The sequence below is a fragment of the Pseudomonas sp. 05L36 genome (assembly GCF_056398125.1).
Genome location: NZ_JBFTOU010000015.1, coordinates 1 through 57,671 on the forward strand (window position 1 = coordinate 1; position 57,671 = coordinate 57,671).

48 protein-coding genes and 2 tRNA genes (1 of these 50 running past the window's edge) are annotated in these 57,671 nt (G+C 60.3%); 15 read left to right on the top strand and 35 right to left on the bottom strand.

All coding sequences use genetic code 11. The features are described from left to right. The first annotated feature begins 389 nt into the window (after nt 1-389). The 5 genes from ureE (at nt 390) to AC1DKH_RS16720 (ending at nt 4,114) form a co-directional block, all read left to right on the top strand. Nucleotides 390-890, top strand: a complete 501-nt coding sequence (gene ureE, locus AC1DKH_RS16700) for an urease accessory protein UreE (protein WP_477798702.1) — start codon at nt 390-392, stop codon at nt 888-890. Then, on the top strand, nt 887-1,561 hold the full coding sequence (locus tag AC1DKH_RS16705; RefSeq protein WP_477753472.1) for an urease accessory protein UreF: 675 nt from the start codon (nt 887-889) through the stop codon (nt 1,559-1,561). The genes ureE and AC1DKH_RS16705 overlap by 4 nt, the downstream gene beginning before the upstream one ends. A gap of 23 nt (nt 1,562-1,584) precedes the next feature. Continuing rightward, nucleotides 1,585-2,199 carry an urease accessory protein UreG gene (gene ureG, locus AC1DKH_RS16710; protein ID WP_477798703.1) on the top strand — a complete coding sequence of 205 codons (615 nt, stop codon included), beginning with the start codon at nt 1,585-1,587 and terminating at the stop codon, nt 2,197-2,199. 29 nt (nt 2,200-2,228) lie between these two features. Next, nucleotides 2,229-2,801, top strand: coding sequence for a HupE/UreJ family protein (locus AC1DKH_RS16715; protein ID WP_477798704.1), 573 nt, complete (start codon nt 2,229-2,231; stop codon nt 2,799-2,801). Nucleotides 2,802-2,974: 173 nt separating this feature from the next. Then, nucleotides 2,975-4,114 (top strand): AGE family epimerase/isomerase, encoded by a 1,140-nt coding sequence (locus tag AC1DKH_RS16720; RefSeq protein WP_477798705.1) that lies wholly within the window; start codon nt 2,975-2,977, stop codon nt 4,112-4,114. Nucleotides 4,115-4,121: 7 nt separating this feature from the next. Here the strand turns inward: AC1DKH_RS16720 and AC1DKH_RS16725 are convergent, their stop codons facing one another. The 10 genes from AC1DKH_RS16725 to amaB form a co-directional block, all read right to left on the bottom strand. Beyond that, nucleotides 4,122-5,027, bottom strand: coding sequence for a cation diffusion facilitator family transporter (locus AC1DKH_RS16725; RefSeq protein WP_477798706.1), 906 nt, complete (start codon nt 5,025-5,027; stop codon nt 4,122-4,124). A 172-nt stretch (nt 5,028-5,199) separates the two neighbouring features. Continuing rightward, entirely contained in the window at nt 5,200-5,961 is a 762-nt protein-coding gene (locus tag AC1DKH_RS16730; RefSeq protein ID WP_477753477.1) for an SDR family oxidoreductase, read from the bottom strand. A gap of 297 nt (nt 5,962-6,258) precedes the next feature. Continuing rightward, nucleotides 6,259-6,507: a hypothetical protein gene (locus AC1DKH_RS16735; protein ID WP_477753478.1), complete on the bottom strand. Its 249-nt coding sequence runs from the start codon at nt 6,505-6,507 to the stop codon at nt 6,259-6,261. A gap of 306 nt (nt 6,508-6,813) precedes the next feature. Further along, nucleotides 6,814-7,530 carry an ABC transporter ATP-binding protein gene (locus AC1DKH_RS16740; protein WP_477753479.1) on the bottom strand — a complete coding sequence of 239 codons (717 nt, stop codon included), beginning with the start codon at nt 7,528-7,530 and terminating at the stop codon, nt 6,814-6,816. Beyond that, a complete protein-coding gene (locus tag AC1DKH_RS16745; RefSeq protein WP_477753480.1) occupies nt 7,527-8,402 on the bottom strand; it encodes an ABC transporter ATP-binding protein in 876 nt (291 codons plus the stop codon). Before AC1DKH_RS16745 ends, AC1DKH_RS16740 begins: the two co-directional genes overlap by 4 nt. Further along, complete coding sequence (gene livM / locus AC1DKH_RS16750) at nt 8,399-9,682, bottom strand: high-affinity branched-chain amino acid ABC transporter permease LivM (protein ID WP_477798707.1); 1,284 nt, start codon at nt 9,680-9,682, stop codon at nt 8,399-8,401. Before livM ends, AC1DKH_RS16745 begins: the two co-directional genes overlap by 4 nt. 3 nt (nt 9,683-9,685) lie before the next feature. Continuing rightward, a complete protein-coding gene (locus tag AC1DKH_RS16755; protein WP_223462544.1) occupies nt 9,686-10,600 on the bottom strand; it encodes an ABC transporter permease subunit in 915 nt (304 codons plus the stop codon). Nucleotides 10,601-10,839: 239 nt separating this feature from the next. Continuing rightward, a complete protein-coding gene (locus tag AC1DKH_RS16760) occupies nt 10,840-11,973 on the bottom strand; it encodes an ABC transporter substrate-binding protein (protein WP_477798708.1) in 1,134 nt (377 codons plus the stop codon). Nucleotides 11,974-12,334: 361 nt separating this feature from the next. Beyond that, the gene (gene amaA / locus AC1DKH_RS16765) at nt 12,335-13,618 is read right to left on the bottom strand and encodes an L-pipecolate oxidase (protein WP_477798709.1); all 1,284 of its coding nucleotides are present in this window, start codon (nt 13,616-13,618) and stop codon (nt 12,335-12,337) included. A 144-nt stretch (nt 13,619-13,762) separates the two neighbouring features. After that, complete coding sequence (amaB, locus tag AC1DKH_RS16770) at nt 13,763-15,253, bottom strand: L-piperidine-6-carboxylate dehydrogenase (protein WP_477759998.1); 1,491 nt, start codon at nt 15,251-15,253, stop codon at nt 13,763-13,765. Between the two features lie 174 nt (nt 15,254-15,427). On the opposite strand from amaB, the gene AC1DKH_RS16775 reads away from it, so the two are divergent. The 3 genes from AC1DKH_RS16775 to nadE all read left to right on the top strand — a co-directional run bounded on the left by AC1DKH_RS16775 (nt 15,428) and on the right by nadE (nt 18,604). Beyond that, nucleotides 15,428-16,339: a LysR family transcriptional regulator gene (locus AC1DKH_RS16775; protein WP_477798710.1), complete on the top strand. Its 912-nt coding sequence runs from the start codon at nt 15,428-15,430 to the stop codon at nt 16,337-16,339. A gap of 206 nt (nt 16,340-16,545) precedes the next feature. Then, complete coding sequence (gene pncB / locus AC1DKH_RS16780; RefSeq protein ID WP_477753183.1) at nt 16,546-17,772, top strand: nicotinate phosphoribosyltransferase; 1,227 nt, start codon at nt 16,546-16,548, stop codon at nt 17,770-17,772. A gap of 4 nt (nt 17,773-17,776) precedes the next feature. After that, nucleotides 17,777-18,604 (top strand): ammonia-dependent NAD(+) synthetase, encoded by an 828-nt coding sequence (gene nadE, locus AC1DKH_RS16785; RefSeq protein WP_477753182.1) that lies wholly within the window; start codon nt 17,777-17,779, stop codon nt 18,602-18,604. A gap of 151 nt (nt 18,605-18,755) precedes the next feature. Here the strand turns inward: nadE and azu are convergent, their stop codons facing one another. Continuing rightward, on the bottom strand, nt 18,756-19,202 hold the full coding sequence (gene azu / locus AC1DKH_RS16790) for an azurin (protein ID WP_477798711.1): 447 nt from the start codon (nt 19,200-19,202) through the stop codon (nt 18,756-18,758). Nucleotides 19,203-19,546: 344 nt separating this feature from the next. On the opposite strand from azu, the gene AC1DKH_RS16795 reads away from it, so the two are divergent. Both AC1DKH_RS16795 and AC1DKH_RS16800 read left to right on the top strand, forming a co-directional pair. Further along, nucleotides 19,547-20,134, top strand: coding sequence for an LOG family protein (locus AC1DKH_RS16795; RefSeq protein WP_477753180.1), 588 nt, complete (start codon nt 19,547-19,549; stop codon nt 20,132-20,134). A gap of 68 nt (nt 20,135-20,202) precedes the next feature. Beyond that, nucleotides 20,203-20,394, top strand: a complete 192-nt coding sequence (locus tag AC1DKH_RS16800; protein WP_477798712.1) for a hypothetical protein — start codon at nt 20,203-20,205, stop codon at nt 20,392-20,394. A 184-nt stretch (nt 20,395-20,578) separates the two neighbouring features. Here the strand turns inward: AC1DKH_RS16800 and AC1DKH_RS16805 are convergent, their stop codons facing one another. From AC1DKH_RS16805 to rnr, 11 genes are all read right to left on the bottom strand, one after another. Next, nucleotides 20,579-21,469 (bottom strand): transglutaminase family protein, encoded by an 891-nt coding sequence (locus tag AC1DKH_RS16805; protein WP_477753179.1) that lies wholly within the window; start codon nt 21,467-21,469, stop codon nt 20,579-20,581. Further along, nucleotides 21,469-23,955 (bottom strand): circularly permuted type 2 ATP-grasp protein, encoded by a 2,487-nt coding sequence (locus tag AC1DKH_RS16810; protein WP_477753178.1) that lies wholly within the window; start codon nt 23,953-23,955, stop codon nt 21,469-21,471. Before AC1DKH_RS16810 ends, AC1DKH_RS16805 begins: the two co-directional genes overlap by 1 nt. A gap of 88 nt (nt 23,956-24,043) precedes the next feature. Further along, complete coding sequence (locus AC1DKH_RS16815) at nt 24,044-27,319, bottom strand: transglutaminase family protein (RefSeq protein ID WP_477798713.1); 3,276 nt, start codon at nt 27,317-27,319, stop codon at nt 24,044-24,046. Between the two features lie 268 nt (nt 27,320-27,587). Then, nucleotides 27,588-29,891: a YgiQ family radical SAM protein gene (locus tag AC1DKH_RS16820; RefSeq protein ID WP_218430973.1), complete on the bottom strand. Its 2,304-nt coding sequence runs from the start codon at nt 29,889-29,891 to the stop codon at nt 27,588-27,590. Nucleotides 29,892-29,996: 105 nt separating this feature from the next. Then, entirely contained in the window at nt 29,997-31,391 is a 1,395-nt protein-coding gene (gene dnaB, locus AC1DKH_RS16825) for a replicative DNA helicase (RefSeq protein ID WP_477753176.1), read from the bottom strand. 122 nt (nt 31,392-31,513) lie between these two features. Next, nucleotides 31,514-31,960, bottom strand: a complete 447-nt coding sequence (gene rplI, locus AC1DKH_RS16830) for a 50S ribosomal protein L9 (RefSeq protein WP_034149636.1) — start codon at nt 31,958-31,960, stop codon at nt 31,514-31,516. A 19-nt stretch (nt 31,961-31,979) separates the two neighbouring features. Next, nucleotides 31,980-32,873: a YybS family protein gene (locus AC1DKH_RS16835; protein ID WP_223462530.1), complete on the bottom strand. Its 894-nt coding sequence runs from the start codon at nt 32,871-32,873 to the stop codon at nt 31,980-31,982. 36 nt (nt 32,874-32,909) lie between these two features. Continuing rightward, nucleotides 32,910-33,140: a 30S ribosomal protein S18 gene (rpsR, locus tag AC1DKH_RS16840; RefSeq protein WP_002551829.1), complete on the bottom strand. Its 231-nt coding sequence runs from the start codon at nt 33,138-33,140 to the stop codon at nt 32,910-32,912. Nucleotides 33,141-33,168: 28 nt separating this feature from the next. Then, nucleotides 33,169-33,591 (bottom strand): 30S ribosomal protein S6, encoded by a 423-nt coding sequence (rpsF, locus tag AC1DKH_RS16845; RefSeq protein WP_008048087.1) that lies wholly within the window; start codon nt 33,589-33,591, stop codon nt 33,169-33,171. Nucleotides 33,592-33,898: 307 nt separating this feature from the next. Then, nucleotides 33,899-34,666, bottom strand: a complete 768-nt coding sequence (gene rlmB, locus AC1DKH_RS16850) for a 23S rRNA (guanosine(2251)-2'-O)-methyltransferase RlmB (protein WP_007973273.1) — start codon at nt 34,664-34,666, stop codon at nt 33,899-33,901. Continuing rightward, nucleotides 34,663-37,299: a ribonuclease R gene (gene rnr, locus AC1DKH_RS16855; protein WP_477753173.1), complete on the bottom strand. Its 2,637-nt coding sequence runs from the start codon at nt 37,297-37,299 to the stop codon at nt 34,663-34,665. Before rnr ends, rlmB begins: the two co-directional genes overlap by 4 nt. A 224-nt stretch (nt 37,300-37,523) precedes the next feature. Here rnr and AC1DKH_RS16860 point away from each other — a divergent pair. The 4 genes from AC1DKH_RS16860 to AC1DKH_RS16875 all read left to right on the top strand — a co-directional run bounded on the left by AC1DKH_RS16860 (nt 37,524) and on the right by AC1DKH_RS16875 (nt 40,694). Next, nucleotides 37,524-37,610: transfer RNA gene (locus tag AC1DKH_RS16860), tRNA-Leu, on the top strand. A gap of 167 nt (nt 37,611-37,777) precedes the next feature. Then, a tRNA-Leu gene (locus AC1DKH_RS16865) sits at nt 37,778-37,864 on the top strand. Between the two features lie 263 nt (nt 37,865-38,127). Then, nucleotides 38,128-39,138 carry an extracellular solute-binding protein gene (locus tag AC1DKH_RS16870; protein ID WP_477798714.1) on the top strand — a complete coding sequence of 337 codons (1,011 nt, stop codon included), beginning with the start codon at nt 38,128-38,130 and terminating at the stop codon, nt 39,136-39,138. After that, nucleotides 39,138-40,694 (top strand): ABC transporter permease, encoded by a 1,557-nt coding sequence (locus AC1DKH_RS16875; RefSeq protein ID WP_477763662.1) that lies wholly within the window; start codon nt 39,138-39,140, stop codon nt 40,692-40,694. Before AC1DKH_RS16870 ends, AC1DKH_RS16875 begins: the two co-directional genes overlap by 1 nt. A 90-nt stretch (nt 40,695-40,784) precedes the next feature. On the opposite strand, the gene AC1DKH_RS16880 is transcribed toward AC1DKH_RS16875, so the two are convergent. The 12 genes from AC1DKH_RS16880 to AC1DKH_RS16935 form a co-directional block, all read right to left on the bottom strand. Beyond that, complete coding sequence (locus AC1DKH_RS16880; protein WP_477753170.1) at nt 40,785-42,719, bottom strand: methyl-accepting chemotaxis protein; 1,935 nt, start codon at nt 42,717-42,719, stop codon at nt 40,785-40,787. Between the two features lie 149 nt (nt 42,720-42,868). Continuing rightward, the gene (locus tag AC1DKH_RS16885; RefSeq protein ID WP_477753169.1) at nt 42,869-44,158 is read right to left on the bottom strand and encodes an adenylosuccinate synthase; all 1,290 of its coding nucleotides are present in this window, start codon (nt 44,156-44,158) and stop codon (nt 42,869-42,871) included. 54 nt (nt 44,159-44,212) lie between these two features. Continuing rightward, nucleotides 44,213-45,400: an ATP phosphoribosyltransferase regulatory subunit gene (locus AC1DKH_RS16890; RefSeq protein ID WP_477753168.1), complete on the bottom strand. Its 1,188-nt coding sequence runs from the start codon at nt 45,398-45,400 to the stop codon at nt 44,213-44,215. Between the two features lie 310 nt (nt 45,401-45,710). Continuing rightward, nucleotides 45,711-46,580, bottom strand: coding sequence for a protease modulator HflC (gene hflC, locus AC1DKH_RS16895; protein WP_007973264.1), 870 nt, complete (start codon nt 46,578-46,580; stop codon nt 45,711-45,713). Continuing rightward, nucleotides 46,580-47,755, bottom strand: coding sequence for an FtsH protease activity modulator HflK (gene hflK, locus AC1DKH_RS16900; protein ID WP_477753167.1), 1,176 nt, complete (start codon nt 47,753-47,755; stop codon nt 46,580-46,582). Before hflK ends, hflC begins: the two co-directional genes overlap by 1 nt. Nucleotides 47,756-47,851: 96 nt before the next feature. Next, complete coding sequence (hflX, locus tag AC1DKH_RS16905) at nt 47,852-49,153, bottom strand: ribosome rescue GTPase HflX (protein ID WP_046039823.1); 1,302 nt, start codon at nt 49,151-49,153, stop codon at nt 47,852-47,854. A gap of 12 nt (nt 49,154-49,165) precedes the next feature. Further along, nucleotides 49,166-49,426, bottom strand: coding sequence for an RNA chaperone Hfq (hfq, locus tag AC1DKH_RS16910; RefSeq protein ID WP_007902656.1), 261 nt, complete (start codon nt 49,424-49,426; stop codon nt 49,166-49,168). Nucleotides 49,427-49,518: 92 nt separating this feature from the next. After that, entirely contained in the window at nt 49,519-50,490 is a 972-nt protein-coding gene (gene miaA, locus AC1DKH_RS16915) for a tRNA (adenosine(37)-N6)-dimethylallyltransferase MiaA (protein ID WP_477798715.1), read from the bottom strand. Continuing rightward, nucleotides 50,490-52,400, bottom strand: coding sequence for a DNA mismatch repair endonuclease MutL (gene mutL, locus AC1DKH_RS16920; RefSeq protein WP_477798716.1), 1,911 nt, complete (start codon nt 52,398-52,400; stop codon nt 50,490-50,492). The genes miaA and mutL overlap by 1 nt, the downstream gene beginning before the upstream one ends. Continuing rightward, nucleotides 52,397-53,827, bottom strand: a complete 1,431-nt coding sequence (locus AC1DKH_RS16925; RefSeq protein WP_477754993.1) for an N-acetylmuramoyl-L-alanine amidase — start codon at nt 53,825-53,827, stop codon at nt 52,397-52,399. The genes mutL and AC1DKH_RS16925 overlap by 4 nt, the downstream gene beginning before the upstream one ends. Next, entirely contained in the window at nt 53,828-54,298 is a 471-nt protein-coding gene (tsaE, locus tag AC1DKH_RS16930; RefSeq protein WP_008016901.1) for a tRNA (adenosine(37)-N6)-threonylcarbamoyltransferase complex ATPase subunit type 1 TsaE, read from the bottom strand. Then, nucleotides 54,286-55,785, bottom strand: coding sequence for an NAD(P)H-hydrate dehydratase (locus AC1DKH_RS16935; protein WP_477798717.1), 1,500 nt, complete (start codon nt 55,783-55,785; stop codon nt 54,286-54,288). The genes tsaE and AC1DKH_RS16935 overlap by 13 nt, the downstream gene beginning before the upstream one ends. 63 nt (nt 55,786-55,848) lie before the next feature. Here AC1DKH_RS16935 and queG point away from each other — a divergent pair, with 63 nt between their 5' ends. Continuing rightward, nucleotides 55,849-56,919: a tRNA epoxyqueuosine(34) reductase QueG gene (gene queG, locus AC1DKH_RS16940; RefSeq protein ID WP_477798718.1), complete on the top strand. Its 1,071-nt coding sequence runs from the start codon at nt 55,849-55,851 to the stop codon at nt 56,917-56,919. Nucleotides 56,920-56,950: 31 nt separating this feature from the next. On the opposite strand, the gene AC1DKH_RS16945 is transcribed toward queG, so the two are convergent. Continuing rightward, nucleotides 56,951-57,671, bottom strand: the 3' portion of a protein-coding gene (locus tag AC1DKH_RS16945) for an RHS repeat-associated core domain-containing protein (RefSeq protein ID WP_477798719.1). The gene runs 4,022 nt beyond the window's last position; only the last 721 of its 4,743 coding nucleotides appear in the window; its start codon lies off the right edge, out of view; it ends in the stop codon at nt 56,951-56,953.

Sequence of the window (57,671 nt, forward strand, 5' to 3'; positions counted from 1 at the left end):
TCTAGCCAGATGCATTCTTTATCGGCGCTTGGGTGAAAGGAGGAGGGGCGAAATCTCCCACGGATCTGTACTGCGCTAACAGTCAGAATCGAGCTTTGTCCCTCCTCCTCCCTTCAAGTCCTAGCATACAAGCGAGCTTGCTCGCGATGAGGGCATGACATCCACCATCTATGTGACAGTTCCACCGCCATCGCGAGCAAGCTCGCTCCCACATTGAACCGAGCCGCTTCAACTTGGTGCGCAAATCAAAAACAACGCACCAACTTCAACCAAAAAACTCACTCCATCGATACCAGTCCCACGTCCCCTTCAGCCATTTCCTACGCATCATGTCGATTGGCAAGCCCCTTGCTCTAGCCTGAGCATTGTCCATTGCTGGAAGCCTTCCGATGCTGGTGATTCATCGCAGAATCGACCTTCAACCCGTTTGGGCCGCCGAACTGCACCTGACGTTCGAAGCCCGCAGCAAAAGCCGTTTGCGCTGTTTCAGTGCCGAGGGCGAAGACGTCGGATTGTTTTTGGAGCGCGGCCAGCCGCCGTTGCATGACGGCGAATGCCTGCAAGCCGAAGACGGGCGAATCGTGCGTGTCTGCGCCCGCCCCGAACAATTGCTCCACGTCACCTGCGCCAATACCTTTGAACTGACCCGCGCGGCCTATCACCTGGGCAATCGCCATGTCGCCCTGCAAGTCGGCGACGGCTGGTTGCGCCTGCTCGACGATTACGTGCTCAAGGCCATGCTCGAACAACTCGGTGCCGTTGCCGTGAATATCGAGGCGCCATTCCAGCCGGAACATGGCGCCTACGGCGGTGGCCATCACCACTCGCGCCACGGCGATGAAGACTTCAACTACGCGCCGAAACTGCACCAGTTCGGCGTACGCCCATGAACCCGGCTTGGGCGCTGTTGCGTCTGGCCAGCCCGCAACTGCCAATTGGCGGCTACAGCTACTCCCAAGGGCTGGAAATGGCTGTGGATAACGGCCGGGTTCACGACCCCGACAGTGCGCGACGCTGGATCAGCGATCAGTTGCTTTTGAATCTGGCACGCTTCGAAGCGCCGCTGCTGCTCGCCCATTGCGTGGCCGCCAGCAAGGAAAACTGGGACGAATTGCTGCAGAGCTGCGAAGCGCATCGCGCCAGTCGCGAAACCCGCGAGCTGCATCAGGAGAGCCGGCAGATGGGCTACTCCTTGCAGCAATTGCTCAATGGCTTGCCGGAACTCGACGCGCCGGCCCGTGCCTTCCTCGAACAACGCAGCGAGCCACATCTGGCTCTGGGTTGGGCCTTGGCCGCGCGCGCCTGGCAGATCAGCCCGCAGGACGCCCTGGCCGCGTGGCTCTGGAGCTGGCTGGAAAACCAATTGGCGGTGCTGATGAAGACCTTGCCATTGGGTCAGCAAGCGGCCCAGCGCCTGACCAGCGAACTGTTGCCGCTGTTGCAGCAGGCCCAGCAGGACGCCAGCCACATCCACCCCGATCACTACGGCAGCGCCGCTTTCGGCCTGTCCCTGGCGTGTATGGCCCACGAGCGCCAGTACAGCCGTCTGTTCCGCTCCTAGGGCCCCTAATTTTGGAGAATCACATGAACACACAACCCCTGCGCGTCGGCATCGGCGGCCCGGTCGGCTCCGGCAAAACCGCCCTGACCCTGGCCCTGTGCCTGGCCCTGCGCGAGCGCTACAACCTGGCCGTGGTGACCAACGACATCTACACCCGCGAAGACGCCGACTTTCTGGTGCGCAATGAAGCCCTGGCGCCGGAACGCATCATCGGCGTGGAAACCGGTGGTTGCCCGCACACGGCCATCCGCGAAGACGCCTCGATCAACCTCGAAGCCGTGGATCAACTCAATCGCCGTTTTCCGGGGCTGGATCTGATCCTGGTGGAGTCCGGTGGCGACAACCTCTCCGCCACCTTCAGCCCGGAACTGTCGGACCTGACGATCTACGTGATCGACGTCTCGGCCGGCGACAAGCTGCCACGCAAGGGTGGACCGGGGATCTGCAAATCCGACCTGCTGGTGATCAACAAGATCGACCTCGCGCCGCTGGTCGGTGCCTCGCTGGAGATGATGAACAGCGACACCCAGCGCATGCGCAACGGCAAGCCGTTCGTGTTCAGCAATCAGAAAACCGGCCTGGGTCTGGAAGAGATCATCGCCTTCATCGAACGCCAGGGTTTGCTCATAGCGGCCTGATCACCACTTATCAACAAGGAAGCTTATCCATGACACTCAAACGCATTCTCGGCGCCCTGGCCCTGCTGCTGGCCCCGGCTCTCGCCTTCGCCCATCCGGGACACGGCGACAACGGCTTGATCGCCGGCATCAGCCATCCGCTTGGCGGCCTCGATCACTTGCTGGCGATGCTGGCGGTCGGTCTGTGGGCGGCACAGCAGCAAGGCACCGCACGCTGGGCGCTGCCGTGCACCTTTGTCGGCACCCTGTTGATCGGAGGGCTGTTGGGTTTTGAAGGATTGAACCTGCCGGCACTGGAGAGCGGGATTGCCGCTTCCGTGTTGGCTTTGGGGCTGGCGGTTGCCTTGGCAGTGCGTCCACCGTTGGTGATGGCGGTGGGTGCGACAGCGTTGTTTGCGTTGTTCCATGGTGTCGCGCACGGGCTGGAACTGCCGGACATGTCGAGTCCCTGGACCTACGCCGCAGGCTTTGTCGCCGCGACGGCGGTGTTGCACGCGGCGGGTTATGCACTGGTGCGGGTTTTGCCGCAGGCGGCAGCGCCATTGGTGCGATTGGCGGGTGCGGCTTCGGCGGCGACCGGGGTGTGGTTGTTGGCGGGCTGATTTTTTGTTGCCGGTGATGGCCCCATCGCGAGCAGGCTCGCTCCCACATTGGTCCTGTGCAAACAGATCCATTGTGGGAGCGAGCCTGCTCGCGATGACGGCCTGACAGACACCACCCCTCTCAGGCCTGCTAACATGTCGCGCAATCGCCCCTGCCGTGACGACGCCAGCCAATGCCGCCTGTTTCCCGCTCCGCCTCTCAGCCAGAACTGACCGCCCTGTTCGCCTCGGTGCAACAGCACTTCCTGAACGTCATCGTGCCGCTCTGGCAAGGCCCGGGCTGGAACGCCGACATGGCGTTGCCCTACGAGGCGCTGGATGCCGGACACCAACCGCTGCCACCGCAACGCTACCGGGCCATGGCCTGTGCGCGACAGTTGTATCTGTTTGCCAACCTGATCGGTCAGGTGCCGGGCGCCGAAGAGCGTGCCGCCGCGTTGTTCCGCTCGTTGCAGCGGCACTTCCACGATGCCGAGCACGGCGGCTGGTTCTACAGTGTCGATGCGCAAGGTGCGCCGCTGGATCAGCGCAAGGACCTCTACACCCACGCCTTCATCCTGTTCGCCTGCGCCCATTACTGGAACAAGGTCCGCGAGCCTCTGGTGGAGTCGGTGCTCAATGCCTCGCTGGAAGTGATTGCGCAGCGTTTCGCCACGGACGACGGTCTGTACGAAGCCACGCTCGACCGCGACTGGGCATCGCTGGACAGCGGCCCTTTGCAAAACCCGCTGATGCACCTGGCCGAAGCATTCCTCGCCACACTGCAAGTCCGTGAAGACCTCGACGTGCAACAGGCGCTCGTCGGGTTATGCACAGCCATGCACGCGCGCTTCATCGATCCGCAGCGCGGCGTGTTGATGGAAAAGCCGCTGGGGTCTGTGGATAACTGGTTTGAACCGGGGCATCAGTTCGAGTGGTATTTCCTGCTGGAATCCTCGGCGCTGTTACGCCATTCGGCGCTGCATGCCGATCTGGAGCGGGCCTTCGCCTTTACCGAGCAAATGGGCGTCGATCAGCAGACTGGCGCCGTGCGGGCGATGCTCGACTTCGCAGCGGATCACGGCGTCCGGGACGCCACGCAGCGTATCTGGGCGCAGGCCGAGTACCTGCGCGCGTTGACACTGCGACCGCACAGCGAAGCAGATGTACTGCGCCAGTTGCAGGCGTTGCAGCAGCGCTCGCTGCATGCCGGCGGCTGGTACGAATGCCGTGACGAGCACGGTGAAGTCAGCCGCCGCGACATGCCATCGACAACGCCCTATCACCTTGCGACTTGTTATCGCGGGTTGGCGGAATATCTCGCCACAAGGTGAAATCCAATCACTCAGTCCACTTGCGATCCCCGGTAAAGCTGATGGTCAGCCATCGCGCGGCATCCGGCTTACCGAGTTTCGCGGAAATTTCCTCGCGCAAACTGTCCAGTTGCCCCACACCGTCCAGCCAGTAATCCTTCGGCAATACGATGTGAATCTCGATAAAACAGGCCCTGCCGTGTTTCTGCACGTAGGAAATGTAATCGTCGAAACCATGCTCGACCTTCGCCACCTCCATCACCTGACGCACCTTGTCGTCCAGTTGATCCGGGACGATGCCCAACACATCGCGCAATGCCGGTCCGAGGATTTTGAGCGCCGGAGGAAGCATGCCCAGGGCCAGCAGAATCAGAATCATCGGATCGACATACACCGCCCACTTGTCGTAACCCTGAGTCTTGAGCAGCAGCGCGATCAGGAAACTCACCAGCAGTCCCGCCGACAGCATCGCGTCCACCAGCCAACTGATGTTGTCGAACTGGATCAGCGACGACTTGAGTGTGCGATTGCGATGGCGGACGTAGAAGAAGTAAATCAGTTCAACGACGGTAAACACCGCCGCGTAGAGGATCACCAGACCGAGCTCGACCTCGCGGCCGCCACTGATGATGCCAAACACACCGTTGAGAAAGGCATAAATGGCAACCAGGAACAGGAAGCTGCCCTCGATCACCAGTACCATGGGTTCCAGGTGCCAGTAACCGAACTGGAAGCGCTGGTTGCTTTCCTTGGCGATCAGCCTGGCGGTGATCAGCATCAGGACCTTGATGAAGGCCGCGATTAACGAAAAGAAGCCATCGAACAGGATGGATTGGGCGCCCGAAACAAAACCGGTGATGATCCCGGCGAATGTCACGGCGAGCATCAGGAAGGTCGATTGTTTGAGCAGCGACTGCTCGCCTCGATTACTCACTTGATCTCCTTTAAAGCCTCTAGACCGCCGGGTGCGGCGGATTGCTTGAGGGAGGAGTCTAGCTGAAGCTTTGTGTCGCCTGAGCCGGCCCCTTCGCGAGCAGGCTCGCTCCCACAGGTTCAATGCGATCCATGTGGGAGCGAGCCTGCTCGCGAAAGGCCGTTACTCGGTCTTAAGACTTGCGCTCGATAGCAAACCCGGACCAGGTCTGACTCACCGGCATCAGCTCCAGGCTGTTGATGTTGATGTGCGCCGGGGCATTGAGCACCCAGAAGATTGTTTCGGCGATGTCTTGCGGCTGAATCGGCTCGGCGCCGGCGTAAGTGGCGTTGTAGCGCTCCTGGTCACCGGCAAAACGCACCAGCGAGAACTCACTCTCGCACAGGCCCGGCTCGATGTTGCTGACCCGTACACCCGTGCCTTGCAGGTCGCAGCGCAGGTTCAGGGAGAACTGTTTGACGAACGCCTTGGTCGCGCCATACACGTGGCTGCCCGGGTACGGGTAGTTGCCGGCGATGGACCCCAGGTTGACGATACCGGCACCACGACCGTGGGCAATCAGGCGTGGCAGCAGCAGACGGGTGCTGTACATCAGGCCTTTGACGTTGGTATCGACCATGGTGTCCCAATCGTCCAGATCGCACTTGGGCGCCGGATCGACGCCCAGGGCCAGGCCGGCATTGTTGATCAACCCGCGCAGCTTGGCAAAGGATGGTGGCAGATTGGCAATCGCCTCCTCCATGGCCTTGCGATCACGCACATCGAGCACCAGGCCATGGACTTCGGTCTGCTTCGACAGCTCGGCGCACAGCGCATTGAGGCGCTCCTCACGACGGCCAGTCAGCACCAGTTTCCAGCCGGCCTCGGCAAAACGACGGGCACAGGCTTCACCAAAACCTGAGGTCGCGCCGGTAATAAACAGGGTGTTGAACATCGTGTTCTCCTTGCTTCGGCTGATCGCCAGCCATTGGAATAGAAAATCAGCAGGCAGCATGCCCGGCCTTTTTCACAGCGGCAACCACCGTTCAAGCTGTTCAAAAAACACTCAATACCGGCAAACCCTCGACCAGCGTGGCCTGCAGCCATGTGCGCGCACGTTATCCACAGGCCGGTCCACAGTCTTTGGGGGCAAGTGGAAAAGCTGTAAGCCGCTATCCACAAGGCTTTGCGCGGGGTTTTAAAACTTTTTTGCTTGACCCTCAACCGCCTGCTGTGTAGCCCTTGGCCATTTTCATGACTGACGGGTCAAACCGACGATGGCGCCAAGCCAGTAACCACGGCCTTCAGCCGAGTCTTTCCAGAGTTTAATCACAGACTTATCCACAGGCTTGTCCACGCCGATTTCATGCATTTTCATCCCGAACAAAAAGGTTGACAAAGCGGCCTGCAAGCTGCGCAAAAACGCCTGATCAAAAAACAACCACACCTCTGCAAGCCACGGTTTAAAAGGCGTCCAGCCAGCTACTCCCACGTTATTCACAGCCGGTTCCACAGCAAACGGGGACAAGTCAAAACTGTGACAAAACAACTATTTGCAGCGGCTTTATGTCGCGGTTTCGGAGCTCGGAAATTTTGTTTTCCACAATTTCCCGCAAGCACGCCAAAAACCCTGTAGGAGCGAGCCTGCTCGCGATGGACGTCAACGATAACGCGAACATTCTGGATAAATGCGTTGTCCTGGGGATCTTCGCGAGCAGGCTCGCTCCTACAGGGGATTTGTGGTGTTTGGGAGATGTAAAAAAGCCCCGGCGATTGCGCGCCGGGGCTTGTGTACAACCAATGAAACTCAGTGCCCGCCGAGATAGGCGTTACGCACATCCTCGTTGACCAACAGCTCCTTGCCGGTACCCGTCATGCGGATTTCGCCGTTGACCATCACGTACGCCCGGTCCGACAACCGCAGGGCGTGGTTGGCGTTCTGCTCCACCAGGAAGATGGTCATGCCGGTCTTGGCCAGTTCCCGCAGGGTGGCGAAGATCTGCTTCACCACGATCGGCGCCAGGCCCAGGCTCGGCTCATCCAGTAGCAACAACTTGGGCCGGCTCATCAGGGCACGGGCGATGGCGAGCATTTGCTGCTCGCCACCGGACATGGTCATCGCCCGCTGGGTACGCCGCTCTTCGAGCCGCGGGAACAGCTCGAACATGCGTTGCATGTCTTCCTTTGCGTACTTGTCACCGATAGGGATGGTGCCCATCAGCAGGTTCTCCTCGACGGTCATGTCGGGAAACACCCGCCGCCCTTCCGGCGATTGCGCGATGCCGTTGGAGGCGATGTAGTGGGACGACTTGTGGGTGATGTCCACGCCCTGGTAGAGGATCTGCCCGTCGGCGGCCCGTGGCTGGCCGAAGATCGACATCAGCAGGGTCGACTTGCCGGCACCGTTGGAGCCGATCAGGCTGACGGTTTCCCCTTCGTTGATGTGCAGCGAGACTTTCTTCAGGGCCTGGATCGGCCCGTAAAACACATCCAGTTCCTTGAGTTCGAGGATGGGTTGACTCATAGCACCACTTCCTCTTCATCGGCGCCCAGGTAGGCCGCAATCACTTTCGGATCGTTACGAATCGCTTCAGGCCCGCCTTCGGCGATGACAACGCCGTGGTCCAGCACCACGATGTGGTCGGAAATGCTCATTACCATGCCCATGTCGTGTTCGATCAGCACCACGGTCAGATCGTGCTCGTCGCGCAGCAGCCGGATCATCGCGCTCAGCGCTTCGGTTTCCTGGGGGTTGAGGCCGGCGGCCGGCTCGTCGAGGCAGATGATCTGCGGACGGGTGCACATGGCCCGGGCGATTTCCAGGCGGCGTTGCTGGCCGTAGGACAGCTCACCGGCCAGACGGTTGGCGCAATCCACCAGGTCCACCACCTCCAGCCAGTAGAACGCGTGGTCCAGCGCATCGCTTTCAGCCTTGCGATAGCCCTTGGTGTTGAGGATGCCGGCCAACATGTTGCGGTTAACCCACATGTGCTGTGCCACCAGCAGGTTTTCCAGCACCGACATTTCCTTGAACAGGCGAATGTTCTGGAAGGTCCGCGCCAGCCCGGCACGGTTCACCAGGTGGGTGCCGCCGAATGCCTTGTAGAACAGCCGACTGGCGAAGGATTTCGGCGAAACGAAATCCGTTGGTTTGAACGACTCGCCCAGCAGTTTGATGACGTTGGTCTGCTGACCGCGCACGTTGAGTTCGATCTTGCCACCGGAGGCCTTGTAGAACCCGGTCAGGCAGTTGAACACCGTAGTCTTGCCGGCGCCGTTGGGGCCGATCAGGGCGAAGATCGAATTGCGTTTGACCTTCAGGCTGACATCGTTCAACGCCTTGATGCCGCCGAAGTGCATCATCAGCTTTTCGACACTGAGTACGACTTCGCTCATGGCGCTACTCCTTTACGCGGGGTCACACCGGTACGGCTGATCCGAATCAGGCCGCGCGGTCGCCAGATCATCATCAACACCATCAGGATGCCGAACAGCAACACACGATACTCCGCGAAGCCACGCAGCAGTTCCGGGGCGACGGTCAGCACGAAGGCTGCCATCACTACGCCGATGGTCGAACCCATACCGCCCAGTACCACAATGGCAAGGATCAGGGCCGATTCGAAGAAACTGAACGAGGTCGGGTTGACGAAGCCCTGGTAGGTGGCGAAGAACACACCGGCCAGACCGGCCGTCGAAGCACCGATGGTGAACGCCGAGAGCTTCACCAGCACGTGGTTCAGGCCCATGGAGCGGCAGGCGATTTCGTCTTCACGCAAGGCTTCCCATGCGCGGCCGACCGGCATACGGGTCAAGCGGTGTTTGATGTACAACACGGCCAGCACGACCATGAACAACATCGCGTAGATGAAGTAGTACTTCACGTCGGGGTTGTAGGCGATGCCGAAGAACTCGTGAAACGGCACACCACCGTCTTTCGCCCGTTTGCCGAACTCCAGACCGAAGAACGTTGGCAGCGGCGCAGGCATACCGTTCGGACCACCGGTCAGCGACAACCAGTTGTTGAGGATCAAGCGAATGATTTCACCGAAGCCCAGGGTCACGATTGCCAGGTAGTCACCGTGCAGACGCAAAACCGGGAAGCCAAGGATGCAACCCGCAAGGCCGGCGGTGATCGCCGCCAGTGGCAGCACCGTCCAGAAGCCCAGCCCAAGATACTGGTAACCAAGCGCCAAACCATAGGCACCGATGGCGTAGAACGCCACGTAACCCAGGTCGAGCAGGCCGGCCAGGCCCACCACGATGTTCAGTCCCAAACCGAGCAACACATAGATCAACCCGAGGATGACCACGCCCAGCAGGTAGGAGTTGGAGAAAAACGGAAACACCACGGCAATGACGATCATCAACGGGATGATCCAGCGCAAGCGGGATTTGTAATCGGGTGGCAGTACATGAACCCCGGAGCCAGTGGTTTCAAACCCTTCGAGAATTCTCAAACCCTTGGGTGTTTGCAGGAACAGGCTCAAAGCAAAGCGGCCAGCCATGACGATGGCGACAATCCACGCCACTCGCGTTGGTTGCAGGTTGAAGCCATAGCCATCGAGGACGATGCCGACAATCGGACCAAATACGATGAGCGCTACAAGGCCGGCAAGAATCGCGTCAACCAGGCTTCTTTTGATATCAATGGTTTTTTTAGTGGTTGAAGACATCGCTTACACCTTCGACACAAGAGGACGGCCGAGCAGGCCTTGAGGCCGAAAGACCAGAACGAGAACAAGCAACGAGAAGCTGAAAACGTCTTTGTAGTCGGAGTTGACCAGACCGGAAAACAGCGACTCGGAGATCCCCAGAATGATCCCGCCAAGCATCGCACCCGGCAGCGAGCCGATCCCGCCGAGTACCGCTGCGGTGAACGCCTTGATGCCGATGACGAAACCTGCATAGAAGTCGAACGTGCCGTAGTTCATGGTGATCAGCACGCCGGCCAACGCCGCCATCGCGGCACCAATGATGAACACGTAGGAAATGATGCGATCGGTGTTGATCCCCAGGATCGAGGCCATCTTGCGGTCTTGCTGGGTTGCGCGACACATGCGGCCGAGCTTGGTGTACTTGATGACATAGGTCAGCAGGCCCATCCCGACAAACGCTGCGACCAGAATGAAGATCTTGGTGTAAGTGAGCTGGACGAAGCCGGTCCCGACTTCTACTCGCAATGCACCAGTCAACAGCGTCGGAACGCCTTGTTGGCGGGCACCCTGGGCGATCTGTGCATAGTTTTGCAGGATCAGCGAGATCCCGATGGCGCTGATCAGCGGTGCCAGTCGGGTGGAGTTACGCAGGGGTTTGTAGGCAACACGCTCGATGACCCAGCCATACACCGCCGTGACCACGATGGTGAAGATCAGTGTGCCGAGCATCAACAGAGGGAAGGATTCAATACCGAAGTATGCCAGCAGAGCCAGACTGATTGCCGCGAGGTAAGCGGAAATCATGTAAACCTCGCCGTGGGCGAAGTTGATCATGCCGATGATGCCATAGACCATTGTGTAGCCGATGGCGATCAGGCCATAGACCGACCCGAGGGTCAGGCCGTTGACCAGTTGCTGCAGGAAAATACCATCCATAACGCAATCTCACGCAATGAGAACCTGCACATGTGGCTGTGCGGTTCTTCTAAGGAAAATACAGATTTACGTCGGAGCAATGTCGGCCACGATCAGAAAGGCCACCACAACCCTTGTAGGAGCTGGCTTGCCTGCGATAGCGGTTAAACATTCAACAAAGTTGTCGACTGCCAGTCCGTCATCGCGAGCAAGCTCGCTCCTACAAGGGATCTGTGGGGTTCATCCGATCGAGCCAGCCCTTACTTCTGTTTTTCCAGCTGGTGGTACTTGCCGTCCTTGTCCCACTGGTAAACCACGTAGTCGGAGACTTTCAGGTCGCCCTTGCTGTCCCAGGTCTTCTCGCCCATGACGGTTTTGACCGGGTGGGCTTTCAGCCATTTGGCAGCGTCTTCGCCCTTGTTGGACTTGGCGCCATTGAAGGCAGCGGCCAAGGTCTGGACCGAAGCGTAAGCGTAGAGGGTGTAGCCTTCAGGCTCGGTACCGGCCTTGCGGAATGCGTCTACCACGGTCTTGCTGTCTGGCAGCAGGCGCGGGTCGGCACCGAAGGTCATCAGCACGCCGTCGACGTATTGCGGGCCGCCAGCGGTGGTCACCAGTTCGTCGGTCACGATGCCGTCGTCGGACATGAATGTCACGTCTTTGAGGCCTTCGGTACGCAGTTGTTTAACCAGTGGACCGGCCTCTGGGTGCAGACCGCCGAAGTAGACCACGTCGGCACCGGCCGCACGGATCTTGGTCACCACGGCGCTGAAGTCTTTCTCGCCGCGGGTCAGGCCTTCGTACAACACCGGCGTTACGCCGCGCTTGACCAGTTGCGCTTTGGTGGCGTCCGCCAAACCTTGGCCGTAGGTGTCTTTGTCGTGCAGCACGGCGACTTTCTTGCCCTTGAGCACGTCGACGATGTAGTCGCCAGCCACGATGCCTTGCTGGTCGTCACGCCCGCACATACGGAACATGGCGCTCAGGCCGCGCTCGGTCACCTTTGGGTTGGTGGAACCCGGGGTGATCGTGATGATGCCCGCTTCGTCGTAGATCTCGGAGGCCGGGATGGTCGACGAGGAGCAGAAGTGACCGACCACGCCGGCGACTTTCTGGTTGGTCAGGTCCTTGGCGACTGTCACAGCCTGCTTCGGTTCGCAGGCGTCATCGCCCTTGACCAGTACGATTTTTTCCCCGTTCACGCCGCCCGCTGCGTTGACCGCATCGGCCGCCGCCTGTGCACCCTTCATGTACTGTTCGCCAAATGCCGCGTTGGCGCCCGTCATTGGTCCCGCTACGCCGATCTTGATGTCAGCCTGAGCAAACGCAGAAACACCCAGCGCAGTTGCCACTGCGAGGGCCAGAAAGCCTTTCTTGTAAAACGTCTGGGACATGAGGTGGTGCTCCATGGTTTTTTAATTGGCACTGCGACTTCAATGAATGCTCAGAGCAAGGGCCGTGCCATCGGTTTTTTATTCTGAAAAAAGTCGCTGCTTTCTTGTTATTTCGACTGTTTCGGGCCCATTTTCATTGGGCGTGCAACCATCTAAACCGCGGAAGGTAGAACCATTATTTTTTTGAGGCGCAACCCGCCTGCGCCATCATTGCAACCGCGGCTTTAAACGACGTGCAACCAGCCTGTAACAACGTGCGTCACCGAAGTGCACACTGCTGGTGCGAGACTGCTACAACCCGCACCACTACAGGCTAGCTGCAGATCGAAAAAGCGCCGCTTCCTACTGCAAAAATCAACCTTCAGATCACGATCCGAAGGCACTGGCCTGCGTGATACAGCGAGAATCCCGCCTCATACAGACAGCTGCGCAACCCCACCCCGGCCAATGGCTGCATGCGCGCGAAAGGAATCGGTAGCGCTTGAGGATTTCCGTTACACAGGTAATCGGCAAAGGCCTTGCCGACCACCGTTCCCGTGGTTACGCCCCGCCCGTTGTAGCCGGTGACTGCCACCAAACCCGGCGCCGGTTCGAACAGACGCATCAAATGATCGGGGGTAAACGCGATGCAACCGGTCCAGGTGCACTCCCACTCCACCGGTTTCAGGTAAGGGAAGTAATGTTGCTGCACGCGATCGGCCCAGGCCTTGAGGAACCAGGCCGGTTTCTGATTGCCATTACCCAGACTGCCAAGCAGCAACCTTCCGTCTTTATCCCGACGGATGCTGCTCAGCACCTGGCGGGTGTCCCAGGAACCCTGGCCCCCGGGCAGAATTTGCCGGGCGGCTTCTTCGGTCAGCGGCACCGAGGCCACCTGATAGTAGTAACCGGGGAAGAAATTGCGCCGCAGTTCCGTCCAGTCGCCTTCGGTGTAGGCATTGGAGGCAATCACCACTTTCTCGGCCATGACCGAGCCCTGGGCGGTTTGCACAGACCAGCGCTGGCCCTGACGCTCGAGTCGGGTGACCGGGGAATGATCGAATAATTGACCGCCCAGGCCGATGGCCGCTTTGGCCAGCCCCGTGGTGTAAGCCATCGGGTTGAGCGTGCCGGCACGGCGATCGAGCAACGCGGCGGCAATCTTTTTCGTCCCCGTCGCTTGTTCGCAGGCCTGACCGGTCAACAACTCCACCGGCGCCCCGCGGCGTTTCCATTGTTCTTCACGACTGCGCAAGTCGGCTTCGCCACGGGCGTTGTGCGCCATGTGCAGCGTGCCTTCGCGGCGCAATTGGCAATCGATGTTGTATTTATCCACAAGGCTGAACACCAGGGATGGTGCCGCCCCCAGCATGCGGTTGAGCTGGCTGCCGACTTCCGTGCCGAACCCGGCTTCGATCTCGTCCGGTGGAATCCACATCCCGGCGTTGACCAGCCCGACGTTACGCCCCGAACCACCGTGGCCGGCGCGATGGGCCTCCAGCACACAAACGGTCTTGCCTTGCTCCAGCAGATGCACCGCCGCCGACAAACCGGTAAAACCGGCGCCGATGACGCAGACATCCACCGTGACCTCCCCCTTGAGGGCCGAATTGTCCGGCCTTTGCGGCGTCAGTTTTTCCCACAGACACTCTTCGCGTAACGGCATTGCCAGACTCCAACAGAAACCTAACCCACCTCGTTGTCGCCGCCAAAAGATCGCAGCCTGCGGCAGCTCCTACAAAATCGCAGCCAGTCACAGTCCTGTAGGAGCTGCCGAAGGCTGCGATCTTTCCAGCTTCACAATCAATACTTAATCGAACGTAATACCCTGCGCCAACGGCAATTCCAGCGAATAGTTCACTGTGTTGGTCTGGCGGCGCATGTAGCCGCGCCATGCATCGGAGCCGGACTCACGACCACCGCCGGTTTCTTTCTCGCCACCAAATGCACCACCAATTTCAGCGCCGCTCGGGCCGATATTGACGTTGGCGATGCCACAGTCGCTGCCCACCGCCGACATGAACTGCTCGGCTTCACGCACGTCGGTGGTGAAGATGCACGAGGACAGGCCTTGTGGCACAGCGTTGTTCAGGCGCAGGGCTTCCTGGAAATCGCTGTAACCGACCACGTACAGGATCGGGGCGAAGGTTTCGTGGCAGACCACATCGCTCTGCTCCGGCATTTCGACGATGGCCGGCGACACGTAGTAGGCATTGGGGAACTTGTCTTCCAGCTGACGTTTGCCGCCGAACACCCGGCCGCCTTCGCTCAGGGCTTGTTCCAGCGCGTCCTGCATGTTGTCGAAACTTTGCTTGTCGATCAGCGGGCCGACCAGATTGCCTTCCAGCGGATGGCCGATACGTACTTTCGAGTACGCGGCTTTCAGACGGGTGACGATTTCTTCTTTCACCGACTCGTGGGCGATCAGGCGACGCAGGGTGGTGCAGCGCTGGCCGGCGGTACCGACGGCGCTGAACAGGATCGCGCGAACGGCCATGTCCAGGTCGGCGCTTGGGCCGAGGATCATTGCGTTGTTGCCGCCCAGTTCGAGAATGCTGCGGGCGAAACGTGCGGCGATTTTCGGCGCCACTTCGCGGCCCATGCGGGTGCTGCCAGTGGCGCTGATCAGGGCCACGCGCGGGTCATCCACCAGGGCTTCGCCGGCATCGCGACCGCCAATAATCACCTGGCTCAGGTGCGCTGGCGCATCGCTGAAGTTCTTCAGAACGCGATCGAACAACGCCTGGCAAGCCAATGCGGTCAGTGGAGTCTTTTCCGACGGTTTCCAGATCACCGGGTTGCCGCAGACCAGCGCCAGCGTGGCGTTCCAGGCCCAGACCGCGACCGGGAAGTTGAACGCACTGATCACGCCGACGACGCCCAGCGGATGCCAGGTTTCGCGCATGTGGTGGCCAGGACGCTCGGAGGCGATGGTCAAACCGTACAGCTGACGGGACAGGCCGACGGCGAAGTCGCAGATGTCGATCATTTCCTGAACTTCACCCAGGCCCTCCTGAGTGATCTTGCCGGCCTCCCAGGACACCAGCTCGCCGAGGTCGGCCTTGTATTCACGCAGGATGTCACCCAGTTGCCGCACCAGCTCGCCACGGCGCGGCGCCGGAACCTTGCGCCACAGTTCGAACGCATGATCTGCGCGACTGATGTGCTGCTCGACTTCAGCAGCACCTTCCCAGTTCACGGCAGCGATCCTGCTGCCATCGATCGGCGAGTGCACCGGCACTTTGCCGTTCTGGTACAGGGCCGGGTTCACACCTAGACGATCAAGCAATGCGGCAACCATGGGTCACTCCTCAAGCAAAAGACAGAACACGTGCAGCCGGAAATTCACGGCTGATCAGACCTGTAGTTTTAGCTGCCCGGAGGTTACTCAACAAACGACCTTTAAGAGAGATATCATTCCGTTTATTCATGCTGTGCATTGCTGGCAATAAGAAACAAGAACCAAGGACCGCCCATGCTGAATAAACGCTACTTGCCATCGATCGCTGCGTTGCAGTGCTTCGAGGCCGTCACCCGGCATTTGAGCTTCACCCGCGCCGCCGAAGAGTTGAACCTGACCCAAAGCGCCGTGAGCAAACAGGTCGCGCAACTCGAAGAGCTGTTGCAACACCTGCTGTTTCGCCGGGTGCGCCGCCGCCTGCAGATGACGCCGGCCGGTGATCTGTATCTGGTTGAGGTGCGAAAAATCCTCACGCAGGTCGAGATGTCGACCCATTACCTGCGTTCCTACGGTGGCGAAACAGAAGTCCTGCGCGTTTCGACGCCTCCCACCTTCGGCGCACGCTGGCTGGTGCCGCGCCTGAAAGGCTGGCGCCTGCGGCACCCGTCGATCCACCTGGACCTGTGCAGCGAACAGGAGGCCGACGATCTGCTGCAAGGTCGCAGCGACCTGGCGTTCTACTTCGGCCAGGGCTCACGGCCGGGCACCGAATGCCTGAAGCTGTTCGGCGAAGAGCTGGTGCCGGTGTGCGCCCCGGGCAGCCTGCCGGACACGCCGTTTACCGATCCGACGCAACTGACTGACCTGGTCCTGCTGCAAAATGCTTCCCGCCCCCAGGCTTGGCATGACTGGTTCGACCATCAGGGCTACCACACCGAGCACAGTTACCACGGCCCTCGCTTCGAAACCTTTTATATGTGCATCCGCGCCGCCCAGGTTGGCTGCGGCGTGGCGTTGTTACCACGGTTTCTGGTGGAAGAGGAACTGGCCGACGGCAAGCTGGTCATTCCCTGGCAGCATGCAATGCCCAGCACCGATGCCTACTACCTGGCCTACCCGGAACACTCGGCGGAAGTGCCCAAGGTGCGGGACTTTGTGAAGTGGATGCTGGAGCAGATCGATAGCCCAGAGGCAGTGCAACATTAAGCCCCTGCACAATCCCTGTGGGAGCGAGCTTGCTCGCGATGACGTCATCACATTCAATGCTTCAATTGACTGTCAGTCCGCTATCGCGAGCAAGCTCGCTCCCACAGGGATCCGCTGCGCTCCAAGAAATTGCTGGCAATTCTGCCTTCTGATATGCGCCACTAGCGCCATTGTTCAATACCGCTGCAACGCTGGAGATTCCCGTTATGAGCGAGAGTGTGTTTGCCGATCGCATCGTGCAGAACCTGCTCGACACCGACTTCTACAAACTGACGATGATGCAGGCGGTGCTGCACAACTACCCGAACGTCGAAGTCGAATGGGAGTTTCGTTGCCGTAACAGCGAGGACTTGCGCCCGTACCTGGCGGAAATCCGCTTCCAGATCGAGCGCCTGGCCGAGTTGAGCCTGAGCGCCGACCAGTTGAGCTTTCTCGAGCGCATCAGCTTCCTGAAGCCGGACTTCCTGCGTTTTCTCGGGTTGTTTCGCTTCAACCTGCGCTACATCCACACCGGCCTCGAAAACGGTGAGCTGTTTATCCGCCTGCGGGGCCCCTGGCTGCATGTGATCCTGTTCGAAGTGCCCCTGCTGGCGCTGGTCAGCGAGGTGCGCAACCGCTATCGCTACCGCGAAGTCGTGCTGGAGCAGGCCCGCGAGCAGCTCTACCGCAAGTTCGACTGGCTGAGCGCCAATGCCAGCAGCGATGAGTTGTCCGAATTGCAGGTGGCCGATTTCGGCACGCGCAGACGTTTTTCTTACCGCGTGCAGGAAGAAGTGGTGAATGTGCTCAAGCACGACTTCCCCGGACGCTTCGTCGGCACCAGCAACGTGCACCTGTCCCGGGAACTGGACATGAAACCCCTGGGCACCATGGCCCACGAATGGATCATGGCGCACCAGCAACTCGGCCCACGGCTGATCGACAGCCAGATCGCCGCACTCGATTGCTGGGTCCGCGAATACCGTGGCCTGCTGGGGATTGCCCTGACCGACTGCATCACCATGGATGCCTTCCTCGGCGATTTCGATCTGTTTTTCGCCAAGCTTTTCGACGGTTTGCGCCACGATTCAGGCGATCCGGTGCTGTGGGCGGAAAAAGCCATCGCCCACTATCACAAGCTCGGCATCGACCCGATGAGCAAGACGCTGACCTTCTCCGACAGCCTGACATTGCCCAAGTGCCTGGAAATATTCCGGGCGCTGCGCGGTCGGATCAATGTCAGCTTCGGCATCGGCACCAACCTGACCTGTGATATTCCGGGTGTCGAACCGATGAGCATCGTGCTTAAAATGACCGCCTGCAACGGCCAGCCGGTGGCGAAGATCTCCGACGAGCCAGGCAAGACGCACTGTAAAGACCCTAATTTCGTCGCTTACCTGCGACACGTTTTCCAGGTTCCTGCCGCCCTTTCAAGTACATCAAGCAAGGAGTGAATTCATGCAAGCCGTACAGCGTGAGATTGCTGAACAGCTCAAGGTCCAGCCGCCATTCGCCGACGAAGCCGCCCTTGAGGCCGAAGTCGCCCGGCGGGTGACCTTCATTCAGGACTGCCTGGTCAATTCCGGGCTCAAGACCCTGGTGCTGGGCATCAGTGGCGGGGTCGACTCCCTGACCGCCGGTCTGCTGGCCCAGCGGGCCGTCCGTGAACTGCGCCAGCGCAGCGGTGATGCCGCGTACAAATTCATCGCCGTACGCCTGCCCTACGAAACCCAGTTCGATGAACACGACGCCCAGGCTTCGGTGGATTTCATCAAGCCGGACGAGCGCCACACCGTGAACATCGGCCCGGCGGTCAAGTCCCTGGCCAATGAAGTCGCGGCCTTCGAAGGCAAACATGCGGTGTCGGTGGACTTCGTGCTCGGCAACACCAAGGCACGCATGCGCATGGTCGCCCAGTACACCATCGCCGGCGCGGCCCATGGCCTGGTGATCGGCACCGATCACGCGGCGGAAGCGGTGATGGGGTTCTTCACCAAGTTCGGTGACGGCGCCTGCGACCTGGCGCCACTGAGTGGCCTGGTGAAAAACCAGGTCCGCGCCATCGCCCGCAGCTTCGGCGCGCCGGAGTCGCTGGTGGAGAAAGTCCCGACCGCCGACCTCGAAGACCTGTCGCCCGGTAAACCGGACGAAGCTTCCCACGGCGTGACCTACGCCGAGATTGACGCGTTCCTGCACGGCAACCCGGTGCGTGAAGAGGCGTTCAGGATCATTGTTGATACGTACAACAAGACCCATCACAAGCGGGTGATGCCGTTTGCGCCGTAACGCCTGCGCGCAGGAGCGTGCAGGAGCTGTCGAGTAAAACGAGGCTGCGATCTTTTGATGTTCAAGATCAAAAGATCGCAGCCTGCGGCAGCTCCTACAAGCGCAAAAAAAAGCGTCCACTACGGACGCTTTTTTTATGACTGCGATTCAATTACTTCAGGGTCACGGTGCCTTTCATCATCGAGATGTGGCCCGGGAACGAGCAGAAGAAACCATACTTTTCAGCGGCATCCAGCTTGGACACATCGAAGGTCACCGAGTCTGTCTCGCCAGCGCCGATGATCTTGGTGTGGGCGATCACGCGGGCGTCGCCTTCTTTCAGGTAGTTTTTGTCGACACCGGCGCTCAGGCCGTCGGTGGCGATCGGCTGCATGTCAGCTTCTTTACTCAGCACCCAGTTATGGCCCATGACGTTCTTCGGCAAGCTGCCGGAGTGCTTGAGTTCCACGGTAAACGTCTTGCAGCTCTTGTCGATTTCAATGGCCTTGGTGCTAAAGGACATTTGATCGGTGGAGTCAATGGTGGTCTTGCACTCGGCAGCCATCAATTGGCTGCTGGCCAGTGTCAACAGGGATACCGCAACAAGTTTGGCAAACATGGTGAATCTCCAAGGCAGGGTTAACGAAATCGCGAATGAACAGAAGACTGCCTGAAAACTTCGCAAGTTCATATGACTTGAATCAAAAATTGTATACAACTTTCGGGCTATGACGCCGATGCAAATTATCTACCGGCCAAGTGTCTGGCCCGGGCCTATCATCAGGCCGTCCCCCTTCAAATGGAATGTCTGTCATGTCGATCAACAGCCTGTTGTGCAGTTTGCTGGCCGCCTACGCCTGCGGTGCCAGCGGTACGTACGAAACCCCGGAACACCAAGTCTAGCCCTTGGAGTGGCGTGCGCCTGCCTTTACTCTGTGGCCCTGATCGACCATGGAGCAAAGCATGTCTTTAACATCCGTTTGTGTATTTTGTGGTGCCAGCACCGGCACCAACCCGGCTTACCGTGAAGCGGCCGTGGCCCTTGGCCGGGCGTTGGCCGAACGCAAGCTGACCCTCGTTTATGGCGGCGGCGCCGTGGGCCTGATGGGCATCGTCGCCGATGCCGCGCTGGCGGCCGGCGGTGAAGTGATCGGCATCATCCCGCAAAGCCTCAAGGACAAGGAAATCGGCCACAGCGGCCTGACTCGCCTGGAAGTCGTCGATGGCATGCACGCCCGCAAGGCCCGGATGGCCGAGCTCAGCGATGCCTTTATCGCACTGCCCGGTGGCCTTGGCACCCTCGAAGAACTGTTCGAAGTCTGGACCTGGGGCCAGCTCGGCTACCACGGCAAACCGCTGGGTTTGCTGGAAGTGAACGGTTTCTACAGCAAATTGACGTCTTTTCTCGATCATATCGTCGGCGAAGGCTTCGTTCGCGGGCAGCACCGTGACATGCTGCAAGTGAGCGAATCGCCGCAAACCCTGATCGATGCTCTGGATGCCTGGCAACCGTCCATAGCGCCAAAATGGGCCGAGCAAAAACCCAGCTAACGGCTTGGCACCGATACAGGGCAGAATATGCGCCGCTCAACCTCACCTTCGACCCCAGAGGATCGCCCATGGCCAAACCTAATTATTCCTTCGCCAAACGTCAAAGAGACTTGGCCAAGGAGCAGAAGAAAGAGGAAAAGCTTCAGCGCAAGAAAGCTACAGCTGAAGAAGAAGCAGCCTCACTGAACCCGGAAGCAGAAGGTGAAGTGGCCGCAGAAAGTGATGTTGAAGCACCGAAAGATCAGGCGCCCGACGCCTGAGACCCTCAGGGCCCGATGATCTGATCAGGCCCACCGGATCTGTGTCCAGGGTTGGCAGCTTTGCTGCCGATCCTCTGTAGGAGCGAGCTTGCTCGCGATGGTCGTTAACGATAACGCTGCAAGTCTGACACCCCGGCGCTCTCGGGTTCTTCGCGAGCAAGCTCGCTCCTACAGGGGACCTGCGTTAATCCAGTGGCATCACTGTGACGCGCACTTCCGGATCGTGGTTCCCTCCTCCCAGAATCACCCCCCGCAACGGCGACACATCAGAAAAATCCCGGCCCCAGGCCAGGGTGATGTGCTCCAGCGCCGGTTGCACATTGTTGGTCGGATCGAAATCCACCCACCCCAGCACCGGGCAAAACACCGAGACCCAGGCGTGGGACGCATCAGCACCGATTAGCCGTGGCTGACCCGGCGGTGGCTGGGTCAGCAGGTAGCCGCTGATGTACCGCGCCGCCAATCCACGGGACCGTACGCAAGCGAGCATCAGGTGGGCAAAGTCCTGGCAGACCCCGCGTCGGCGCTCCAGCACCTCCACCAGCGGCGTCGCCACCTGGGTCGCTTCGGCATCGAAGGTGAACTCGCTGAAGATTTTCTCCATCAGCGCCTGCACGCCGAGCAACAACGCTCGACCGGGCGGAAAACAGCTTTGCGAAAACTCGACGAAGTTTTTCTTCAAATGCACATACGGCGATTCAAACCGGTATCGGCAGGCTTCGAGTAGCTCGGGCGACAGCGGTTGGCTGCTGTAGGTCAGCGCGCTTCGGGTCTGTTCCCACGCTGGTGACCGATTGAAGTCCAACGCAGGTCGGGGCAGCACTTCAATGGTCAGGCTGGCGTTGACCAGCAATTCATCGTGGGGACGCTCGAACGCCAGCCGGGTCAGCGGATTGCCGAATACATCCAGTTCATCGCGACGCGAGGTCGGCTGCGGACTGATCTGCAATTGCCGGTCGGTGCAGCGCTGCCAGGCACAAGGCCGCGGCCATAAATGCGCCAGTTGCTGGGCCAGGGACACCGGGCTGTCGTAGTGATAATGGGTGTCGTGGAAAATCTGGTAGTGAGCGCTCATCAGACGGACACCGTGCGCTGGCTGACATCGTCGACATGGGCGAAATGCCGCAGCGCCAGGCGATCGGAAACCTGCCCGCCGGCGTCGGCGATCTCTTGCAGCAGCGCGGCCAACCCCTCGATGGCGGCGCGAACACTTGCGTCGCCGAACAGCGGGTTTTCCAGGCAGCCCAGATCGAATCGCGCCAGACGCTCGACCAATTGCGGCAGCGCCGTTTCGCGCGGCACGCCAAAGTCGTCGTTGAGGCGCTTGAGGGTGCGGGTCACCAGTTTCAACTGGAACAACACGGCGTGAGGGTTCTGCTCGTCGAGCAACAACAGGTCGAGCACCGGGATCATCTGTGCCACCGCCAGGTATCGAGAACGATAGGTGATACTGCTGTTGCCCAGTTCCAGCAACCACTCCAGGCCGGCCTGATCGAAAGCCCCGGCGCCCCGCAGGAACGCCGCCAGGCTGCCGCTGAGAAACTGCAGACGCTCGAGCCGCCGGCCAATCATCAGGAAACGCCAGCCTTCGTCCCGGGTCATGTCGTCCAGGGCAAAGCCGGACAGTGCCGCCAGGGACATCACCAGACGGTTGAGGAAATCCAGCAACTCGCCGAAATCCGGCTCTTCGGTTTCCAGCTCCATGGCTTCACGCTGCAACTCCACCAATGCCTGCCAGTTTTCCCGCGAGAGTTTGCCGCGCACCTGTGAAGCAGCCCACTGCAAGCGTTGCAGGTTGGAGCGCAGGCTGAACGGCCAGTCATCGCCGAGCAGCGCCGCCAACAGGCGCTCCGGCAATTCGCCCTCATCGGGTAACAACATCAGCCGTTCACCGAGATCCACCGCAGCCTGCAGGGCTTGCGGGTCGTCGCCGTCGACATAGCGCGCCAGCATGATGCGCAGCAAACGGGCGCTGTCGTCGCAACGCTCGCAGTAACGGCCAAACCAGAACAGGTTTTCTACCACCCGCGACGGCAGGTATGGATCGCGCCGCACCAGGTCATGCACGCCGATATTGCGCTGGGCCTTCCATTGTTCGCCGCTGGGCGCACGATCGCCCAGCACCCAGGTGTCTTTACTGGCGCCGCCGCGCTGCATCGACACCACTTCGGCATCGGCTTGCGCGGCGACCCGGGTCAAGCCACCGGGCAGCACCCGGTAGCCCTCGCGGCTGGCCACCGCATACACGCGCATGCCGATGGCACGGGGCTGCAGTTGACCGTCTTCGGCTTGCCAGATCGGCGCCTGGGACAATTGCGCGAGTTCTTGTGCCACATAAGCGTAAGGCCGTGCCTGCATGCGCTCGGCGAGTTCCTGGCGCTGTTTTTCACCCAAATCACGGCCAAATACCGGTGCAAAGCTTTGGGACGGAAACGCCGGTTTGATCAGCAGCTCCGGCAGTTTTTCCAGGGCCTGGGCCAATACCGACGCTTCGCCGCACCACCAAGTGGCGATGGACGGCAGGATCAGCTCTTCGCCGAACAGGAATTGATTGATCTTCGGCAGAAACCCCAACAACCCCGGCGATTCCAGCACACCGCTACCGAGGGCGTTGGCCACCAGCACCCGCCCCTGCCGCACTGCTTCCAGCAGGCCCGGCACGCCGAGGGCTGAGTCGGTTCGCAGCTCCAGCGGGTCGCAGAAATCATCGTCGAGCCGGCGCATGATCGCGTGAACCCGGCGCAGACCACTCAGGGTCTTCAGGTAGACCGTCGCATCGCGCACTGTGAGGTCGCCGCCCTCCACCAGTGGGTAGCCGAGCTGGCGAGCGAGGTACAGATGTTCAAAATAGCTTTCGTTGAAACGCCCTGGCGTCAGCAGCACCACCAACGGTGCGTCCCCGTCGTTCGGGGCCTGACGAGCGAGGGTTTCCTGCAAGGTGCGAAAGAACCCGGCCAGGTGCTGCACTTTCAGATCGCGGTACAGCTCGGGAAAGGCCCGGGACACAATCGTGCGGTTTTCCAGCGCATACCCGGCTCCCGAAGGCGCCTGGGTACGATCCGCCGTCACCCACCAGCGGCCATCGGGTGTGCGCGCCAGATCCACGGCATACAGATGCAGAAAGGCTCCGTCAGGCGGGCTGATGCCCTGACAGGGCCAAAGGAAGTTGTTGTGCCCGAACACCAGCTCGGCGGGCAAAAGACCTTCGGCAATCAGCCGTTGCGGACCGTAAAGGTCAGCAAGCACGGCATTGAGCAACCTGGCCCGTTGCGCGATGCCGGCCGCAAGGTGCTCCCACTCCTCGGCGGCAATGACATGGGGCAGCAGGTCCAGTTCCCATGGTCGGTCAGCGCCTTTGGGATCGGCATAAACGTTATAGGTAACGCCGTTCTCCTGGATTTGCCGGGTCAGCAGGGCCTGACGCTGCACCAGTTGCGCCGGCGTGCTGCGTTGCAACTGCTCGAACAACCGGCGCCAGTGCGGGCGCACGGCGCCACTGTCGTCGAGCAGTTCGTGATAGGTGCCCGCCGTCAGCGGGTAGCGGTCTAGCAGGTCAGGCATGGAAAGCTCGGCAGACAGCAATGAACGGTCAGACTAACGCAGGCTCGTGACGCCCGGATATACGTAAAATCCGAGCGTCGCGTACGGTTTAGAAACGTCGCAAATCGAGCGTCATCGGCAGCTCGTCGCTGATTTCCAGATTGGGTATAGGAAGTTTCCCTGGCGTGTGTCCGATGCGGAAGAAGCGCGCCATTCGCCGGCTCTCCGCTTCATTGGCGTTCACCGGCAAGCTGTCGTAATTGCGCCCGCCCGGGTGGGCGACGTGGTACTGGCAGCCGCCCAACGAACGCTGCATCCAGGTATCGAGCAAGTCGAACACCAGGGGCGCGTGGACCGGGATGGTCGGTTGCAGGCAGTTGGCCGGTTGCCAGGCACGAAATCTCACGCCAGCAACGAATTCGCCTACACGCCCGGTGGGTTGCAATGGCACGGGCACGCCGTTGCAGGTCAGCAGATAACGCTGGGGCGGCAAGCCGCTGAGCTTGACCTGCAAACGCTCCAGCGACGAATCCACGTAACGCACCGTACCGCCCATGGCGCCCTCTTCGCCCAGCACGTGCCAGGGCTCGAGCGCCTGGCGCAACTCCAGCGCAATGCCACTGACGGCGTAGTCGCCAACCTTGGGAAAACGGAACTCCAGATGCGCGGCGAACCATTCGGCCCGCAGCGGATAACCGGCGGCGTTGAGGTCGACGATGACATCGGCGAAGTCTTGCTCGATAAAGTGCGGCAACAGGAAGCGATCGTGCAGCTCCGTACCCCAGCGCGCCAGTTTCGGCGGCGCATAGGGCTCGCGCCAGAACCGCGCGACCAGCGCCCGCAGCAACAATTGTTGCGCCAGGCTCATGCGCGCATGGGGCGGCATCTCGAATGCACGCAGCTCCAACAATCCGAGGCGCCCGGTGGCACCATCCGGCGAATAGAGTTTGTCGATGCAGAACTCGGCGCGATGAGTGTTGCCCGTCACATCGATCAGCAGATTGCGCAGCAGTCGATCCACCAGCCATGGCGGACATTCCTCACCCGCTTCAGGCATTTGTGCGAAAGCAATTTCCAGTTCGTACAAGGCATCGTTGCGGGCTTCATCGACGCGGGGTGCCTGGGACGTCGGGCCGATGAACAATCCGGAAAACAGGTAGGACAGCGACGGATGGTTGTGCCAGTAGCTGATCAGGCTGCGCAGCAGATCCGGGCGACGTAGAAACGGCGAGTCCCCCGGGGTCGCGCCACCCAGCACGAAATGGTTACCGCCGCCCGTGCCGGTATGCCGGCCGTCGATCATGAATTTCTCGGTGGTCAGTCGGGTCTGGCGCGCTTCTTCGTAGAGAAATTCGGTGCGCTCGACCAATTCATCCCAGGTCGCGGACGGCTGCACATTGACCTCGATCACCCCCGGATCCGGGGTGATGCGAAAGTTGCTCAGGCGTGGATCGCTCGGCGGCTCGTAGCCCTCAAGCAACACCGGGCACAGCAACTCTTCGGCGGTGGCTTCAATGGCAGCGACCAGTTCGAGGTAATCCTCGACCCGCTCCAGCGGCGGCATGAACAGGTACAACCGGCCTTCCCGCGCTTCGGCGCAGAAGGCAGTACGGGTCAGCCAGTCGGCGGATTCGTCGAGCTTCGGCGCGCGCTCTTGTACCTCGGCAGCTTCGCTTTGGCTTTGCAGTTGCGCAGTGTCGGGCAGCGGCGGGAAGTCTTGATTCGGGTCTTGCGGATGAATGAACGGATATTCCGCCGCTTTCACCCAAGGCTGCGACCCCAGCGGCAAGCGATAACCCAGCGGCGAGTCCCCCGGCACCAGGCGGCAGTGCTCGTCGCGCAGATACCAGCGCCCGCTCTGCCACTGGTCGCCCTTGGCGGTGCGCGCCAGCGGCAGGACCTGGCCGATGACCTTGTCCAGCCCCTGGCTGAATACTTTGCGCAGGCGTGCCCGTTCCAGGGGTTCTTCCAGACGCGAGTCTTCGGCGCTGACGTTTTGCGGCAACAGCCCTTCGCGCCAGAGGTAATAAAAATTGTCTTCGTAGGCTGGGAACACAAAGCGTGTCGGAATCTTCAGGCGTTCGGCGACACTCGCCAAAAATCGCCCGGCAAGTGCGCCATCCGCGCCGTAGTCTTCCTGCTCGTCGGCGATCAGCGCGATGTTGTGCCAGATCGGCACGCCGTCACGGCGCCAGTAGCAATTGAGCGACCAGCGCGGCAGTTGCTCGCCGGGGTACCACTTGCCCTGCCCGAAATGCACCAGCCCCTGGGGCGCGTAATGCTTGCGCATGCGCCGGAACAGTTCAGCGGACAACCGCCGCTTATCCGGCCCCAGTGCCGCGGTATTCCACTCGGCACCGTCCGGATCATCGATGGACACAAAGGTCGGCTCGCCACCCATGGTCAGGCGCACATCGCCTTCCAGCAAGTCGGCATCGATCTGACGGCCCAGGGCCTGGATCGCCAGCCACTGTTCGTCGCTGTAGGGCTTGGTGACCCGCGGCGCTTCCCAAATCCGCTCCACGGACATTTCGTGGCTGAATTCGCACTCGCAGGGTTCCACCAGGCCACTGATCGGCGCCGCAGAGGACGGATCGGGACTACAGGCCAACGGAATATGCCCTTCACCGGCAAACAGCCCGGAAGTCGCATCCAGGCCGATCCAGCCGGCGCCGGGCAAATACACCTCGCACCAGGCGTGCAGGTCGGTGAAATCCACTTCGGTGCCGGAGGGACCGTCGAGACTTTTGACGTCGGCGGTCAGCTGGATCAGGTAACCCGACACGAAACGCGCCGCCAGCCCCAGGTTGCGCAGCAGTTGCACCAGCAACCAAGCGGAGTCGCGGCACGAACCGGAGGCCTGGTCGAGGGTGTGCTCAGGTGTTTGTACACCGGGCTCCATGCGGATCAGGTAGTCGATGTCTTCGCTCAGGCGCTGGTTGAGTGCGACGAGAAAATCCACGGCGGGCAACGGTGTGCGGTCGATGCCATCCAGATAGGCCTTGAACTTCGGCGTCAGGGGCAAGGTTTCCAGGTACGGCGCCAGTTCCTTGCGCTCATCGGCGGCATAGGCGAAGGGGATCTTTTCCGCATAGGGCTCGAGAAAGAAGTCGAACGGATTGAAGATCGCCATTTCTGCCAGCAGATCGACCTCGATTCGCAATTCCTCGGTTTTCTCCGGGAACACCAGCCGCGCCAGATAATTGCCCTGAGGGTCCTGCTGCCAGTTGATGAAGTGCTGTTCGGGGGAGACTTTCAGCGCATAGGACAGAATCCGCGTGCGGCTGTGAGCGGCGGGACGCAGACGAACGATCTGCGGGCCGAGCTCGACAGCGCGGTCATAGCGGTAATGCGTGACGTGGTGCAATGCGACATGAATCGACACGGCGTGCCTCCTGCGAGCCTTGAACGTATAGGAAAGCGGGCAAGACTTATGCCATCCAGCAGCGCTGGCGCTTTCTTCGGTTGCCTGAGGCAGTACAGCACCAAAATCGGGCGATGCCGGAAAATGGTTTGGAGCAATTGCACGAATATGTCGCAAAGATCAAAAGATCGCACCTGTAGGAGCTGCCGAAGGCTGCGATCTTTTGATCTTGAGACCCAACGCAAAACGCCAACCCGAAGGTTGGCGTTCTGTTCAGCTCAAGCGCGGCTTAGCGCGGCACGACAGGCTTACGCGTCGGCTTCGGCCCCTTGCCCTTGGCCGCGTCCTTGCGCTCCTTGGCCGCCTGCTGGTTGCGGGCGAACGCCGCAGCCTTGGCCTGTTCACGCTTGTCCCACGGGTTGCCGCCATCGCTGGCACGTGGTGGCAGGCCGGTATGCTGGGTCAGGATCTTGGTGGTCTTTTCCCCTGCAACCTTGTGGCTGCCGGCCGGCGTCGAGTTCTTGCGACGGGCGCTCTGGTAGCTGTCGGTCGACGGCTGGTGCAAAGGAATCAGCTGGTTCTTGCCCGGCCCGATCAGGTCGGCGCGGCCCATGCGGGTCAGGGCCTCACGCAGCATCGGCCAGCCTTTCGGGTCGTGATAACGCAAGAACGCCTTGTGCAGACGACGCTGCTCTTCGCTCTTGACGATGGTCACCGCGTCACTCTTGTAGGTGACCTTGCGCAGTGGGTTCTTGCCCGAGTGGTACATCGCGGTGGCGGTGGCCATCGGCGACGGGTAGAACGCCTGCACCTGGTCGGCACGGAAGCCGTTGCCCTTGAGCCACAGGGCCAGGTTCATCATGTCTTCGTCGGTGGTGCCTGGGTGCGCCGCGATGAAGTACGGAATCAGGTACTGCTCTTTGCCCGCTTCCTTGGAGTACTTCTCGAACATGCGCTTGAACTTGTCATAGCTGCCGATGCCCGGTTTCATCATCTGGTTGAGCGGACCTTCCTCGGTATGTTCCGGGGCGATCTTCAGGTAGCCACCGACGTGGTGAGTCACCAGCTCCTTGACGTATTCCGGCGACTCGACCGCGAGGTCGTAGCGCAGGCCGGATGCAATCAGGATCTTCTTCACACCCGGCAACTCGCGGGCGCTGCGGTACAGCTGGATCAGCGCCGAGTGGTCGGTGTTCAGGTTCGGGCAGATGCCGGGGAACACGCAGGATGGCTTGCGGCACGCGGATTCGATTTCCGGGCTCTTGCAGGCAATGCGGTACATGTTCGCGGTCGGGCCGCCAAGGTCGGAGATCACGCCAGTAAAACCGGGAACCTTGTCACGAATTTCTTCGATTTCACGAATGATCGATTCATGGGAACGGTTCTGGATGATCCGGCCTTCGTGCTCGGTGATCGAGCAGAAGGTGCAGCCGCCGAAGCAGCCACGCATGATGTTCACCGAGAAGCGGATCATGTCGTAGGCAGGAATTTTTTCCTTGCCATACGCCGGGTGCGGAACACGGGCGTAAGGCATGCCGAACACGTAGTCCATTTCTTCGGTAGTCATCGGAATCGGTGGCGGGTTGAACCAGACGTCCACTTCGCCATGCTTCTGCACCAGCGCACGGGCGTTGCCCGGGTTGGTTTCCAGGTGCAGCACGCGGTTGGCGTGAGCGTAGAGCACCGCATCGTTGCGGACTTTTTCCACCGACGGCAGACGGATCACGGTCTTGTCGCGGGTCATGCGCGGGCTGGCCAGGATCTGCACGACCTTGGCTTCCTGCGGATCTTCAACCGGACCCTTTTCCTGCTCGATGGCGCAGGCCTGGGTGTCCTGGGTGTTCACGTACGGGTTGATGATCTTGTCGATCTTGCCCGGACGGTCGATGCGCGTTGAGTCGACTTCGTACCAGCCTTGTGGCGTGTCGCGACGGATGAACGCGGTGCCGCGCACGTCGGTGATGTCTTCGATCTTGTGACCGTAGGACAGACGCTGGGCGACCTCGACGATGGCCCGCTCGGCGTTGCCGTAAAGCAGGATGTCGGCGCTGGCGTCGATCAGGATCGAGTTGCGTACACGGTCCTGCCAGTAGTCGTAGTGGGCGATGCGGCGCAGGGACGCTTCGATGCCGCCGAGCACGATCGGCACGTGCTTGTAGGCTTCCTTGCAGCGCTGGCTGTAAACCAGGCTGGCGCGGTCAGGACGCTTGCCTGCCAGGCCACCCGGCGTGTAGGCGTCGTCGGAACGGATTTTCTTGTCCGCGGTGTAGCGGTTGATCATCGAGTCCATGTTGCCGGCCGCGACACCGAAGAACAGGTTCGGCTCACCGAGCTTCATGAAGTCGTCTTTGGACTGCCAGTTCGGCTGGGCAATGATCCCGACGCGGAAACCCTGGGACTCCAGCAACCGGCCGATGATCGCCATGCCGAACGACGGGTGATCGACGTAGGCATCACCGGTGACGATGATGATGTCGCAGGAATCCCAGCCAAGCTGATCCATCTCCTCCCTGCTCATGGGCAGGAATGGCGCTGGCCCGAAACATTCGGCCCAGTACTTGGGATAGTCAAATAACGGCTTGGCTGCTTGCATGTCGATAACCGGTGTTGGCTTTCATTGAATTTCGCGGGCGCGGAATATAGCACAAATTTTGACCAATTCCGACGGCTATGGTCGGAAATTGGTGTGCCGAATAACTTACTCGTCGTCGAAGTTGTAACTACCCGGCGCCAGGTTTTCGAAGCGGGTGTACTTGCCGATGAACGCCAGACGTGACGTACCGATCGGGCCGTTACGCTGTTTACCGATGATGATTTCAGCGATGCCTTTATGCTCGGTTTCCGGGTGATACACCTCATCCCGGTACACGAACATAATCACGTCAGCATCCTGCTCGATCGCTCCGGATTCCCGCAAGTCGGAGTTGATCGGGCGTTTGTTCGGTCGCTGCTCCAGGGAGCGGTTGAGCTGGGACAATGCCACTACCGGGCAGTTGAATTCCTTGGCCAGTGCCTTCAAGGAACGGGAGATCTCGGAAATCTCGTTGGTCCGATTGTCGCCGCCTGAACCTGGAATCTGCATCAATTGCAGGTAGTCGATCATGATCAGGCCGACATCGCCATGCTCACGGACCAGACGTCGGGTTCGGGCGCGCATTTCCGACGGGCTGATGCCGGCGGTATCGTCGATGAACAGCTTGCGGTCATTGAGCAGGTTGACCGCCGAGGTCAGACGCGGCCAATCATCGTCCTCCAGCTGACCGGAACGAACCTTGGTCTGGTCGATCCGCCCCAGGGACGACAACATACGCATGATCAGCGACTCGCCTGGCATCTCGAGCGAGTAAACCAGTACGCACTTGTCGCTGCGCAACACGGCGTTTTCCACCAGGTTCATCGCAAAGGTGGTTTTACCCATGGACGGACGGCCGGCAACGATGATCAAGTCGGCAGGTTGCAGGCCGCTGGTTTTCTCGTCGAGGTCAGTGTAGCCAGTAGAAAGCCCGGTGATAGCGTTGTCAGTATTGAACAAGGTGTCGATGCGGTCGATGGCCTTGGTCAGGAGGTCGTTGACACCTACCGGGCCGCCGGTTTTTGGCCGGGCCTCGGCGATCTGGAAGATCTGCCGTTCGGCTTCGTCGAGAATCTCTTCAGCCGTACGACCTTCCGGGTTGAAGGCGCTGTCGGCAATCTCCGTGGCTATGCCGATCAACTGCCGCAAGGTAGCCCGTGCGCGAACAATCTGTGCATAGGCCTTGATGTTGGCGACGGACGGGGTGTTTTTCGCCAGTTCGCCCAAGTAACCGAGACCGCCGACCTGTGAAGTCTGACCTTCCTTGTCCAGTTGTTCGGACAGGGTCACGACGTCGATCGGCATATTCTGATCGGCCAGCTTGGCGATCGCGCGGAAGATCAGACGGTGGTCATGTCGATAGAAATCGCCGTCGGAGACTTGATCGAGCACACGCTCCCAGGCGTTGTTGTCCAGCATCAGACCACCGAGTACAGCCTGTTCGGCTTCGATGGAATGCGGCGGCACTTTCAGCGCGGCGGTTTGCAGATCGTATTGCTCAGGAGCGGAGATATCGTTCATGGCCACTTGATTCTTGGTGATAAAAAGCAGGGGTTTCAGAAAGACAAAGGGCACGACCTGTAAACAGGATCGTGCCCGATGTTACCGGCAAGCACCCGAGGGTGCCAGCCGACAAGTGCTGCTTAAGCTGCTACCACGACAACGCGTACGGTGGCTTCAACTTCGGCGTGCAGGTGCACGGCTACGTCGAATTCGCCTACGTTGCGGATGGTGCCGTTCGGCAGACGAACTTCGCTCTTCTGCACTTCAACGCCGGAGGCGGTCAGTGCGTCAGCGATGTCGTGAGTACCGATCGAACCGAACAGCTTGCCTTCGTCGCCAGCGGTGGCAGTGATGGTCACTTCCAGCTCGGCCAGTTGGGCAGCGCGGCTTTCAGCCGACGATTTACGATCTGCTGCAGCTTTTTCCAGCTCAGCGCGACGCTCTTCGAACGCAGCCAGGTTGGCTGGGGTCGCAGCGGTAGCTTTGCCGTAAGGCAGCAGGTAGTTACGACCGTAACCAGCCTTAACGTTCACTTTGTCACCCAGGTTGCCCAGGTTGGTGACTTTTTCCAGAAGGATCAGTTGCATGTGAAAATCCTCTTAACTTTTAACCTTCACCGTTCGCGTTATCGGCATCTTTCGGTGCCGAACGACCGCGAAAATCAATCAGGCTGTCGACGATGGCCAAGACCACCAGCAACGGATAGATCAGTTGCATGAACAGCAACAGCGTCACGTACAACCCCACCAGCCAGAACCTGGCCAGTCGCTTCTGCGCCACCAGCCCGTGAATCAGGGCCAGCCCGGCGAACACCAGCGGTACGCTGCACAACGGCGTCAACATGGCCATCTGCGGACCGATGTTCGGCCCCAGAAGCATGCACGCCAGCAGCAACATCGCCGGCAACAGCGGGAAGCGGATGGCGCGAAACTCGCGACCAAAACCGCCCGGGTTGTACAACAACGCCTGCCAGTAACGCCCGACAAGCAGGCTCAGCAAGCTGACGATTTGCAACAACGCCGCAATCAGGCCGGTCAGGACCGGTGCAATCAGGGACGCGAAACGCGCTTGTTCGTCTACCGACAACTTCTGGTAGACATCGCCGAGTAGCGACGGCATGACTTTGATCAAAGCCTGCGCCAGCATCTCGATCTGGGGAGCAAAAGCTGTCCCCAACACCACTGAAAACACCACTCCCATCGCTATGCTGACCAGCAGCACGCGGTTCCAGGACTCGCTTGCGCGCAAAACCAACGCAAGGCTCGCAGACCCCAGCAGCACCAGAAGTGCCCGTGGGTCGTCGGAGTAAAGCCACCAGGCCAATGCCGGCAGCAGTCCCAGAGCAAGAACGCCCAGGGCGTCCCTCAATCCGCGCCGCAGGAGCACAAGGCATCCGGCGGCAGCACCCAACCAATACAACAACGGCATCGCCGCGCATCCAGCCACTACGAGAGTGGCCTGCATACGGCCGCGCATGATGAACTCAGCTATGGCCCGCATGCATTCAATCCTTTGCTACGTGTCGACTGCCCGGTCTCAGCGGCCGTGGCTGTCGGTGTAGGCCAGCAGGGCCAGGAAGCGGGCGCGCTTGATAGCGGTGGCCAGCTGACGCTGATAACGAGCTTTGGTACCGGTGATGCGGCTTGGAACGATTTTGCCGGTCTCGGATACGTAGGCTTTCAGAGTGTTGAGATCTTTGTAATCGATCTCTTTCACGTCTTCAGCGGTGAAGCGGCAGAATTTACGACGACGGAAGAAACGTGCCATGTAATTGGCTCCTTAAAAGGTCCGTGGATTACTCGTCAGCGTTATCGCTGTTGTCGCTGTCATCACTATCAGCGCTTTCGGCGCCTTCGTGCTCAGGACGGTCGCGACGCTCACGGCGCTCACTGCGGTTTTCTTCAGCCTTGAGCATCTCGGACTGGCCGGTAACGGCTTCGTCGCGACGGATGACCAGGTTACGGATCACTGCATCGTTGTAGCGGAAGTTGTCTTCCAGCTCGGCCAGGGCCTTGCCAGTGCACTCAACGTTCAGCATCACGTAGTGAGCCTTGTGAACATTGTTGATTGCGTAGGCCAGTTGACGACGGCCCCAATCTTCCAGACGGTGGATTTTGCCGCCGTCTTCTTCGATCAGCTTGGTGTAACGCTCAACCATGCCGCCGACTTGCTCGCTTTGATCCGGGTGGACCAAAAAGATGATTTCGTAATGACGCATGAATGCTCCTTACGGGTTGTAGCCTGCCGCTCAAAAGCGGTCAGACAAGGAGTGAATGACACTTATGGACTTGCGGACGCTAGACACGTTGGTGCCTGCCATCACAGCAAGGGGCGCAATTGTAGAGAAGGGGCGAGGGAGGCGCAAGGTAATTGGTGATTAATTGAACAACCCCCGACACTAAAAGGCACTGTAGGAGCGAGCTTGCTCGCGAAGGTCGTCAACGATAACGCGGGGAAGCTGATACTCCGCGGTGATCTTGAGTCCTTCGCGAGCAAGCTCGCTCCTACAGTGGGTCGTGCGCTAATCAGGACTTCTTGGCAGCAGCCTTGGCTTTGACACTGCGCTGACGCTGCGCTTCGAACAGGCAAACGCCAGTCGCCACGGAAACGTTGAGACTGCTGACACTACCCGCCATCGGCAGATTCACCAGATAGTCGCAATGTTCGCGGGTCAGGCGACGCATGCCCTTGCCTTCGGCACCCATGATCAGGATGGTCGGGCCAGTGAGGTCCTGGTCATAAAGACTGACTTCGGCCTCCCCCGCCGTACCGACAACCCACAAGCCGCGCTGCTGGAGCTTTTCCAGGGTGCGCGCCAGGTTGGTCACGGCAACCAGCGGAATCACTTCCGCCGCACCGCAGGCGATTTTTCGTACAACCGGAGTCAGGGTCGCCGACTTGTCCTTCGGCACGATCACTGCCAGCGCGCCCGCCGCATCGGCGGAACGCAGGCAGGCGCCGAGGTTGTGCGGATCGGTCACGCCGTCGAGCACCAGCAACAACGGAGCGCCGTCGGTGCGATCGAGCAATTCGTCGAGCATCGCCTCGCCCCAGACCTGGCTCGGACTCACGTCCGCGACCACACCCTGGTGCACGCCTTCAACCCAGGCATCCATTTCGCGGCGCTCGGCCTGACCGACCTGGACCCGGTTTTCGTTGGCCAGCTCGATCAGTGTCTGGACCCGAGGGTCATTGCGACCTTCGGCCAACCAGATCTGCTTCACGCGTTTCGGGTGGTGACGCAACAACGCTTCTACAGCATGTACGCCGTAGATCTTTTCCAACTGACTCATGGCTTGGCCTTAGGTTTACGCGCCCCGCCACTCTTGGCTGGAGCCGAGCCCGCTTTTGGCGGGCCTTTACGATGTTTGCTCGGTTTGGCTGGCTTGCCGCCGGCAGCCTTTTCAGGCGCCGACCGTCCGGTCTTTCCCGTAGACGCCGCTTTACCGCCGCTTTTCGCGCCGGCGAGCAACGCCTGCTTCATTTCACGGCTCTTGCGCACTTCAGCGTTTTTCGCCGCTGCATCGCTCGGGCGATAGGCCTCGACCGCCTTTTCCTTGGCAGGACGACGACCGGTTTTCGCCGGGGCCGGTTCTGCGACTGTTTTTGTAGAGAGGGCCGCAGGTGCTGCCGCTTCCGTGCCACGTTTTTTGCGGCCGATCGGTGCGCTGATGGTTTTTTCGGCCATCTCGAAGTCGATCTTGCGTTCGTCGAGGTCGACGCGCATGACCCGCACTTCCACGGTGTCGCCCAGGCGGAAGCTGCGACCGGTACGCTCACCGGCCAGGCGGTGGTGCACAGGATCGAAGTGGTAATAATCGCCCGGCAGCGCGGTGACGTGCACCAGGCCTTCGACGTAGATATCGGTCAGTTCGACGAACAGACCAAAACCGGTCACGGCGGTGATCACACCCGGGAACGATTCGCCCACGCGGTCCTTCATGAACTCGCACTTGAGCCAGTTCACCACATCGCGGGTCGCTTCGTCGGCACGGCGCTCGCTCATCGAGCACTGCTCGCCGAGTTGCTCCAGGGCCGCCTCGTCGTACGGATAGATGCGCGCTTTCGGAATGGTCATCGCACCGGCACGGCGAACGTGCGGGGTGTTCTGCTTCGAATGGATCACGCTGCGAATCGCCCGGTGTGTGAGCAAGTCCGGGTAGCGGCGGATCGGCGAGGTGAAGTGGGTGTAAGCCTCATAATTCAGGCCGAAGTGGCCCTGGTTATCGGCGCTGTACACCGCCTGGCTCAACGAACGCAGCATGACGGTCTGGATCAGGTGGAAATCCGGACGATCCTTGATACCAGCCAGCAGTGCCTGGTAATCCTTCGGTGACGGGCCGTCCTTGCCTTTGTGCAGGGAGAGGCCGAGCTCGCCAAGGAACGCGCGCAGTTTTTCCAGGCGCTCCGGCGGCGGGCCGTCGTGAACGCGGTACAACGCAGGGATTTCGTGTTTCTTCAGGAACTCGGCGGTGGCCACGTTGGCCGCCAGCATGCATTCCTCGATCAGCTTGTGCGCGTCATTGCGGATTGTCGGACGGATTTCGGCGATCTTGCGCTCGGAGCCGAAGATGATCCGGGTTTCCTGGGTTTCGAAATCGATCGCGCCACGCACATGACGAGCCGCCAGCAACACCTTGTACAGCGAGTACAGCTGCTTGAGGTGCGGCACCACGTCGGTGTATTCGCCGCGCAGCTTGCGCGCCTCGGTCGCCTTCGGCGTTTCGAGCATGGCGCTGACCTTGTTGTAGGTCAGGCGCGCATGGGAGTGGATCACCGCTTCGTAGAAACAGTAGTCGGTCATTTCGCCGGATTTGGAGATGGTCATCTCGCAAACCATGGCCAGGCGGTCGACCTGCGGGTTCAGCGAGCACAAGCCGTTGGACAGCTGCTCAGGCAGCATCGGAATCACGCGCTCGGGGAAGTACACCGAGTTGCCGCGAACCTGCGCTTCGGCATCGAGTGCCGAACCGAGCTTCACGTAACTGGATACGTCGGCAATCGCCACGTACAACTTCCAGCCGCCCGAGAACAGGCGCAGCTTGCCCGGACGGGCTTCGCAATAGACCGCATCGTCGAAGTCGCGGGCATCTTCGCCGTCGATGGTGACGAACGGCAGATGACGCAAGTCGATGCGTTTCTCTTTGTCTTTCTCTTCGACTTCCGGCTTGAGCTTGCCGGCTTCCTTGAGCACGGCATCAGGCCAGACGTGAGGAATGTCGTAGGTACGCAGGGCGACATCGATTTCCATGCCCGGCGCCATGTAGTTGCCCACGACTTCAACCACGTCGCCTTGCGGCTGGAAGCGTGGCGTCGGCCAGTGAGTGATCTTCACTTCGACGAACTGACCGATCTGCGCGTTGGCGTTACGACCCGGCGTCACCAGCACTTCCTGCTGGATCTTCGGATTGTCGGCAACCACGAAACCGATGCCACCCTCTTCGAAATAGCGGCCGACGATGGTTTCGTGAGCGCGGGACACCACCTCGACGATCATGCCTTCGCGGCGACCACGACGGTCAAGGCCAGATACACGGGCCAGCGCACGGTCACCATCGAACACCAGGCGCATCTGCGCCGGGCTCATGAACAGATCGTCACTGCCGTCGTCCGGCACCAGGAAGCCGAAGCCATCACGGTGACCGCTGACGCGACCCAGGATCAGGTCGAGCTTGTCCACCGGCGCATAAGTGCCGCGACGGGTATAGATGAGTTGAGCATCGCGCTCCATGGCGCGCAGACGGCGGCGCAGGGCTTCGATCTGGTCTTCTGTGGTCAGACCAAACTCTTCGACCAGTTGCTCGCGGTTAGCAGGCGAACCTCGATCAGCAAGGTGCTGAAGGATCAGTTCACGGCTAGGAATAGGGTTTTCATATTTTTCCGCTTCACGAGCGGCCTCGGGATCGAGGGACTGCCAATCGGCCATTAGAGAGTTTTCACCTTGTCTATATGCGGGTTAGTTTGGCATAGGCGTAATGAAACGGGAAATTTCAGGCTAAGACGCCTCATCTAAAGCCCTGTATCGACACCGCAAAGCTGTTTTGAAGACCGCTGGCGAAATTTTCCAGGTTTTTTTGATGTCGGGGGTTTACAGTTAAAAAGACGCTCCGTATAGTGCGCGCCATCGACGACGGAGACGTTGCCGATACTGCCCAGATGGTGAAATTGGTAGACACGCCAGCTTCAGGTGCTGGTGACCGCAAGGTCGTGGAAGTTCGAGTCTTCTTCTGGGCACCACTTTCGAGCTTGAGATTAGATGAATTTCAAGGCTCACACAAAAACCCGCGAAAGCGGGTTTTTGCATTCTGGGCCACTGGTTTATTAATTTTAAAATCAGGGGTTTACAGATCAAAGTGCTCTCCGTATAGTACGTCACATCAACAGCGGCAACGCTGAAGATGAATGCCCAGATGGTGAAATTGGTAGACACGCCAGCTTCAGGTGCTGGTGACCGCAAGGTCGTGGAAGTTCGAGTCTTCTTCTGGGCACCAATTCAAATTCAAGGTTACGGCCTTGAATTTCACAGAAACCCGCGAAAGCGGGTTTTTGCGTTTCTGGCATTTGAAAACCACACACTCCCCCGTAGGAGCTGCCGAAGGCTGCGATCTTTTGATCTGGATTTTTTAAGATCAAAAGATCGCAGCCTTCGGCAGCTCCTACCAAAGTATCGCTCACCTCACAAAGCGCATTTGAGAAACAATATCGTTTATCATTGTTGCAAGTTTTTGCAATGCGACAGTGAGGAACCCTGCAAATGATGTCTCGAAATACCCTGCGCCGTGGCTTGACCATTACCCTGCTAGGCCTGGCGCTCGCCACTCCCCTCACCCAAGCCGCCGACCCGGTTGCCCTGACCCTCTACAATGGCCAACACAAAGAAGTCGGCGACGCGGTTGCCAAAGCCTTCGAAGCCAAGACCGGGATCCACGTCAATGTGCGCAAAGGCAGCAGCAACCAGCTCGCCAGCCAGATCGTCGAAGAAGGCGATCGCTCTCCCGCCGACGTGATCTACACCGAAGAGTCGCCGCCACTGAACAAACTCGGCGAACAAGGCCTGCTGGCCAAGGCGGATGACGCCACGCTGGCCGTTCTACCCAAGGAATACGTCGCCGGCAATGGCACCTGGATTGGCATGACTGCCCGGGTACGCGTTGTGGCCTACAACCCGAAACTGGTCGATGAAAAAGACCTGCCGAAGTCGGTGATGGAATTCTCCAATCCAAAATGGCAAGGCAAGGTCGGCTTCGTGCCCACCAGTGGTGCCTTTCAGGAACAGGCCGTTGCGATCATCAAAGTTCACGGCATGGATGCTGCCGAAGAATGGCTGACAGGGCTGCGCGCATTCGGCAAGACCTACAGCAATAACATGGTTGCACTCAAGGCCGTGGAAAATGGCGAAGTGGCAACAGTATTGGTGAACAACTACTACTGGTTCGCCTTGCAGCGGGAAAAAGGCCAGCTCGACTCGAAACTGTATTATTTCAGCGGCGGCGACGTCGGCGGGCTGATCACAGTTTCCAGCGCCGCAGTCCTCAAATCCAGCAAACACCCCAAAGAAGCCCAGCAATTGCTCGCCTATATGGCCAGCGAGGAAGGCCAGCGTGTGATCACCCAGACCACCGCCGAATACCCTCTGCACAAAGGCATGGAATCTGACCGCGGGCTCAAGCCGTTCAGCGAACTGGAAGCACCAAAAGTCACGCCTGCCGACCTCGGCAACGCCGAAGAAGCGCTGGACCTGGAACGTGACGTTGGCCTGAATTGATGGGTGCCTCACTGTCCGCGCATCACGCGTACGCACCACGGCGCAAGCGGCCGTCTATCTGGCTGATACTGCCCGTGTTGCTGTTGGTGGTGCTCAGCCTCCTGCCTCTGCTGTACGTCGGCCTGAAAACCTGGCAGGCAGGCTGGGCAGAAGCGCTGCATTTGCTATGGCGACCTTATGTGTTCGGCTTGCTGCGCAACACACTCGCATTGATGATTGGCGTCACCGCTGCTTGCGGAGTAATCGGCCTGTCGCTGGCCTGGTTGCTGGAGCGCAGTAATCTACCGGGCCGACGATTGTGGGGCGTGATCCTCTGCTTGCCGTTCGCCGTTCCGGCATTTGTCAGCAGCTTCACCTGGGTTTCCCTCAGCGCTCATTTCGAGGGACTTGGCGGGGCCATCCTCGTGATGAGCCTGTCCAAATACCCGCTGATTTTCCTGCCCGTGGCGGCAACGCTGCGCAACCTTGACCCATCCCTCGAAGAGTCCGCGCGCACACTGGGGCAGAATCGTTGGGGCGTATTTTTCAAGGTCACCCTGCCCCTGCTCTGGCCTTCGCTGCTGGCGGGTTCGTTGCTGATCGCCCTGCACATGCTGGTGGAATTCGGCGCGCTGTCGATCATTGGCCTGCAAACCTTCACCACCGCGATCTATCAGCAGTTCGAACTGGAGTTCAGCAACGCCAACGCGGCGATGCTCTCCGCCGTACTGCTGATGTTGTGCCTGGCGCTGCTGTGGCTGGAGCTGCGCGTACGCGGCAAGGGTCGACACGTGCGCACCGGCCAAGGCGCGGCGCGACGCGCGGAACAGGTTCAACTGGGCCCCTGGGCCGTGGCGGGACAGCTTTATTGCCTGCTGCTGGCAATCATTGGCAGCGGGATTCCGCTGGGCATGCTGGCCTACTGGTTGGCAGTGGGATCATCGGCAGCCTTTCCCGTGGCGGCAATCGGCGAAGCATTGCTGTCATCCCTCGCACTGTCGCTGGGCGGCGCTGCGCTGTGCCTGGTGCTGGCGGTGCCGGTCGGCCTGCTGGTCGTGCGCTACAAAGGTCAACTGGCGATCTGGGCCGAGCGCCTGCCGTATCTACTGCACGCCCTGCCGGGGCTGGTCATTGCCCTGACCCTGGTGTATTTCGCCCTGCACTACGTGCCGATGCTTTACCAGACGTCCGCCTTGCTGCTGATCGCCTATGCCCTGCTGTTTCTGCCACTGGCCCAGGCGCCGATCCGCACCGCCCTGAACAAGGCGGCACCACAACTTGAGGAGGCCGCTCGCACACTGGGGGCTTCGTCATTCAGTGCCTTCTGCCGAGTGACACTGCCGATTATTTTCCCGGCGCTGGGGGCGGCTTTTGCCCTGGTGTTCCTGGATGCGATGAAGGAGCTGACGGCGACCTTGCTGTTGAGTCCAACCGGGCTGAATACACTGGCAACGGAAGTCTGGGCACATACCGCGAACGTGGAGTTTGCGGCGGCGGCGCCTTATGCGGCGTTGTTGATACTGGTGTCGGGGTTGCCGGTCTATTTGTTGACGACCCGGATGTATCTGAGTCGCTGACAAAGCAAAAGATCGCAGCCTTCGGCAGCTCCTACAGAGAAACGCAAAGCCCCCTGTAGGAGCTGCCGAAGGCTGCGATCTTTTGATCTTTTAAGCCCTGAACTGCCCCAGGCTCGCCTTCAACTGCGCCGCCAAGCCATCCAGCACCTTGCCGCTCGCCGTGGTTTCCACAACCGCTTGAGCTGCCTTCTCAGCCTGGGCGTGAATGGTCTGGACCCGCCCCCGCACTGCCTGCGCGCCCTGCGCCTGATGCGCCGCCGCCTGGGTGGCCAGACCGATCGCTGCATGGACCTGCTCGACCGATGCCTGCACCGACTGCTGCAACCGCGCACTATCACGCAGCACCAGCAAACCCTCACTGGCCTGGCGCCCGGCCTGACCAATCGCCGCCACCGCCTCACGCGCACCTTGCTGCAACGCTACGATGTGCGCCTGGATATCGCCAGTGGAGCTCTGCGTCTTGCTCGCCAGCGCCCGCACCTCATCGGCCACCACCGCAAACCCGCGCCCCGTCTCACCGGCACGCGCCGCTTCGATGGCGGCGTTCAGCGCCAGCAGGTTGGTCTGCTCGGCGATGCCATGAATCACCGTCAGCACCACTTCAATCTGCTCACTTTGCTGCGCCAGGCGCTCGATCACTTGCGCACCGGTGTTGACCTGCCCCGCCAGCTCCTCGATCAGGCTGCCGACTTTCGCCGAGGTCCGGGTGTTTTCATCGGTGGCCTGGCGAATGTCCACGACTTGCTTGAGCGCCGCCTGCATGGCGTGGCTTTCCGACTGCGCCTCATCAGCCATTTGCGACAGTGCGCGCAAACTCTCCGCCACCTCGTCGCGCTGCATGCCAGCCGCTGCGTCCGCACCAGCGTTGCGCAAGGTCATGGCGCCAATTTCCACGCCGGTGCGCTGGGCCACATCGCCCGCCTCGCGCACGATCGGCTGCAACTTGTCCACAAAGCGATTGACCGCCGAGGCCATGTCGCCGATTTCATCCTGGCTGTTGATCTGCACGCGCTTGGTCAGATCGCCCTCGCCCGCCGCCAGGTCATCCATGGCTACGATCAGCATTTTCAGGCGATTGACCACTCGGCGACCGAGCACCACCGCCAACAACAGCAGGACACCGAAACCCACCACCGCCAGACACACACCGATGCGCCAGCGCAATGTCGCAGCGGCTTCCTGCACCGTATTGGTGGTGTTGGCTTTCATTTCAGCCGCCGTGGACTGTGCTGACTGCAGACGCGAGCCCATGGCCGCTGCGCTGTCGGCTGCCGCGCCTTTGAGGCTGTCGCCCACCAACTGATCGCTGCTGGCGATCAGGGCCAAGAAGCGCTTGTCGAGAGCCGCGAGATCAGTCTCCACCGAAGCAGTCGAGACCCCCATCAGGACCTTGCCGATTTCCACGCCATTGGGATTGATCGAAGCCTCGACGTAGAAGACCGAAGGATCGCTCTTCGCCGCATCCAGCACCTTGTCCAGCGCACGCTCGCCCTGGCCTTTTTCCAGCAGCGCCTTGTTGATCGGGTTTTCCCGGTTGAGGTAGCGCGTCAGGTGCTGGCCGGTGGCGTCGTCATACACCACGAACAGCACATTGGGATTGCGCTGGGCCCGACGGGCGAACTCGGAAAGTGTCGGAACGTCGTTGTCCCACATGGCGCGGGGCGCGACGGAAGCCAGAAGCTGCGCCATGTCGCTGGCGGAGTCCTTCAGGTCTTTTTCCAGCGTTGAGCGTAACTGCGCCTGTTCGTCCTTCAGTCGCGAGGACAAACCGGCCGTCAGACGCTGACGCGTGCTGGTGGAGAGGCTGTCGAGACTCGACGTCACTTCGCGCCCCGCCTGCTCAAGCTCAGCGGAAAGCTTTTGACTGTCCGCACCCAGGCGCTGGCCCAAGTCGGCTTCCAGCGCGGTCACCGTGCTCCGGGTCAGAGCAACAGCTACCAGCACCTGCACCAAAAGGGCGATACCAAGGGTAACGAACACGGGCCGCAACAAACGGCTCTGTAACAACGAGAGAACGGCCGACATCTGAAATCCCTCTGCTTTGGCGCCATTAAATTGATAGCACGCCGGAAGCAATGCTTTTTTAATGTTCACAGCAAAGGTCATGCCGTCCTGCAGACAAATACGACAAAGGCCCCGATTAAGGAGCCTTTGTGTTTTACATCAACGACTTATCAAGCAAACGGATGGCGCAGAACGATGGTTTCGTTGCGGTCCGGGCCCGTCGAAATAATGTCGATCGGCGCACCGATCAGCTCTTCGACGCGCTTGATGTAAGCACGGGCGTTAGCTGGCAGCTCTTCCAGGGTTTTGGCACCCACGGTCGACTCGGTCCAGCCCGGTACTTCTTCGTACACAGGCTGCAGGCCCACGTAGCTGTCAGCGTCAGTCGGGGCAACGCCATTACCTTCCGCATCCTTGTAGCCGACGCAGATGTTGATTGTTTCCAGACCGTCGAGCACATCCAGCTTGGTCAGGCAGATGCCCGAGATGCTGTTCACATCGATAGCGCGACGCAGGATAACAGCGTCGAACCAGCCACAACGACGAGCGCGGCCGGTAGTCGCGCCGAACTCATGACCTTGTTTAGCCAGGTGCGCACCGACTTCGTCGAACAGCTCAGTCGGGAATGGACCCGAACCTACACGGGTGGTGTAAGCCTTGGTGATGCCCAGGATGTAGTCCAGGAACATAGGGCCAACACCCGAACCGGTAGCAACGCCGCCAGCGGTGGTGTTGGAGCTGGTCACGTACGGGTAGGTGCCGTGGTCGATGTCCAGCAACGAACCCTGGGCGCCTTCGAACATGATGTCTTTGCCTGCGCGACGCAGGTCGTGCAGCTCGGCAGTCACGTCCAGCATCAGCGGCTTGAGCAGCTCAGCGTATTCTTTGCATTCGGCCAGGGTCTTGTCGAATTCGATGGCTGGCTCTTTGTAGTAACCCACCAGCATGAAGTTGTGGTAATCCACCAGTTCACGCAGCTTGTCTTCAAAGCGCGGCATGTTAAGCAGGTCGCCCACACGCAGGCCACGACGTGCAACCTTGTCTTCGTAGGCCGGGCCGATGCCGCGACCGGTGGTACCGATCTTCAGCTCGCCACGGGCCTTTTCACGGGCCTGGTCCAGCGCAACGTGGAAGGACAGGATCAGCGGGCAGGACGGGCTGATACGCAGGCGCTCGCGCACCGGCACACCTTTCTCTTCCAGCTTGGTGATCTCGCGCAGCAGGGCGTCAGGTGCAACCACCACGCCGTTACCGATCAGGCACTGCACACCTTCGCGCAGCACGCCCGACGGGATCAGGTGCAAGACAGTTTTTTCGCCATCGATCACCAGAGTGTGACCAGCGTTGTGGCCACCCTGGTAGCGCACTACGGCGGCAGCATGTTCGGTCAGCAGATCAACGATCTTGCCTTTGCCCTCATCACCCCATTGGGTGCCCAGGACTACGACATTCTTACCCATAACACTTGTCCTCATTCGCGCAAACTTGGTGCCGGCGGCGGCCGGCAGGAAAACTCAAGAAGCCAGTGGCGAAACTTGCCAAAGCCCATTCTGCTGAATCAATTGCCGGTCGCAGTCCGCTTCACGGGCGGCGGCCAAAGGCTGCCCAGGCAAGGCCTGAACGACACGCTGACCCTCACTGCGCAACTGGCAAACCTGCTGCCAGAGTGCTGCATCCGTACTGTCAGGCATCCAGATACCGCCAGACGGTAGCTCGATCTCAGCACGCCCCAGGGTCACCAGGGTTTTCAAATCGGTGGAAAAACCGGTCGCCGGACGGGCGCGACCGAAGTCGGCGCCGATGTCGTCGTAACGACCGCCCTGGGCAATGGACTGGCCAACACCCGGTACGAACACGGCGAACACCACACCGGTGTGGTAGTGGTAACCGCGCAACTCGCCCAGGTCGAAATACAGCGGCAGCTCAGGGAAACGCACGGACAGCCGTTCGGCAATCGCCAGCAAGTCGTCCAGCGCTGCCAGAACAGGGGCCGGAGCCTTGGCCAGGCGCTCGCGGGCCGCAGCCAGCACTTCACGATTGCCACACAGATCGACCAACGCCCGCAGCATGCCCGACAGATCGGCAGGCAAGCCCTCGGTCAAGGTAATGACCTCATCGATGGCCTTGCGTTGCAAAGCATCGAACAACTGTTGCTCGACTTCACCGGACAAACCGGCAGCGCGGGCCAGGCCACGGTAGATACCGACATGGCCGAGGTCCATGTGCACATCCGGCACATCGGCCAGTTGCAGCATGGCGAGCATCAGGCTGATGACTTCGACGTCGCTGCTTGGGCTGCCATCGCCGTACAACTCGGCACCCAGCTGAATCGGGCTGCGCGAGGACGACAGGGCACGAGGCTGAGCGTGCAGAACGCTACCGGCATAGCACAGGCGGCTTGGGCCTTCACGACGCAGGGTATGCGCATCGATGCGCGCCACTTGCGGCGTGATGTCGGCACGGAAACCCATCTGCCGGCCCGATTGCGGGTCGATGACCTTGAAGGTGCGCAGATCCAGGTCCTGGCCCGCGCCGGTCAGCAGGGATTCCAGGTACTCGATATGGGGAGTCACGACAAACTCGTAACCCCAGCTCTGGAACAGATCCAACACCTGACGGCGCGCGACTTCAATACGCGCAGCTTCCGGTGGCAGTACTTCTTCGATGCCATCTGGCAGAAGCCAGCGGTCTACCGTTGCCATTACGCCTTCCCCTATATCCGGGCGACCAGCCTGTCGGCGATCCTTGAGTGAAGCAGAAAATGATCGGCTTGTGCGCAAACCACGCGCATGAGCGACGGAGCGAAAAGCCCTTCTACCGGCTTCGCTGACCACTTTCCTCGAAAAACTGTCGAGCCCATCGGCCCGGCACCTGCTTAAAAACAGCAATCAAACATGCAGACGCAAAAAAGCCGGGAATTTCCCGGCTGCCGCATCATACACACGTTTTCCCAAAGGATCACCCCGCCAGAGGTTTTAGCCGCCCGGCGGGAGGATTCAGGTCAACGTCGTATCAAGGCTTGGCTTTTTCCAGGTAGTGGAAGAAGTCGCTGCTTGGGTCGAGGACCATGACGTCGGATTTGTTCGCGAAGCTTTCACGGTAGGCGCGCAGGCTACGATAGAACGCGTAGAACTCCTGATCCTGACCGTAGGCCTTGGAATAGATCGCAGCGGCCTGGGCATCGCCGTCACCGCGAACCTCTTCGGATTCACGATAGGCTTCAGCCAGCAGCACGCGGCGTTGACGATCGGCGTCGGCACGGATGCCTTCGGCCAGTTCGTTACCCTTGGCGCGGTGCTCGCGAGCTTCACGCTCACGCTCGGTGCTCATACGTTCGAACACGCTGCGGTTCACTTCTTTCGGCAGGTCGATGGTCTTGACCCGAACATCGACCACTTCGATGCCCAGCTCTTTCTCGGCCATCTTGTTCAGCGAAGCCGTGATATCCGCCATCAGCGCATCACGCTCACCCGACACCACTTCGTGCAAGGTGCGCTTACCGAACTGGTCACGCAGGCCCGATTCCAGACGACGGGACAGACGTTCGTCGGCGATCTGCTTGAGGCCGGAAGTCGCGGTGTAGTAACGCTCTGCGTCCTTCACGCGCCACTTGGCGTAGGCATCGACCATCACGGCTTTCTTTTCCAGCGTCAGGAAGCGTTGTGTCGGTGCATCCAGCGTCATCAGGCGTGCGTCGAATTTACGCACCTGGTTGACGTAAGGCACTTTCACATGCAGGCCTGGCTGAACATCGGTCTGGACCACGCGACCGAACTGCAGCAACACCGCACGCTCGGTCTGAGCCACGATGTAGAAGCAGTTCCAGGCAGCGATCGCCACGACGACGCCGACAATAAGGGCGATCAGCGATTTATTGCTCATCAGCGACTCTCCCTGGTACGTGCTTGCTGTTGCTGCAGATCTGCTGCCGCACGCGTATTCGCTTCATTGCTGGTGGCTGCCGCACCGCTCATTGGAGTGCTGGTATTGCGACCACTTTCGACCATTTTGTCCAGCGGCAGGTACAACAGGTTGCTCTGGCCGTTCTTGTTGCCGGTCACGAGAACCTTGCTGGTGTTGCTGAAGACTTCCTGCATGGTGTCCAGGTACAGACGCTGGCGGGTGACTTCAGGAGCCTTGCGGTACTCGGCGACCAGTTTGGTGAAGCGATCGGCCTCACCCTTGGCGCGCGAGACGGTTTCATCTCGGTAACCATTGGCATCCTCGAGGATGCGCTGGGCCTGACCACGGGCTTCCGGCACGACGCCGTTGGCATAGGTTTCGGCCTGGTTGCGCGAACGCTGCTCGTCTTCCCGGGCACGGATCACGTCATCGAAGGCTTCCTGGACTTCGCGCGGTGCCGCTGCGCTCTGAACGTTGACCTGGGTAACGGTGATACCGGTGCGGTAGGTGTCCATGAAGCGTTGCAGACGCTCCTTGATCTCGCTGGCCATCAACTCACGACCTTCGGTCAGGACCTGGTCCATCGCGGTGGAACCCACCACATGGCGCAAGGCGCTGTCGGTCGCGTGCTGCAGGCTGATTTCCGGCTGATCGACGCTCAGCACGAAGTCCTGCAGGTTGCTGATCTTGTATTGCACGGTCAGCGGCACTTCGACGATGTTCTCGTCTTCAGTCAGCATCTGGCCCTGCTTGGTGTAGGCACGCTCACGCGTGACGTTTTCCATGTACTTCTTGTCGATCGGCGGGAAGTAGATGTTCAGGCCCGGACCCACGGTTTCGTAGTACTTGCCGAAGCGCAGCACCACTGCCTGCTCCTGCTCGTCGACAACATAGACCGCGCTGTACAGCCAAACGGCGGCCAACACGACCAGACCGATACCGAGCAGGCCGCCAAAGCCGCCACTCTTGCCCGGACCACCGCCGTCGTCGCCACCACGTTTCTTACCGCCACCGAACAAACCGTTCAGGCTTTCCTGCAGCTTTCGGAAGGCCTCGTCGAGATCCGGTGGCCCCTTGCGGTCGCCGTTGTTACGACGCTTGCCACCCCAAGGATCCTGATTATTCGAGTTGCCACCCGGCTCATTCCAAGCCATAGCGCTCTCCATCTGATAAAGCAAAGACGCACCCACGGCGCGCCGACCAATGCTACAGAATGCCTGTCACCACGGCACAACCGCTTTCCCAGGCTTTTATTGCAAAGTGTGTTGCTCGATGAACTCCATCGGCTGCAATCCCTCGCGGCTTACCAGTCGATTCAACTCGACCCGGGGCAAACGAACGGCCAGCAAACTGATGCCTTCTTCGTCGTGTTCTTCTTTCTGCACCGCACCGAGTTCGAAGAACTGCGCACGCAGTCGAGCGAATCGTTGCGGCAAGCGCAAGGTACCGACAAACAATTCACTGCCCAGTAACTCGGCAATGGCTTGCTCAAGCAATTCCAGACCACTGCCATCACGCGCCGACAGCCAGACCCGTTGGGGCTTGCCGTTTTCGTCGCGCTGGATTTGTGGCTCAACGCCTTCAAGCAAATCGAGTTTGTTATAGACCTCGAGGATCGGCAAGTCCTGAGCACCAATCTCGCCGAGCACCACCATTACCTGCTCGATCTGCAACATGCGATCTGGTTCGGCCGCATCGATCACGTGCAACAACAGATCGGAGTTGCTCGACTCTTCGAGGGTAGACCGAAATGCTTCGACCAGCTTGTGGGGCAAGTGGCGAATGAAACCCACAGTGTCCGCCAGGACAATCGGCCCCAGATCGTCTATATCCAGACGACGCAGGGTCGGGTCCAGCGTGGCAAACAATTGGTCAGCTGCGTAGACGTCGGATTTCGTCACGTTATTGAAGAGCGTGGATTTACCGGCGTTGGTGTACCCCACCAGAGACACGGTAGGAATATCCGCACGCGATCGGCCACGGCGCGACTGTTCTCGCTGGCTGCGCACTTTCTCCAGCCGACCCTTGATCTGCCGCAGGCGAACCCGCAGCAAACGGCGGTCGGTTTCCAGCTGGGTTTCACCCGGGCCACGCATACCGATACCGCCACCCTGGCGCTCAAGGTGAGTCCAGCCACGAACCAGCCGGGTGCTCATGTGGTCAAGCTGGGCCAGTTCGACCTGGAGCTTGCCTTCATGGGTACGGGCGCGCTGGGCGAAAATATCGAGAATCAGACCGGTACGGTCGATCACGCGACACTCGAAAACACGTTCGAGGTTACGTTCCTGACTGGGTGTGAGGATGTGATTGAAAATCACCAGATCGGCCTGTTCGGCTTTGACCAGGTCGCGCAGTTCCTCGACCTTGCCACTGCCAATCAGGGTCTTGGCGGTTGGCCGATGACGCGGCACGTTAAAAAACGCGACGGTCTCGGCACCCGCCGAGTTAGCCAATTCCTGAAACTCCTGCGGATCTTCGCGCGCCTCAGGGTCCTGTCCATCCAAGTGAACGAGGATTACTCGCTCACCACCACCGTGGCGCTCAAAGAACAAAGGAGACTCCTATCAGGCGTTACCTGGCTCAGCGTCACCTGCTTCGGATTCGGTTGCGCTAGGCAGACGAATTGGACGAACCGGCACCACTGTAGAGATAGCGTGTTTGTAGACCATTTGGCTGACGGTGTTTTTCAGCAGGATAACGAACTGGTCGAAAGACTCGATCGTGCCTTGCAGTTTGATACCGTTGACCAGGTAGATGGACACCCCAACTTTCTCTTTACGTAACGTATTCAAGTAAGGGTCTTGTAGCGAATGCCCTTTTGACATGTGCCGCACTCCTTTAAGGATTCAATATAAAAATAGGTAAACAGATGGCTTTGGCCGTCACACCCCCAAGGATAGACGGCAATTGCAAGGACTCAGCTCAATATGGAGACGGTCCCCAGGTATTTCAAGGCGCGCGGCAGATTGTCGCAATCCAGACTGTCCAGCCAATGCAGATCAGTCCAACTGCGCAGCCAGGTGAACTGGCGTTTCGCCAATTGGCGCGTGGCAATGATTCCACGCTCCTGCATCTCGGCTGACGTCAGCTTGCCATCCAGGTAGTCCCAGACTTGGCGGTAGCCTACTGCACGTATAGACGGCATCCCGGCATGCAGGTCACCTCTATTACGCAGGGCTACGACCTCGTCAATGAATCCCTGTTCCAACATTAAAGTGAATCTTTGTTTAATTCGCTCGTGTAGTACCTGACGATTTGCCGGAGCAATGGCCAAGTTCGCGACAGTATAGGGCAATTGTTGGTGTCCCGAAGCGGCTGCTTCAGTACTTTGCGCACTTTGTTGCAAACGCAGGGCAGTCATGCTCTGACCGCTGACACGATAAACTTCCAGTGCTCGACTCAATCGCTGGGGATCGTTCGGATGAATCCGCGCCGCGGAAACCGGATCAATGACCGCCAACTGGTCGTGCAAGGCTTGCCAGCCAAGGCGTGCAGCCTCTTCTTCGATCTGCGCGCGGACGTCGGGATCGGCCGCCGGCATATCCGCCAGACCTTCAACCAAAGCCTTGTAATAGAGCATGGTGCCGCCCACCAGCAGCGGAATTTTTCCGCGCGCGGTGATATCGGCCATGGCTTCCAGGGCATCACGGCGGAAATCCGCGGCCGAATAGCTCTCGGCCGGGTCGAGAATATCGATCAGGCGATGCGGGTATTGCGCCAGCAGCTCTTTGGAAGGCTTGGCGGTGCCGATGTCCATGCCACGGTAGACCAGCGCCGAATCGACGCTGATCAACTCGCACGGCAGGACCTTGGTGAGTTCGATGGCCAGATCGGTCTTGCCGGCGGCGGTCGGGCCCATCAGGAAAATCGCAGGTGGGAACTGGCTCATCAACGACCGCGCAAGAAGAGTTTGTCCAGATCGTCCAGGCCCAGCTGGGTCCAGGTCGGTCGGCCATGGTTGCATTGACCGCTGCGCTCGGTGCTTTCCATGTCACGCAGCAAACCGTTCATTTCCGGCAGGGCCAAACGCCGATTTGCACGAACCGCACCGTGGCAGGCCATGGTCCCGAGCAACTCATTCAAGTGCGCCTGAATGCGGTCGCTGGTGCCGAACTCCATCAGGTCGGCCAGGACGTCGGCGACCAACCGGTTGGCTTCCGCCTGCTTGAGCAGCGCCGGAATCTGCCGGATCGCCAGGGTTTCCGGGCCCAGGCGTTGCAATTCAAAGCCCAGGCGCTGGAACCAGGCGACATGTTCCTCGGCGCAATCGGCTTCACGCTGACTGACGGCCAGGGACTCCGGTACCAGCAACGGCTGGCCGCTCAGACCCTCGCTGGCCATCGCCACCTTCAGACGCTCATACATGATCCGCTCGTGGGCGGCATGCATGTCCACCAGCACCAGGCCCTGGGCATTTTCCGAAAGAATGTAGATGCCCTTGAGTTGTGCCAGTGCATAACCGAGCGGCGGGATGTCGTCCTGCCCGGCCGGTAGCGCAACGGCATTGGCCTCGGGCAGCGGCGCAAAGAACTCGCGATAGGCGGCCTGCGCTTCGGTGACAGGCACACCGGACTGCGGACGCGGCGTGTATTGATACTGATAACCCGCGCCAGCTCCCGAACCCGCCGGCGTATTGAACGACGGCTGAGCCTGAGGCTGTTCCAGCAGCGCATTGGCGGCCAGGCGCATTTCGCCCTGGGGCCCGAATTCACCGGCTTCGAGACCGGAAGGCCGGACGATGGCCGTGGCAACTGGCGCCGCCAGATGATCGTCCGGTCGCACATCGCCCAAGGCACGGTGCAAGGTGCCATAGAGAAAATCGTGAACCATGCGTCCCTCACGGAAGCGCACTTCGTGCTTGGTCGGGTGCACGTTGACGTCCACACCGGTCGGATCGACTTCGAAAAACAGCACGAAGGTCGGGTGCCGACCATTGAACAGCACGTCGCGATAAGCCTGGCGTACCGCGTGAGCCACCAGTTTGTCGCGCACGGCACGGCCATTGACGAAGAAATACTGCAAGTCGGCCTGGCTGCGGTTGAAGGTCGGCAGCCCGACCCAACCCCATAGATGCAGGCCGTTGCGCTCGATCTCGATCGGCAGCGCCTGCTCCAGGAAGCCCGGCCCGCAGATCGCTGCCACGCGCCGGGCACGGGCCGCATCATCATGGGCCTCGTGCAGGCTGAGGATGGTCTTGCCGTTGTGGCGCAGATGGAACGCCACATCGAAGCGCGCCAGGGCCAGGCGCCTGATCACTTCTTGCAGGTGATCGAATTCGGTTTTTTCAGTCTTGAGAAATTTGCGCCGCGCCGGCGTATTGAAGAACAGGTCGCGCACTTCAACCGATGTGCCCACCGGATGGGCCGCGGGCTGCACGCGAGGCGCCATGTCCCGGCCTTCGGTCTCGACCTGCCAGGCCTGATCGGCGTCGCGGGTGCGCGAGGTCAGGGTCAGGCGCGCCACGGAGCTGATCGATGCCAGAGCCTCACCGCGAAACCCCAGGCTCATGACCTGCTCGAGGTCTTCCAGGTTGCGGATTTTGCTGGTGGCGTGACGGGCCAGGGCCAGCGGCAGGTCATCGGCGGAAATGCCGCTGCCATCGTCGCGCACCCGCAGCAATTTGACGCCGCCCTGCTCCACATCGACATCGATACGCTTGGCGCCGGAGTCGAGGCTGTTTTCCAGCAACTCCTTGATCACCGAAGCCGGGCGTTCGACCACCTCACCCGCCGCAATCTGGTTCGCCAGTCGCGGGCTGAGCAGCTCGATGCGAGCGCTGTTGTTCACGACTTGGTTCATTCTTTGGCCGCCAGTTCAGTGCCCGGAATAGTCAGGTGCTGACCGATCTTGAGCTCATCGCTCGACAGGTTGTTGGCACTGCGCAGGGTGGCGGGCGACACTTGATAGCGCACGGCGATCATCGCCAGGGTCTCGCCCGGGTTGACGCGGTGGTCACGTGGACCTTGCACAATCTTGCCGGAGTCGCGCAGCCAGGCAATGTAAGTGCCCGGCGGCGGGTTCTGCTGGAAGAACTGGCGCACGCCGCTGCTGATCGAACGCGCCAGCGCCTGCTGGTGGCTGGACGCAGCAAGCTTCGAGGCTTCGTCAGCGTTGGAGATAAACCCGGTTTCCACCAGGATCGACGGAATATCCGGCGACTTCAGCACCATGAACCCGGCCTGCTCGACCCGCTGCTTGTGCAGGGGCGTAACCCGGCCAATGTTGCTCAACACCTTCTGGCCAACGTTCAGGCTGGACGTCAGGGATGCGGTCATCGACAGGTCGAGCAGCACGCCAGCGAGCATGCGGTCCTTGTCATCGAGGCTGACGTTGCCGGCACCACCGATCAGGTCGGAACGGTTTTCGCTGTCGGCCAGCCAACGGGCCGTCTCCGAAGTCGCGCCGCGATCAGACAGGGCAAATACCGAAGCACCGAAAGCGGCGGCAGAAGGCGCTGCATCGGCATGAATCGAGACGAACAGGTCGGCGCCTTTCTTGCGGGCAATTTCGGTACGGCCGCGCAACGGAATGAAGTAGTCACCGGTACGGGTCAGTTCGGCGCGGAAGCCTTTCATGCCGTTGACCTGCCGTTGCAATTCACGGGCGATGGCCAGTACTACGTCTTTTTCACGCTGACCGCGAGAACCCGAAGCCCCCGGGTCTTCGCCACCGTGACCGGCGTCGATCACCACAATGATATCGCGCTTGCCGGCCGGGGCCGGTGGCAACTTGATCGCCGGTTCCGCAGGTGTGACCGGCACGGCGGGCACCGTGGCGACCGACGGTGTCGGCGCTGGAGGAGGCGCGGCGTCTGCGGCGTTATCGAACAGATCGACCACCAACCGGTTGCCATACTGGGCGTTCGGCGCCAGGGAGAAGCTCTTCGGCGTTACCGCCCTTTTCAGATCGATAACCACCCGTAGGTCGGTCGGCGTGCGTTGAGCCGAGCGCATGGCGGTAATCGGGGTGTTCGAGGTGTTGACGTTGAGCGGCGCACCGAGGGTCGCGCCATTGATGTCGATGACCAGGCGATCCGGAGCCGTCAGGGTAAAGACGCTGTGTTGCACCGGGCCGGTCAGGTCAAACACCAGTCGTGTGTTGTCCGGTGCCCGCCACAGACGAACACTGTTGACCTTCGAATCGGCCACAGCGTCGACGGTCACCGCCAAAAACAACACCCCTACGGCAGCCACCAACGCGCGAAAGCGCATACCTAACCCCATCATCTATTTGGATTCCAATGCCAAAGCGGCACACCAGGCCTCGCCACGCGAGCCCTGGGATAAAATTTTCAGCGAACGCCCGCTGTCTTGCGGGCTAATGGTAATGGTCAGGTCGGGCTTTGGCAAAAAGCCTGCACCTTTGTCGGGCCACTCGATCAGGCACAGCGCGTCGTCTTCGAAGTAGTCGCGGATACCGAGGAACTCCAGTTCCTCCGGATCGACCAGACGGTACAAATCGAAATGGAAGGCGCGAATATCGCCGATCTCGTAGGGTTCAACCAGGGTGAACGTCGGGCTTTTTACTGCCCCGGCATGCCCCAGGCCACGGATAATGCCTCGGGACAAGGTTGTTTTGCCCATCCCCAGGTTGCCCTCGAGGAAGATCAGGCCATGGCCTTGGGTGATTCGGGCAATGCGTGCACCAAAGTCGCTCATGGCCTGCTCATCAGCCAGGTACAGGGTTACTTCAGACACGGTGCTTGCTCCTCCAACAACTGACGAATGGCTGGAATCAGATCACTGGCCGCCAGCCCACGGCCGAATTTTCCTTGTTGCTCGCCGGCATTGGCATGCAGCCAGACCGCCAGGCAGGCTGCGTCAAATGGCTCCATGCCCTGGGCCAGCAATGCGCCGATCAACCCGGCCAACACATCGCCCAAACCGGCGGTGGCCATGGCCGGGTGCCCCTGATGACACAGCGCCAGACGCCCATCGGGATGGGCGATCAGGCTGCCGGCACCTTTTAAGACGACGACAGCTGTATATTTTTTGCTCAATGCATGGGCCGCTGCCGGTCGATCGGCTTGAACCTGTAGCGTACTCATTCCAAGCAAACGCGCCGCCTCGCCCGGATGCGGGGTGATCACGCAATCCTTGGGCAAACTCACACGCTCCTCGGCCAACAGGTTCAGCGCATCGGCGTCCCAGACTTGCGGCAGCGGTGCGTTGGCGGCGGTCGACAACAAGCTGCGCCCCCAACCCGCCTGCCCCAGCCCCGGACCGACAACCAACACGGAAACTTTTTGCAGCAAAACCATCAACTGATTGGCCGACGAAGTGCCCAGCACCATCGCCTCGGGGATCCGCGCCAGCGCGGCGGACACGTGTTCGCTACGGGTCGCCACCGACACCATGCCCGCCCCGCTGCGCAGCGCACTTTGCGCGCTCAGCAGAATCGCGCCACCCAACCCGCGATCACCACCGATCAGCAGCACATGGCCGAATCGGCCTTTATGGGAGGTCGGGGTCCGGGGCGCTGGACGCGGAAGGTTAGCGGCCGTCAGACGACGAGCGGTGAACGCCGCGCCACCAATCAACTGCGAATCGGCGTGCAAGTCATTGAACACCAGTTCGCCGACCACATCCGCCGCATCACCGGTGAACAACCCCACCTTCAAGCCAATGAACGTGACCGTCAGGTCGGCATGCACGGCATGACCAAGGATGCGGCCCGTATCAGTGCACAACCCTGACGGAATATCCACTGCCGCAACCGGCAGTCCGCTGGCATTGATCGCGCCGATGGCGCTGGCATACGGCTCACGCACATCGCCGCTCAGGCCGGTACCAAGCAAAGCATCCAGCACAATACCGCGCAATCCGGATTGTGCCGTCCAGGGCTCGATGAGCACGTTTTCAGACACCGCCTCGGCATGGGCCAACGCCGCATCACCCTGCAAGCGCTGCGGATCCCCCACCGCCAGCACCCGCACCGACCAACCGGCACGCTGGGCCAACACAGCCACCAGATACCCGTCCCCGGCATTGTTGCCATGACCGGCCAGCACACTCAATTCGCTCGCTGTCGGCCATTGCCGCACCAGCGCCCGCCACGTCGCCCGCGCCGCGCGCTGCATCAATTCGAAGCCCGCTGCGCCGGCGGCGATCAGGCTCGCGTCGAGTGCTCGCACCTGGGCGGCGCTATACAGCGCGTCGGGTAATTCATCTTTAGTGTGCGGCATGCGTCTTCGGGCTCCGATGTCTGGCAGAATTATACGCACCTCAGCTCCGGTTTCTCTCGTCTCATGCCCGCTATTACCACAGACCTGCCCACCCTCGCCCAATCCATCAAGGACTGGGGCCGCGAGCTGGGCTTCCAGCAAGTCGGCATCAGCGGCCTCGACCTGGCCGAGCATGAGCAGCACCTGGAACGCTGGCTCGAAGCCGGCTACCACGGCGAAATGGACTACATGGGCGCCCACGGCAGCAAACGCTCGCACCCCGAAGAGCTGGTGCCGGGCACTTTGCGCGTGGTTTCGCTGCGCATGGACTACCTGGCCGGCGACACCCAAATGGCGAAAGTGTTGGCCAAACCGGAAAAAGCCTACGTCTCCCGTTATGCCCTGGGTCGCGATTACCACAAGCTGATCCGCAAACGCGTGCAACAACTGGCGGAAAAAATTCAGGCCGAGATCGGCCCGTTTGGGTATCGCGCCTTCGTCGACAGCGCGCCGGTGCTGGAAAAAGCCATCGCCGAACAGGCGGGGCTTGGATGGATCGGCAAAAATACCCTGGTCTTGAATCGCAAGGCAGGCAGTTATTTCTTCCTCGCCGAACTGTTCGTCGACTTGCCGCTGCCGGTAGACCCGCCCCACGCCACCGAACACTGCGGGCGGTGCAGCGCCTGCCTCGACATCTGCCCGACCAACGCCTTCGTCGGCCCCTATGTGCTGGATGCCCGACGCTGCATTTCCTACCTGACCATCGAACTCAAAGGCGCCATCCCTGAGGACCTGCGGCCGCTGATCGGCAATCGGGTGTTCGGTTGCGATGATTGCCAGATTGTCTGCCCGTGGAACCGCTTCGCCCGTCCGTCCGGTGAAAGCGACTTCAAGCCGCGGCACAATCTGGACAACGCCGGGCTGGCAGAACTGTTCATGTGGGATGAAGAGAAGTTTCTCAGCAGCACCGAAGGCTCGCCGCTGCGCCGGACCGGTTACGAAAACTGGTTGCGCAATCTGGCGGTAGGGCTGGGAAATGCGCCTTCAACGATTCCGGTGCTGGAAGCGCTGAAGGCGCGACGGGAACATCCGTCGGAGCTCGTAAGAGAGCATGTGGAGTGGGCGCTGAAGCAGCACGCCGATCGCCTGAACTGAGTCAGCCGACAACCGGGAGTATCAGTGAAATTCAGGTGTGACCACCTACTTGCAATATTTCAACCATGCGATCGGTGTCATCCACCAGAAAGGTCACCCGATCCTTTGCCCCTATCCGTACTTCATATCGGCTCAGCTTTTTCTCAAGCAGCGTGTACTTGGGGTCCCCCATTCTCCTGGATGCCTCCACCGGAGAGAGTCCCTCATTGGCAATGCTGTCTTTGAATACTTCATATTGGTCCATCGAGCTTTGGCTCAAGTCCGACTTGATATTCTTCTCCTTTGGCTCTTTAAGGGTCCACTTCTTGGGGGCATCATCCGTTTTTTCGCCAGCCTTTGCTGCCTTGGCCGCGGCTTTCGCACCTTTGCCTTTTACCACTGATGACCCAGCCCTCGAACTACCTCCGTTCATGCCTCTCGCCATGGACTTGCCTGCCTCCCTGGAGCCTCCGCTCAAGCCTGGTTTAAAGGCATTCACCATTTTATTCCCCCACTGAACAGCACTTTTGCCAAGGGCTCCCAACCCGGCGCCTGCCGACAGCACACCGGTAGCCAGGCTCGCCCAGCCGAGGATTTCTCCGACACCCGATTCCGGAGCTACTTCATCGACGATGATGCCGGCAATTCCCAACGTCGCAGAGGACACCGCCAGCGTCAGGCCGATAACCGCCAATGGCGTCGCCGCTCCCATCGTCACGACGCTCAGGGCAAACCCGGCAATCGACAGGGCGATCCCCAACAAGGCCTTCCAG

Bases quoted from the DNA above. Each gene is read 5' to 3' on its own strand.
- ureE (WP_477798702.1), top strand. From the start codon at position 390: ATGCTGGTGATTCATCGCAGAATCGACCTTCAACCCGTTTGGGCCGCC.
- AC1DKH_RS16705 (WP_477753472.1), top strand. From the start codon at position 887: ATGAACCCGGCTTGGGCGCTGTTGCGTCTGGCCAGCCCGCAACTGCCA.
- ureG (WP_477798703.1), top strand. From the start codon at position 1,585: ATGAACACACAACCCCTGCGCGTCGGCATCGGCGGCCCGGTCGGCTCC.
- AC1DKH_RS16715 (WP_477798704.1), top strand. From the start codon at position 2,229: ATGACACTCAAACGCATTCTCGGCGCCCTGGCCCTGCTGCTGGCCCCG.
- AC1DKH_RS16720 (WP_477798705.1), top strand. From the start codon at position 2,975: ATGCCGCCTGTTTCCCGCTCCGCCTCTCAGCCAGAACTGACCGCCCTG.
- AC1DKH_RS16730 (WP_477753477.1), bottom strand. From the start codon at position 5,961: ATGTTCAACACCCTGTTTATTACCGGCGCGACCTCAGGTTTTGGTGAA.
- AC1DKH_RS16740 (WP_477753479.1), bottom strand. From the start codon at position 7,530: ATGAGTCAACCCATCCTCGAACTCAAGGAACTGGATGTGTTTTACGGG.
- AC1DKH_RS16745 (WP_477753480.1), bottom strand. From the start codon at position 8,402: ATGAGCGAAGTCGTACTCAGTGTCGAAAAGCTGATGATGCACTTCGGC.
- livM (WP_477798707.1), bottom strand. From the start codon at position 9,682: ATGTCTTCAACCACTAAAAAAACCATTGATATCAAAAGAAGCCTGGTT.
- AC1DKH_RS16755 (WP_223462544.1), bottom strand. From the start codon at position 10,600: ATGGATGGTATTTTCCTGCAGCAACTGGTCAACGGCCTGACCCTCGGG.
- AC1DKH_RS16760 (WP_477798708.1), bottom strand. From the start codon at position 11,973: ATGTCCCAGACGTTTTACAAGAAAGGCTTTCTGGCCCTCGCAGTGGCA.
- amaA (WP_477798709.1), bottom strand. From the start codon at position 13,618: ATGCCGTTACGCGAAGAGTGTCTGTGGGAAAAACTGACGCCGCAAAGG.
- amaB (WP_477759998.1), bottom strand. From the start codon at position 15,253: ATGGTTGCCGCATTGCTTGATCGTCTAGGTGTGAACCCGGCCCTGTAC.
- AC1DKH_RS16775 (WP_477798710.1), top strand. From the start codon at position 15,428: ATGCTGAATAAACGCTACTTGCCATCGATCGCTGCGTTGCAGTGCTTC.
- pncB (WP_477753183.1), top strand. From the start codon at position 16,546: ATGAGCGAGAGTGTGTTTGCCGATCGCATCGTGCAGAACCTGCTCGAC.
- nadE (WP_477753182.1), top strand. From the start codon at position 17,777: ATGCAAGCCGTACAGCGTGAGATTGCTGAACAGCTCAAGGTCCAGCCG.
- azu (WP_477798711.1), bottom strand. From the start codon at position 19,202: ATGTTTGCCAAACTTGTTGCGGTATCCCTGTTGACACTGGCCAGCAGC.
- AC1DKH_RS16795 (WP_477753180.1), top strand. From the start codon at position 19,547: ATGTCTTTAACATCCGTTTGTGTATTTTGTGGTGCCAGCACCGGCACC.
- AC1DKH_RS16800 (WP_477798712.1), top strand. From the start codon at position 20,203: ATGGCCAAACCTAATTATTCCTTCGCCAAACGTCAAAGAGACTTGGCC.
- AC1DKH_RS16805 (WP_477753179.1), bottom strand. From the start codon at position 21,469: ATGAGCGCTCACTACCAGATTTTCCACGACACCCATTATCACTACGAC.
- AC1DKH_RS16810 (WP_477753178.1), bottom strand. From the start codon at position 23,955: ATGCCTGACCTGCTAGACCGCTACCCGCTGACGGCGGGCACCTATCAC.
- AC1DKH_RS16820 (WP_218430973.1), bottom strand. From the start codon at position 29,891: ATGCAAGCAGCCAAGCCGTTATTTGACTATCCCAAGTACTGGGCCGAA.
- dnaB (WP_477753176.1), bottom strand. From the start codon at position 31,391: ATGAACGATATCTCCGCTCCTGAGCAATACGATCTGCAAACCGCCGCG.
- rplI (WP_034149636.1), bottom strand. From the start codon at position 31,960: ATGCAACTGATCCTTCTGGAAAAAGTCACCAACCTGGGCAACCTGGGT.
- AC1DKH_RS16835 (WP_223462530.1), bottom strand. From the start codon at position 32,873: ATGCGGGCCATAGCTGAGTTCATCATGCGCGGCCGTATGCAGGCCACT.
- rpsR (WP_002551829.1), bottom strand. From the start codon at position 33,140: ATGGCACGTTTCTTCCGTCGTCGTAAATTCTGCCGCTTCACCGCTGAA.
- rpsF (WP_008048087.1), bottom strand. From the start codon at position 33,591: ATGCGTCATTACGAAATCATCTTTTTGGTCCACCCGGATCAAAGCGAG.
- rlmB (WP_007973273.1), bottom strand. From the start codon at position 34,666: ATGAGTCAGTTGGAAAAGATCTACGGCGTACATGCTGTAGAAGCGTTG.
- rnr (WP_477753173.1), bottom strand. From the start codon at position 37,299: ATGGCCGATTGGCAGTCCCTCGATCCCGAGGCCGCTCGTGAAGCGGAA.
- AC1DKH_RS16870 (WP_477798714.1), top strand. From the start codon at position 38,128: ATGATGTCTCGAAATACCCTGCGCCGTGGCTTGACCATTACCCTGCTA.
- AC1DKH_RS16875 (WP_477763662.1), top strand. From the start codon at position 39,138: ATGGGTGCCTCACTGTCCGCGCATCACGCGTACGCACCACGGCGCAAG.
- AC1DKH_RS16880 (WP_477753170.1), bottom strand. From the start codon at position 42,719: ATGTCGGCCGTTCTCTCGTTGTTACAGAGCCGTTTGTTGCGGCCCGTG.
- AC1DKH_RS16885 (WP_477753169.1), bottom strand. From the start codon at position 44,158: ATGGGTAAGAATGTCGTAGTCCTGGGCACCCAATGGGGTGATGAGGGC.
- AC1DKH_RS16890 (WP_477753168.1), bottom strand. From the start codon at position 45,400: ATGGCAACGGTAGACCGCTGGCTTCTGCCAGATGGCATCGAAGAAGTA.
- hflC (WP_007973264.1), bottom strand. From the start codon at position 46,580: ATGAGCAATAAATCGCTGATCGCCCTTATTGTCGGCGTCGTCGTGGCG.
- hflK (WP_477753167.1), bottom strand. From the start codon at position 47,755: ATGGCTTGGAATGAGCCGGGTGGCAACTCGAATAATCAGGATCCTTGG.
- hfq (WP_007902656.1), bottom strand. From the start codon at position 49,426: ATGTCAAAAGGGCATTCGCTACAAGACCCTTACTTGAATACGTTACGT.
- miaA (WP_477798715.1), bottom strand. From the start codon at position 50,490: ATGAGCCAGTTCCCACCTGCGATTTTCCTGATGGGCCCGACCGCCGCC.
- mutL (WP_477798716.1), bottom strand. From the start codon at position 52,400: ATGAACCAAGTCGTGAACAACAGCGCTCGCATCGAGCTGCTCAGCCCG.
- AC1DKH_RS16925 (WP_477754993.1), bottom strand. From the start codon at position 53,827: ATGATGGGGTTAGGTATGCGCTTTCGCGCGTTGGTGGCTGCCGTAGGG.
- AC1DKH_RS16935 (WP_477798717.1), bottom strand. From the start codon at position 55,785: ATGCCGCACACTAAAGATGAATTACCCGACGCGCTGTATAGCGCCGCC.
- queG (WP_477798718.1), top strand. From the start codon at position 55,849: ATGCCCGCTATTACCACAGACCTGCCCACCCTCGCCCAATCCATCAAG.